The following is a 54,790-nucleotide window of genomic DNA, read 5'->3' as shown; positions in this document are numbered from 1 at the left end:
ACTGTCTGAGGGCGCGGACAGTGCGTATCTCACGACCATGCCTTCAGACGTCTGGGTCAAGACAGCCTCCGCCGTCGGCGCGGGCGACGAAGGAGGTTCGATCTGTGAACCGACAAGCCCAAGAATTAAGGCGCACCACGCGAACGACATTAAATTACCCCCAGGCCGTCCGAGACACTCAACCTGAACGCGCGCGGAAATCAAACGAAAAGGGCCGGCGGATCGCTCCGCTGACCCAGACGGGGTCAACTCGCTCCACGCCGACCGCGCCGCCGCCCCCCCCTGGAGCTGGACGCCCGCAACGGGTCATCGTCCGCCTGGACGCCCGCCATGGCGTAGCGACACTCGCCAACGCCATGATCATCGCCCTGCTGAACGCCGCTGCGCTTTAAGGTGCGGCGCGTCAGGCCAGGGAGAGCGACACCTGCAAACGGCGAAATACATGGACGTAGCGCCACTCGCCCTCCGGCTATAAGGTCGTCACGATCAGGTTGTGCTTGGGGACGAAGATGGCGGAATATCGGGCGGCGATTGTGTTTGGAGTCGTCATCGGCGCCGCAGGCTGCGCCGCCACGCCGAAAGCGATTTCCGGCGGCGCTGAATTCGCTCCTTCTTCCGACCTCGCCGCCCAGGCGCGCGTACGCAACATGAACATAACCTCGGCCAGCCTTTACAACATGCCCCTGCCCCATTTCAGCGAGGATTTGCGAGCGGCGTTGAACCATTGCGCCACCGGGGATCGCGAACTCGACCTCAGAGCGCATATCGAACAGCCGGATCGCGCCCATCTCGTCACCACGTTCGAGTTGACCGATCCAGCAGACAATGATCGCGTGGTGGGCCGCTATCGCATTGGGATCGACGAGATTGCGCCGCTGGTGCTTGACACAGGAGCTCCGAACCAAAGCGACGCAGGCGCCCGTACCGGGCATGGCCTGTGTGCTCAAATCTTCGGATCGACCGTCCGGTAAGGCGAGGTCCGTTCGCGTGACCTCAAGGCAGAACCGGCGCGGCATGGCGCCCAACGAAAAGGGCCGGCGGATCGCTCCGCCGGCCCTCTTTGTATCTCGGCGAACCGCTGCCTATTCGGCCGCGATCGGCGCCTCGGTTTCCGGGCCGCGCGCGAGGTTGCGCAGGACGTAGGGCATGACGCCGCCGGCCAGCAGATAGTCCATCTCGGTCTGGTTATCGATGCGGCAGCGGACCGGGAAGCGGGCCATCTTGCCGTCCGACGGGCGGAACAGCTCGACCCACAGGTCCTGGCGCGGGCGCAGCTTGCCGACATTGGCGTCGGACAGGCCGCGGATGGTGACGATCTCCTCGCCGGTCAGGCCCAGCTTCTGCCAGCCGTCCTGTTTGAACTGCAGCGGCACCACGCCCATGCCGACCAGGTTCGAACGGTGGATGCGTTCGAAGCTTTCGGCGATGACGGCGCGAACGCCCAAGAGGCGCGTGCCCTTGGCCGCCCAGTCGCGCGACGAGCCGGTGCCGTACTCCTTGCCGGCGAAGACGACCAAGGGCCGGCCTTCCGACTGATACCGCATGGCGGCGTCATAGATCGACATGGTGTCGCCCGACGGGAAGTGCTTCGTCACGCCGCCCTCGATCTCGGGCGTGATCCGGTTCTTGATGCGGATATTGGCGAAGGTGCCGCGCATCATGACTTCGTGGTTGCCGCGGCGGGCGCCGTAGCTGTTGAACTCGGCCGCCTCGACGCCGTGGTTCGTCAGATAGACGCCGGCGGGCGAGGTCTTCTTGATCGAACCGGCCGGGGAGATGTGGTCGGTGGTGATCGAGTCGCCGAAGATGGCCAGAACGCGGGCTTCGACCACGTCCTGAACCGGGGTCAGCTCCATCGACAGGCCGTCGAAATAGGGCGGGTTGGCCACATAGGTGGAGGCGTCGTCCCACTCATAGGTCTGGCCGCCGGCGACCTTGATCGCCTGCCAGTGCTTGTCGCCCTTGAACACGTCCTTGTAGCGTTTGGCGAACATGGCCGGGGTGACCGACTTGCGCTGAATGTCGGCGATTTCCTGGGTGGTGGGCCAGATGTCCTTCAGGAAGACGTCATTGCCGTTCTTGTCCTGACCGATCGGATCCTTGGTGATGTCGATCCGCATCGAGCCGGCGATGGCGTAGGCCACGACCAGCGGTGGCGAGGCCAGATAGTTGGCCTGGACGTCGGGGTTCACCCGGCCTTCGAAGTTGCGGTTGCCCGACAGGACCGAGGTGGCGACCAGGGCGTTGTCGTTGATCGCCTTCGAGATCGCCGGGTCCAGCGGGCCCGAGTTGCCGATGCAGGTGGTGCAGCCGTAGCCGACCAGGTTGAAGCCCAGGGCGTCCAGGTCCTTCTGCAGGCCGGCGTCGGTCAGATAGTCGGTGACGACCTGCGAGCCGGGGGCCAGCGAGGTCTTGACCCAGGGCTTGGCCTTCAGACCCAGGGCGTTGGCCTTGCGCGCCACCAGGCCGGCGGCGATCAGGACCGAGGGGTTGGAGGTGTTGGTGCAGGAGGTGATGGCGGCGATGACCACATCGCCGTCGCCGACGGTGAAGCCTTCACCCTCGACGGCCGCGCGCGGAGCGTCGGCGGGACGGTTGAAGACCTCGGTCAGGGCGGTCTCGAAGGCCGGGGCGGCCGCGGTCAGTTCGACGCGGTCCTGGGGACGCTTGGGGCCGGCCAGCGACGGCACGACCGTGGCCAGGTCCAGCTCCAGCACGTCGGTGAAGACCGGGTCTTCCGAGGTCTCGTCGATCCACAGGCCTTGGGCCTTGGCGTAGGCTTCGACCAGGGCGACGCGCGCCTTGTCGCGGCCGGTGGCGGTCAGATAGCCGATGGTGGCGGCCGAGACGGGGAAGAAGCCGCAGGTGGCGCCGTATTCCGGGGCCATGTTGGCGATGGTCGCCTGGTCTTCGATCGTCATGTTCGGCAGGGCGTCGCCGAAGAATTCGACGAACTTGCCGACCACGCCCTTCTTGCGCAGCATCTGGGTGACGGTCAGCACCAGGTCGGTGGCGGTCGTGCCTTCCGGCAGACGGCCGGTCAGTTTGAAGCCGATGACTTCCGGGATCAGCATCGGGATCGGCTGGCCCAGCATGGCCGCCTCGGCCTCGATGCCGCCGACGCCCCAGCCCAGAACGGCCAGGCCGTTGATCATGGTCGTGTGGCTGTCGGTGCCGACGACGGTGTCGGGATAGGCGACGGTCTTCTTGCCCTCTTCCAGGGTCCAGACGGTCTGGGCCAGGTTCTCCAGGTTCACCTGGTGGCAGATGCCGGTGCCGGGGGGCACGACGCGGAAGTTGTTGAAGGCCGACGAACCCCAGCGCAGGAAGTTGTAGCGCTCGATGTTGCGCTCATATTCGCGCTCGACGTTCTGGCCGAAGGCCTTGGGCGTGCCGAAGTGGTCGACCATGACCGAGTGGTCGATGACCAGATCGACCGGCACCAGCGGGTTGATCTTGGCGGCGTCGGCGCCCAGGGCGCTCATGGCGTCGCGCATGGCGGCCAGATCGACCACGGCGGGCACGCCCGTGAAGTCCTGCATCAGGACGCGGGCGGGGCGGAAGGCGATCTCGTGCTCGACCGAGCCCTTGTTCTCGACCCAGGCGGCGACGGCCTTCAGGTCGTCCTGCGTCACCGAGACGCCGTCCTCGTTGCGCAGCAGGTTCTCCAGCAGCACCTTCATCGAGCGCGGCAGGCGGGAAATCCCGGCCAGACCCGCTTCCTCGGCGGCCGGAAGGCTGTAATAGGCGTATTTCTTGCGCCCGACGGAAAGGTCCTGGCGGGTGTTGAAGCTGTCGATCGACGGCATGGAGAGTTTTCCTCTGGTCAGCGCCGCCCGACAATCCGGTTGCGCCTTCGCGCGGCAGACGCAGCGGCTCACAGGGCCCCTGCGCGCGCGGCGAAAGCCTGCTGCGGCAAGCGTGCCTATAGACCCGCTCGATCGCACCGTCCATGTGTCCACACCCCCGACGTGGACATTGAGAAGGGTTCTCAAAACAGCCTTCTATCTCCCTCCCCCCTCGGGGGAGGGTGGGCGAGCGAAGCGAGGCCGGGTGGGAAGGGCCGGGCGACGCCCCACGGACCTGATCGGCGCAAAACAGCGCATCCACGCCGGGCCGCCCCCACTCGGTCGCTGCGCGCCCCCCCTCCCCCGCGGGGGGAGAGAGATGGTCCCATGATCCACACCCTCTCGATCTCCGACCTGACCGTCTCGCGCGGCGAGCGTCGCCTGTTCTCGGGCCTGAGCCTTGATCTGCGCGCCGGAGAGGCCGTGGCGCTGACCGGCGCCAACGGGGCGGGCAAGACCAGTCTGCTGCGGACCGTCGCCGGCCTGCTGCGCCCCGACGCGGGCGAGATCGCCTTTCACGACGGCGACGGCAATCGGCTGGACGATCATCTGGCGCGCGGGCGCGAAGTGCATTTCCTCGGCCACCAGGACGGACTGAAGACCGGGCGCACGGCCCGCCGGGAGCTGGGCTTCCAGTGCGACTGGCTGGGCCACACCCAGACCGGCTTCGATCACGCCGTCGAGGCGTTCGGCCTTGAGCCCCTGCTGGACCTTGAGGTTCGGCGCCTGTCCGCCGGCCAGCGCCGTCGTCTGGCCATGGGCCGGCTGGTCGGATCGCCCCGCGCCCTGTGGCTGCTGGACGAGCCCATGGCCCCGCTGGACGCCCGCTGGCGCGCCGTCTTCGCCGACCAGATGCGCCGTCACCTCGACGCCGACGGCCTGATCCTCGCCGCCGTCCACGACCCCCTGCCCATCCCGGCCCGCACCCTGGACCTGGGAGGTCTGGCGTGAGGCGGCCGGTGGACGCCGAACCCCGCCCGCCCGGCCTGCGGGGCGCGACGCGCGTCTTGCTGGAACGGGAGCTGGACCTGGCCTGGAGCGGCGGGGGCGGCCCGCTTCTGGCCTGCGGCTTCTTCGCCTGCCTGACCGCCGTCCTGCCCCTGGCGGCGGGGGGCGATCCGCGCACGCTTTCGCCGGTGGCGGGCGGGATCGCCTGGCTGGCCCTGGCGCTAGCCTCGCTGCTGTCGCTGGAGCGGCTGTTCGAACGGGACCTGGAGGACGGGGCGCTGGACCTGCTGGCCATCGGCCATCTGCCGCTGGAATCGGTGGTTCTGATCAAGGCCCTGGCCCAGTGGATCGCCGTCGGCCTGCCCCTGGCCCTGACCGCGCCGGTCGCCGCCCTGGCCCTGGGCCTGCCGGTTTCGCTGGCGCCCCTCGCCGCCCTGTCGGCCCTGATCGGCGGGGCGGGCTTCGCCTTGACCGGCGCCCTGGGCGCCGCCCTGGCTCTGGGCGCCAAGCGGGGCGGCCTGCTGATCGCCGTCGTGGTCCTGCCCCTGTTCATCCCGCCCGTGGTGTTCGGCGCCGGGGCGCTGGAGCGGGCGGCGTCCGGCCAGTCGCCGGCCCCGGCCCTGGCCTTCCTTACCGCCTACGTCCTGTTCGCCGGGGTCATCGCCGCCTTCGCCGGGGCGGCGGCGGTCAGGAACGCCCAAGGCTAGGGGACGCCGTGACACGCCGCTTGCCCGCCGCCGTCCCGCCGCGTAATCGCTGACACCATGTTCGGCCTGTCCAATCCGCAGCGGTTCATGCGCTTCACCGGCCCGCTGACGCCGGTGCTGTGGACGGCCGCCGCCGTCCTGCTGGCGGTTGGAACCTGGCTCAGCTTCACCGTTCCCGCCGACTATCAGCAGGGGGACACGGTGCGGATCATGTTCGTCCATGTGCCCGCCGCCAGCCTGGGCCTGGGGGCCTATGCGGCGCTCGGGGTCTCCAGCTTCTTCGCCCTGGTCTTCCGCCACGCCCTGGCCGACGCCGCCGCCCGGGCCGCCGCCCTGCCCGGCGCCGCCTTCACCGCCCTGGCTCTTTTCACCGGCTCGCTGTGGGGCCAGCCCATGTGGGGAACCTGGTGGGTCTGGGACGCGCGCCTGACCAGCGTCCTGGTGCTGTTCCTCTTCTATCTCGGCTATATGGCGCTTCGGGCCTCGATCGACGACGAGCAGAAGGGCGCCCGCGCCGCCGCCGTCCTGGGCCTGGTCGGGCTGATCAACCTGCCCATCGTCAAATTCTCGGTCGACTGGTGGAACACCCTGCACCAGCCGGCCAGCTTCCTGACGCCGGGCGCCTCGGGCCTAGACCCCGTCTATCTGCCCCCCTTCCTGACCATGCTGGCGGCCTATGGGGTGTTGTTCGCGGCCCTGTGGCTGACGGCGATCCGCACCGAGATCCGCCGCCGCCGCGTCCTCTCCCTGCGCGCGCGAAAGGCGCTGGAGGCCTAAGATGCTCGACCTCGACATGGCGCCCTACGCCGCCTTCGTCTGGCCTGCCTGGGGCGTCAGCGCCCTGGTGCTGGCCGCCCTGACGGCCCGCGCCGTCGTCGCCTCGCGCAAATGGAAGCGCGAACTCGAGCGTCTGGAAAAAGACCAGAGCGCGACATCAGACGCGGCAGTCTCCCCGCGCCCTCAAGCAGCGCAAAGCGCGATAGGGCCCTTAAAATGAACCGCTGGCTGGCCCTGCTGCCGCTCGTCGTGGCGGTCGCCCTGTTCGCCCTGTTCGCCGGCTGGTCGCTGAAGCGCGATCCGGCCTTCAAGCCCGACGCCATGGTCGGCCAGCCCATCCCCGAGACCGTCCTGCCCATGCTGGAAGGCGACACGGCCGGGCCGGGCAATCTGGACCTGAAGACCGCCGGGGTGGGACGGCCCATGCTGGTCAATGTCTTCGCCTCCTGGTGCGCCCCCTGCCGGATCGAACACCCCAAGCTTCTGGCCCTCAAGGCGCGCGGGATCGCCGTCGTCGGCGTGGCCTATAAGGACGAGCCGGTCGCCACCCGCGCCTTCCTGGACGAGCTGGGCGATCCCTATTCCATGGTCCTGGTCGATCGCGAAGGTCGGGCCGGGCTGGACCTGGGCATATCCGGCGTGCCGGAGACCTTCGCCGTGGACGCCATGGGCCGGATCACCGCCAAACAGTCCGGCCCCCTGCTGAACGACGCCGACATCGAGCGGCTGGTCGCCTCCATGCAGGCGCCGGCCCGCGCCCCGCCTTCAAAAAGCAGCCGTTAAGCCGGGATTAACCTTCTTTCCTGAGATCTTGTTAACGATTGTCGCCCCGCGATGCGTTAACGGTTGGCTATGAGCGCGATTCGTCCAGGTTTGCCCCAGACCCTTCCGCCGTCCGGCGGCGAGACCTCGTCGGCGCGCAACGCCCAGGCCGCCTTCTTCCGCGCGGCCCTGAACCAGGTCCAGACCAATCCGATCCAGGCTGCTCCGATCCAGCCTCAGACGCCCGCCGCAAGCCCGACGCGGCCGACCCCGCCCTCGCCATCGACCGACGGACAGCCGCCCCGGATCATGCGTCCGGGGACCTATCTTGACATCAAGGTCTGATCAGCTCCAGCCCTTGCCGGCGATATATTGCTGCAGCAGGTCGATCCGGGTCGCGTCCGACGGGTGGGTCGAGGCGAACTGCGGAATGCTGGCCTGACGCTGGGCCGCCATCAGCCGCCACAGGGCCACGGCCTGGGACGGGCGGAAACCGGCGGCCTGCATATAGTCCACGCCCAGCCGGTCGGCCTCCAGCTCGTCGCGCCGTGAATAGGGCAGCAGCAGACCGTACTGGGCCGCCAGACCGCCATAGGCGTTGACCGCGTCGCCGTAACGCCCCGCCGCCCCGCCGACGGCCGCCAGGCCGATGGAGGTCGCCGCCTGGCTCGACGCCCGCTCGGCGGCGTGGTTGGCGACGACATGGCCGATCTCATGGCCGATCACGGTCGCCAACTGGTCGTCGTTCTGGACCAGGGCCAGCAGGCTGTCGGTCACGCCGATCTGGCCGGACGGCAGGACGAAGGCGTTCGGGCTCTTCTCGCTGAAGACCGCATAGTCCCAGGTCCGGTCGCCGAGGCCCGCCGCCTGGACCAGACGGTTGCCGACGCGACGGATGCGATCGACCTGGGCGCCCGAGGTCTGGACGCCCGGCTTGCTGATCGCCTCGCGCCAGGCGGCGTTCGATTGCTGAGCCAGAGCGGCGTTGTCGACCAGAAGCAGCTGGTTGCGACCGAGCGCCTCATTATAGGCGCAGGCCGACAGGGCCGAGGCCGCGACGGCGGCGGCCAGCAGACGGACAGGAAGACGGGAGGCGGGGCGGCGAAGGGCGATCATGGAGGCGACCTCTCTGGCTCGAACGGGGAAACAGCCAAGCAAATCCCGCAGCTCCCGTCGAGGTTCCCGCCAAGCTGCCCCTCAGTCCCTGGGCGTCGCGCCCAGCAGGGTGCGACACGCCTCGGCTTCCGCCGCCAGGGCCGCCCGCCTCGCCTCCCCAAAACCGTCCAGGGTCCGATAGGGCATGGCCAGGCGCGGATTGTCCCTGAGCCGGCCCCGATTCCGCTCCAGAAAGCCCCAGTACAGCCGGTTGAACGGGCAGGCGGCGTCGCCGCTCTTGCTCTTCACATCATAGCGACAGCCGCCGCAGTAATCGCTCATCCGGTCGATATAGGCCCCCGAAGCCGCATAGGGCTTCGACCCCACGATCCCGCCGTCCGCGAACAGGGCCATGCCCCGCGTATTGGGCATCTCCACCCACTCATAGGCGTCGGCGTAGACGGCCATATACCAGTCGTCGACCGCATCCGGATGCACGCCCAGCAGCAGGGCCAGGTTGCCCGTCACCATCAGCCGCTGGATATGATGGGCGTAGGCGTTCTCCCGCGTCGTCTTCACCACATCGGCCACGCAGGCCATGTCGGTTTCGCCCGACCAGTAGAACCAGGGCAGAGTCCGGTCCGCGTCCAGGAAGTTCCTTGCTCGATATTCCGGCGCCTTCAGCCAGTAGATTCCGCGCACGAACTCCCGCCAGCCCAGGATCTGGCGGATAAAGCCCTCGGCCGCGTTCAACGGCGCCCGTCCGGCGCGATAGACCGCCTCGGCCCGGCGGCAGACGTCCATCGGATCAAGCAGGCCCAGGTTCAACGACGTCGAGATCAGCCCGTGCCACATCCACGGCTGATCCTCCGCCATGGCGTCCTGCCAGTCGCCGAAGCCGGGCAGGACGTTCGCCAGGAAATCCTCCAGAAGCGTCTCGGCCTCCTCCGCCGTCGTCGGCCAGCCGAAATCGTGCAGGGCGCCGAAATGATCGGGAAACAGGCAGGCGACGTCCGCCATGGCCCCCTGTGTTATGACGTTGGGCGTGACGCGCAGGCGTTTGGGCGGCCTAACCCCGCGCGGCAACTTCTTGCGGTTCTCGGCGTCATAGTTCCAGCGCCCGCCCTCCGGCTGATCGCCGTCCATCAGCAGACCGGTCGCGCGCCGCATCTCGCGATAGAAGAACTCCATCCGCAGCTGCGACTTGCCCGAGGCCCAGCGTCGGAACCGGTCGTGGGAACAGATGAACCGTCGGTCCTCGCGGATCTCCACCGGCAGGCCCGCCCCTTCGGCGAAGGCCGCCAGATGTTCGGCCAGGCGCCATTCCCCGCATTCGGTCAGGACTGCGCGGTCATAGACGCCCGCCGCCAGGGCCCGCGCCAGTTCGCCAGTGACGGAGCCGCTGTTGTCCGGGTCGTCGATCGCCACATAGCGCACCCGCACGCCCCGGGCCCTCAGCCGTTCGGCGTGGTTCCGCATGGCGGCGAAGACCAGGGCGATCTTCTGCTTGTGATGGCGGACATAGGTCGCCTCGTCGCGCACCTCGGCCATCAGCACCGTGTCCGCCGCGGGATCCAGCCCCTCCAGGGCGGTCAGCCTGTCCGACAGCTGATCGCCCAGCACCAGTCTCAGAACCGCCACGCCTCAACCCGCCCTTCGCGCCAGGGCCTGAAGCCGGGGCCGCACCTTCAGAAACAGGCGATAGGCCGCCTCCAGCCCCGCCAGCACAATCGGCGACCGCGCCGCGAGGCCCAGGGGCCGCAACAGGGGAATGGCCCGCCACATGGCCGCAAAGGCCGCCGCCCCCGACAGGATCCGCCCATCCTCGCGCGCATGAAACCGGGCCAGCAAGGTTTCGCGATCCAGCGGGCAGACGACATCCCCGTCGCCCGCCACATCGACGAATTCGATGGCGCCGCGGCGATCCAGCCGTCGCATCAGGGCGATCTCGCGGCGGCACAGGGGACAGGCCCCGTCGTGCCAGACGACCAGCCGGCTCATCGGCTTGGTTCAGAACAGGGCGCAGGGCGGGCTGAACGTCGGATCATCGGGGAGGAGAGCTTCCGGAGGGCGCGGCGCGCGGTGATCGTGATATACGAACCGGCGCCGGGGATCGGATTTGCCTCCCCGCACAGACGCCGGATCGAGATGGACACGAACGCCCCCGCCCGCCTTCCCTCCCTCGCCCGCCTGCTGGGCTTCTCGGGCCTGCTGCCCCAGGCGGCGGCGGTCGCCCTGCTGGTCGGCGGCGGGGCCGGACTGCGCCCCCTGGCCCTTGGTCTGGCCTTTGGTTATGCCGCCCTGATCTTCAGCTTCCTGGGCGGGGTCTGGTGGGGACTGGCGGCGGCCGCGCGCGGCAAGGCTCCCGCCTGGGTCTGGGGCGTGGCGGTGCTTCCGTCGCTGCTGGCCCTGGCTGCGGCCTGGCCCCTCGCGTCGGGCGAGAGCGATATGGGCCTCTCGCTCGGCCCGCTGGGGGGCTTCATCGCCCTCAGCGTCCTGGTCGATGTCCGGCTGAAGGCCCTGGGCCTGACGCCCGAGGGTTGGCTGGGGCTGCGGCTACCCTTGTCTCTGGGCCTCGGCGCCCTGACGCTGGCGGCCGCCCTGCTCTGAGACATCGTTGGGTTTCAGGCAAAAAATCGGGGCCTGCCGAGAACGACAGGCCCCTGATTTTGCATCCCGACATGGAGCGGGCGAGGCGATTCGAACGCCCGACCCCAACCTTGGCAAGGTTGTGCTCTACCACTGAGCTACGCCCGCAATCCGTAAGGCGCTAAGTGTGCGCCCCGTCGAGGAGGGGGCGTATAGCGGAGGGTTGCGGCGGACCGCAAGCTCTTTTTTGCGGCTATCGCGCTTCGCGCTGCTTGAGCCGGATTCACGCCTAAACGGCCGAAGCCGGGACGCCCCCACGCTCGCCGCATGAGGGCTTCGCGCTCAAGCAGCGAGCCGCCGCGCGGCGAGCGATGGCGCGCTAAAGATGTCAGCGCGGCGCCAAACGTAAGGCCCCGTCCAGGCGGATGCACTCCCCGTTGATATAGACGTTGCGCGCCAGCTCCAGCACCAGGGAGGCGTAGTCGGCGGGCGTGCCCAGACGGCTGGGGAAGGGGATGGCGGCGGCCAGGGCGTCCTGAATCTTCTGGTCCATGCCGGCCATCATCGGCGTCCACATGATGCCGGGCAGGATGGTGTTGCAGCGCACCCCTTCCTGGGCCAGGTCGCGCGCGATCGGCAGGGTCATGGCGTAGACCCCGCCCTTGGAGGCCGAATAGGCCGCCTGGCCGATCTGGCCGTCCTGGGCCGCCACCGAGGCGGTGTTGACGATCAGGCCGCGCTCGCCGTCCGCCATGGGCTCCAGGGTCACCATGCCCGCCGCCGACTGCGACAGGACGCGGAAGGTGCCGAACAGATTGACCCGCACGGTGCGCTCGAACTGGGCCATGTCGTGGGCCTTGATCTCGCCGGTGTCCTTCTTGCGCGAGACGGTCTTCATGCCGGTGGCGATGCCCGCGCAGTTGACGGTCAGCCGCTCCTGGCCGTGGGCGGCGCGGGCCTTTTCGAAGGCGGCGGCCACCGAGGCGTCGTCGGTCACGTCCACCTGGCAGAAGACGCCGCCGATCTCGGCGGCAATGGCCTCGCCCTTTTCGGCGTTCAGATCGAACAGGGCCACCTTGGCGCCCGTGGCGGCGATGGCGCGGGCCGTGCCTTCGCCGAGGCCGGACGCCCCGCCCGTGACCACGGCAGCGATGCTGCTGTCGAGTTTCATCTCAGTCTTTCCTATGTTGTAATGAACCTGAGTTTCGTTTGAGGATTTAGCGGCCATGACCGCCAAAGCCAAACCCGTCTCGCCCGAAGACGCCCTGGACCCGAAAAAGGCCCTGGTCCCCACCGTGGTGAAGGTCAATGAGGCGCGGGTGACGCGCGGCTTCTGGCCCAAGATCCAGCGCACGGCGGCCCGCATCCCCTTCGCGGATCAGGCCCTGGCCGCCTGGTACGCCGCCCGCGATCCCCAGACGCCGCTTCCGGCCAAGGGAATGATCTTCGCCGCCCTGGCCTATTTCGTCATGCCGGTGGACGCCATTCCCGACCTGTTCGCCGGCATCGGCTACACCGACGACGCGGCGGTCATCGCCGCCCTGATCGCCACCCTGGGCGCCAACATCAAACGCCGCCACCGCGACCAGGCCGAAGAAGCGGTTGAGCGGCTGAGGGGAAAGTAACCCTCTCCCCCTGCGGGAGAGGGAGACCGCGCACGGCGGCGCAGCCGTCGTCCTGGCGCGGTCGGGCGAGGGGTCGCGCCGGCCTCGCCGTTTCGCACAGACCGACCCCTCATCCGGCCCTTCGGGCCACCTTCTCCCGCAAGGGGAGAAGGGATTTCAGCTTTCCACCGTCACCACGATCTTGCCCAGGGCCTGACGGTCGCCCAGGGCCTTGATCGCCGCCCCCGCCTTCTCCAGCGGGAAGGTCTTGGACACGCGCGGCTTGATCTTGCCCTCGGCGTACATCCGCATCAGCTCGGCCATGTTGGCGGCGTGGCCCTTGGGATCGCGCGCCACAGCCGCGCCCCAGAAGACCCCGATGACCGAGACCGACTTCAACAGGGTCAGGTTCAGCGGCAGGGACGGGATCCCCGCCGGGAAGCCGACCACCAGATAGCGGCCGTTCCAGTCCATGGCCCTGAGCGCCGGCTCGGCGTAGTCGCCGCCGACCGCGTCATAGACCACGTCGGCCCCGTCCCGCCCGGTCGCCAGTTTGAACTCGCCGGACAGTTCCTTCTGCGCCGCCTTGTCCATCGGCCCGGTCGGATAGATCAGGCCGTTATCGGCCCCCAGCGCCAGGGCGAACTCGACCTTGTCGTTGGTCGAGGCCGCGGCGACCACGCGGGCGCCCATGGCCTTGCCCAGCTCCACGGCGGCGGCGCCGACGCCCCCGGCCGCGCCCAGCACCAGCAGGGTCTCGCCGGCCTGCAGCTGCGCCCGGTCCTTCAGGGCGTAATAGCTGGTGCCGTAGGTCATGATCAGGGCCGCCGCCTCTTCGAAGCTCATGGCGTCCGGGATCGGGATCACCGTCTCGGCCCGCACAGCCAGCCGTTCGACCAGCCCGCCCCAGCCGGGCACGGCGATGACCCGGTCGCCCTTGGCCACGCCCTTGACGCCCTCGCCCACCGCCTCGACCACGCCCGCCACCTCTGCGCCGGGCGAGAACGGCCGTTCGGGGCGGAACTGGTATCGGTCCTCGATGATCAGCGTATCGGGATAGTTGATCCCCACGGCCTTGACCTCGATCACCACCTCGCCCGCCTTGGGCGTCGGATCGAGCACCTCTTCCACCACCAGGGTTTCGGGACCGCCGGGGGTCTTGGACAGGACAGCGCGCATCATTCCTCCTTTGGGCCTACCACGCTTCGCGCTGCTTGAGGCCCGTTTGTTGAGCCTACCGCGCTTCGCGCTGCTTGAGGCCCGTTTGTTGAGCCTACCGCGCTTCGCGCTGCTTGAGGCCGTTTGTCTTCGACCGACATGGCGCGGCCTTCATCGCGACGCTAAAGAGCGCCACGCCCGATTGAAAGAGGCGACGAAAAGCAGGTTCGGAAAGACAGACCATGACCGCCCTCATCCTCCACGGCGGCGCCGGCGCCCGGCGCGAACGCAACTATGACGCCGAAGTCGCCCACATGCGCCAGGTGGTCGAGGCCATGAAGCCGCGTCTGGACGCAGGCGAAAGCGCGCTGGACGTCGCCACGGCCGCCGTCGTCATGCTGGAGGATTCCGGCCTCTATGTCGCCGGCAAGGGCGCCTCGCCCAATCTGGCCGGCGCCTATGAGCTGGACGCCAGCCTGATGGACGGATCGACGAAACGGGCCGGGTCCGTCGCCGCCCTCCAGGGCTTTCGCAACCCTGTCGTCGCCGCCCGCGCCGTGATGGAGCGCACCCCCCACGTCATGCTGGTGGGCGAGGGCGCGGCCCTGTTCGCCCAGGATCAGGGGCTGGAGCCCGTCGCCGACGAAGCCGCCTGGTATACGGGCGCCGGCCAGGGCGAGGACAATCATCCGCCCGGAACCCTCAGCCACGGCACCGTCGGCGCTTGCGTGCTGGACGCCGCCGGCCGCCTGGCCGCCGCCACCTCGACCGCCGGGGTCTTCGGCAAGATGCCGGGCCGCGCCGGCGACACCCCCATTCCCGCCGCAGGAACCTGGGCCGACGGTCACGCCGCGACCTCCTGCACCGGCCAGGGCGAATATTTCATCCGCGTCGCCGCCGCCGCCCAGGTGGCCTGGCGCGTCGCGGCGGGTCAGACCCTGGCCGCCGCGACCCAGGCCGTCATCGACGAAATCGGTCGGATGGGCGGCGACGGCGGCCTGATCGCCCTGGACGCCGCCGGAAACATCGCCGCCCCCTTCAACAGCCAGGGGATGAAGCACGCCTGGCTGACGCCGGACGGCGAGATCGGCGTCGAGGTGTTCGGACGAAGATAATTACAGCTCGGTAAGGTGCATGTCAGCCGAGGGCTGATACGGTCTCATCGCCCGGCGCTCCGGGCCTGGAGACCCGCATGAAATTTCGCCTCACCGCCACCGTCGCCGCCTCGGCCCTGCTGCTGGGCCTCGCCGCGCCCGCCTTCGCAGCGCCGGCCGCCGCACTCGCGCCTGCGCCTGTCACGGCCCAGGCCCAGCAGGGCGTGGTCGTCCCGCCCCTGGGCTTCACCAAGCGCGTCCTGCCGAACGGGCTGGAAGTCTACACCGCCCGCGACGCCGACACCTCGAACGTGACGGTTCAGGTCTGGTACAAGGTCGGGTCCAAGGACGATCCGGCCGGCCGCTCGGGCTTCGCCCACCTGTTCGAACATCTGATGTTCAAGGCGACCAAGAACCTGCCGCCCGAGACCTTCGACCGGCTGACCGAAGATGTGGGCGGCTCCAACAACGCCTTCACCGCCGACGACACCACCGCCTATTTCGAGACTGTCCCCGCCAACCACCTGCAGCGGATGCTGTTCGCCGAGGCCGAGCGGATGGGCTCCCTGGTCGTGGACGAGCCGACCTTCGTCGCCGAGCGCGACGTGGTGAAGGAAGAATATCGCCAGCGCATCCTGGCCAACCCCTATGGCCGTCTGTTCGGCCTGTTCGTGCCCGAGACCCTGTATCAGGAAAGCCCCTATCGCCGTCCCGGCATCGGTTCGATCGAGGAGCTGAACGCCTCGTCCCTGGACGACGTCCTGCGTTTCCACGCCACCTACTACCGGCCCGACAACGCCTATCTGATCGTGGCCGGCAATTTCGACCAGGCCCAGCTGGACCGCTGGATCGATCAGTATTTCACGCCGCTCAAGAACCCGACCACGCCGCTGCCGGCCAACGCCGTCGCCGAACCCGAACCGACCGCTCCGCGCGACGTCACCTATTATGCGCCCAACGTCCCCCTGCCCGCCGTGGTGATCGGCTGGCCCACGGTCAAATACGCCGACGCCGACCGCGCCGCCCTGACCGTGCTGGACGGCATACTGTCCACCGGTGAATCGAGCCGCCTGTACCGTTCGCTGGTCTATGATCAGCAGATCGCCGCCCAGATCGGCTCGACCCCCGACTTCGCCCAGCAGGCCGGCAATCTGACCGCCCTGGCCATCATGGCCCAGGGTCATACGGCGGACGAAGGGATCGCCGCCCTGAACGCCGAGATCGCCAAGCTGCGCGACGCCCCCGTCACCGCCGCCGAACTGACCGAGGCCAAGAACGAGATCGTCGCCGACGCCCTGCGCAATCGCGAGACGGTGGACGACCGCGCCTCGGCGCTGGGCTTCGCCCTTATCAACACCGGCGACGCCGCCTCGGCCGACCGCGAGGTGGCCGAGATTCAGGCCGTCACGGTCGCCGACGTCCAGCGGGTGGCCCGCAAATATCTCACGCCCCAGCGGCAGTCGACGATCCGCTATCTGCCGGCCGACGAGCAGAACCCGCCTTCGGTTCAGAAGATGAACGTGGACGCGCCCGTGAAGGTGGCAGATCTGGCGCCGGCCGGAACCCCCGCCGTCCTGCTGCCGGAGGCCGAACGCACGCCCCTGCCCCAGCCGGGCGCAGAGGTGGCGCCCGTGACCCCCGCCGTGGCTGACTTCCGCCTGGACAACGGCCTGCGGGTTCTGGTGGCCCCGACCGACGGCGTGCCCCTGGTCTCGGCCCGCCTCAGCTTCGACGCGGGGTCGTCCGACGATCCGACGGGCAAGGCCGGGGTGGCCACCCTGACCGCCGCCCTTCTGACCCAAGGGACCAAGACCAAGACCGCGCCCGAGATCGCCACCGAAATCGAACAGCTGGGCGCCTCGATCGGCGCGGGCGCCGGGGTGGACTTCACCAATGTCTACGCCAACGCCCCGGCCAACGCCTTCCCCCAGACGGTCGCCCTGATGGCCGATCTGGTGAAGAACCCGACCTTCGCCGCCGAGGAGCTTGAGCGCCAGCAGGCCCAGACCCTGGACAATCTTCGCGTCGCCCTCAGCCAGCCGGGCTCGATCGCCGGCCAGGCCGTGGGCCGGGTCGTCTATGGCGACGCCCCCTATGGGGCGCCGGGCTCGGGCACGGTCCAGTCGGTGCCCGTCATCACCCCGGCGGACGTCGCCGCCTTCCACGCCGCCCGCTATCGCCCCTCGGACGCCACCCTGGTCTTCTCGGGCGACATCACCCCGGCCGCCGCCCGCGCCCTGGCGCAGCAGGCGTTCGGCGACTGGCGCCCGGCCGGCGCCGCCCCCGCCGCCGTCGCCAACCCGGCCGGTCAGGCCCTGGCCCCGCGCATCGTCGTGGTGAACCAGCCGGGCGCGGGTCAGGCTGCGGTCGTCGCCGCCATTCGCGGCATATCGCGCACCGACGCCGACTATTTCCCGCTCACCCTGGGCAACACCCTGCTGGGCGGGGGCTTCTCGTCGCGGCTGAACCAGGAGATCCGCATCAAGCGCGGCCTGTCCTACGGCGCCGGCTCCTCCCTGGGCGCGCGCGCCGATGCGGGCCTGTTCACCGCCTCGACCCAGACCAAGAACGAGACCGCCGACGAGGTGGCCGATCTGATCCTGGCCGAGATCGCCAAACTGGGCGCCGAGACCCCGACCCAGGCCGACCTGGCGCCCCGCCGCGCCACCCTGATCGGCGGCTTTGGTCGGTCGCTGGAGACGGTGGACGGCCTGGGCGCCCTGGTCGCCAACCTGGCGCTCTATGATCTGCCCATGAGCGATCTGGCCGACTACGCCGGCCGGGTTCGCGCCGTGACGCCGGAACAGGTCCAGGCTGCCTTCGCCGAACACCTGCCGGTCAATCGCGCCAGCCTGGTGATCGTCGGCGACGGGTCGCTGTTCCTCGACGCCCTGCGGGCCAAACACCCGAACCTGGAGGTCATCGAGGCGAGCGAACTGAACCTGAACAGCGGTTCGCTGAAGTAGGCGCAGCCATCATGTCTCCTCCCCGCTCTGCGGGGAGGTGGCGCGACGCTCTTCGCGTCGTGACGGAGGGGTTCTTTCCGCATCACTACGGTCGGTGCGGCGTTGACAACCCCTCCACCACGCTTCGCGCGATCCCCCTCCCCATTTCATGGGGAGGAGACGAAGGCCTCAAACCGACAGACACACCACCTGGGCCACGCGCAGGTCGCGGCGCAGGGCGTCCGCCACCCGGCCGTAGTTGTCGATGGTCACCGGCTCGCCCAGCGCCGCCTCGTCCGCCCTCTGTTCACCGCGAACGGCGGGGGCGAAGGATTCAGGCGCCGTCGTATAGATCCGGCCCCGACGCGGCGCCTCGGCGATGGTGACGCCCAGCACCCGCCCCCGCCCGTCCATCACCGGCGCGCCCGACAGGCCCGACAGGGTGCCCTCCAGCCCGTCGGTCCGCCCGACCTCGGCCCAGGCCAGGACCGGCTCGTCATGGGCGCCGCGACCGAACACCTTCAGCGTCTCGCGGCCCAGCAGGCGCGACGTCACCTCTCCGGCCCGCCCCTGGGGAAAGCCGGGGTGAAAGGCGCGCTGGCCCTTGCGCAACGGGGCCTCGGCCGCGACCGGCAGGGCGGGCGGCCCGCCTTCGGTGATCAGCAGGGCCACGTCGGCCCGGGGGGCCAGGCGCACGTCGGCCGCCACCGCCCGGCCGCCGCCGACCACGAGGGCGGGCCGGCGACAGCCCTCCACCACATGGCGGGCCGTGACCCAGCGACCGCGCCCGGCGATCGAAAAGGCGGTGCCGGATTTCGGCGTAAAGGGCGTGTCCGGCGCGTCCAGGGTGACGGCCGTGTCGAAGGGGGTGATGGGGCCCAGCAGGGCGCCCTCGATCTCGTCGGGCGGCGGCGGGGCGGGCGGGGCGTCGGCGTTTTCGCGCCGGCCCAGCGACACCGCCAGCAGCACGCCCGCCACCGCTCCGTAGATGGCCCAGTCCGGCAGGCGGGGGAATTGCATGACGCGATCCGTTCGCCGCTCAGCCGGTCAGGGCGGCCGACAGGATCAGGGCGGTCGCCAGCTTGGCCCCGACCAGGACCACCGAGGCCGCAACCTCGCCGTCCTTGATCCGCTGCGGCAGGCCGTGCAGCATCAGGTCCACAACCCGGAAGGCCAGCAACTGCAGCACCAGGGTCGCCACGCCCCAGATGGCCACGTCCCGCACCGAGGTCGAGACCGACAGGGAGACCGCCAGCGGAATGGCCAGACCCACCAGAATTCCAGCGAAGGCCACCGCCGCCGCCGGATTGCCCTCGCGGATCAGGGCGATCTCCTTCCACGGCGTCAGCAGGGCGTAGACCGTCGCCCCCGCCGCCAGCAGCAGCAGGGTCACGATCAGGTGCGTGACCATGACCGGAAAGCCCGAGGCGAAAGCCTGCACCTCGGCGCTCGACAGGACGTTCGTCAGTGAGGGGTCCATGTCTCTACGCCTTGCCCGATTGCCGCCCCAATCCGCAAGCGCGGCGAAGCAACACCTTGTGACGAAAAATTACAGGCCTGCGTCATCCGGCTTGTTCGCGCGCGCCTTGGCCAGGGCCGCGCTCTCGCGTTTCAACGGCTTGGCGACCGGGCAGACCTCCTGGACATAGCCGTTCAGGGTGTTGGTCAACTGGTCCGGCGCCAAGCTGTAATGGACGTACTGGCCCTTCTTCTCGCTGGTCACCAGACCCGCGACCTCGAGCACCGACAGGTGTTGGGACACCGCCGGCTTGGAGATCTCGAACTTGGCCGCAATCTCCCCGGCGGTCAGGTCCGCGTGGGCCAGATAGGCCAAGATCTTGCGGCGGACGGGACTGGAAAGGGCTTCGAACACGCGTTGCATGGGCGGTATTTAAGCGATTTGCTAAGCGCTTGCCAGCGGGTCATTTCAATGTTTAAGTGATTGCCTAATTACCTACGAAGGGAGGCCGACATGGACCACGCTGATCCCTGCGCCGTGAACAGTCTCGTCGAGACGCCCGGCTGCAGCCCGATCGAAGGCCGTGTCGTCTGGGACCCGCGTCACTCGCTGTGGAACGGCGCCATGTTGGCCGCCGCCCTGATCTTCGGCGCCAAGACCTTCAGCCTCGCCGCTGTCGCAGTCTTCGTCGTCGTGACAGGGACGACGCTTCTGCTGGGCCATTCGGTCGGATTTCACCGTCGGCTGATCCACGGCAGCTTCGATTGCCCGCTGTGGCTGGAGCGCGTCTTGGCCTGGTTCGGGACCCTGGTCGGCATGAGCGGCCCCTTCTGGATGATCCGCACCCACGACATCCGCGACTGGGCCCAGCGCCAGACCGACTGTCACGACTATCTGGCGCACCGGCGGCCGATGGCGGTCGACGCCTGGTGGCAGATGCACTGCCGGCTGGTGCTGGAACGGCCGCCCCAGTTCGAGCTGGGCCGGATCGGCCGCGATCCCTTCTATCGGTTCCTGGAACGGACCTGGATGCTGCAACAGCTTCCTGTCGCGGCGGCGCTGTGGCTGATGGGCGGCTGGGGTTTCGTGGTCTGGGGCGTCTGCGCCCGGGTCTCGGCCAGCGTCATCGGCCACTGGTTCGTCGGCCATCTGGCCCACCGTCGCGGTCCGCAAACCTGGCTGGTGCGCGAGGCGGGCGTCCAGGCCCATGACGTCCCCTGGGCCGCCATCCCCACCATGGGCGAGGCCTGGCACAACAACCACCACGCCTATCCCGGCTCGGCGAAGATCGGCCTCTACCCGGGCCAGAGCGACTGGGGGTTCCGGTTCATTCAATTGCTGGAACGGCTGGGTCTGGCCTGGGATGTGCGGACGCCGGAAAGCATGGGTCCGAGACCTCTAAACAGAGTTGTGGCTAAGATATGATCAAGTCGATGTCGGATCGGCTTGGTACGCTCATCATTGCAAACGTCCTTGCCGCAAGCACCACAGCTGGAATGTCGGCCATAGGAATGTGGATCAGCATAATCGTTTCGCCCGGCGAAACTGGCTTGGGCAACGCCCTGGGCGGGGGACTTCTGTTCGGGCTGCTCGCAGCCCTCTACGGCTTCATAATCTCTTTCCCGGTCTATCTTGTTGGCCTGATCGTCGTCGGAATTCCAACTTGGTGGATTCTGCATAATTCAGGCCGAACCAGCGTAGGCGCCTTCTCGATTACGGCCGCAATCGAAAGCGTTATCGCGGGCGCAATCGTCTTTCGGCTTCTTGCCCCGGGCACGGAATTAGCCGCCCCACTGTTGGCGATCCCAGGCGGGCTGGCCGGATGGATCATTTGGAGGCGTAGTTACAGGCCGCTCACGCCGCCGCCTGCTCCGCCTTCCTGATTGCGCTCGCCCGCAGCTTCTCGCTTTCGGACTTCAGCTGGCCGCAGGCGGCCAGGATGTCGCGGCCGCGGGGGGTGCGGATGGGGCTGGCGTAGCCGGCGCGGTTCAGGATGGCGGCGAAGGCCTCGATCGTCTTCCAGTCCGAGCACTGATAGTCCGTGCCGGGCCAGGGGTTGAAAGGGATCAGGTTAACCTTGGCCGGTATGCCCTGGATCAGCTTGACCAGGGCGCGCGCCTCCTCGGGGCTGTCGTTGACGCCCTTCAGCATGACATATTCGAACGTCACCCGCTTGGCGTTGCCCAGGCCCGGATAGGCGCGGATGGCGGCCATCAGCTGGTCCAGCGGATATTTCTTGTTCAGCGGCACCAGGACGTCGCGCAGCGGGTCGTTGGTGGCGTGCAGGCTGATGGCCAGCATGGTCCCGGTCCGCTCGCCCAGTTCAGGGATCATCGGCACGACGCCCGAGGTCGAGACGGTGATCCGCCGCCGCGAAATGGCGATCCCCTCGTTGTCCGAGATGATGTCGATCGCGTCCGAGACATTGTCCAAATTGTAGAGCGGTTCGCCCATGCCCATGAAGACGATGTTGGACAGGCGGCGGTCTTCCTTGGGCGACGGCCATTCCTCCAGATCGTCGCGGGCCACCTGGACCTGGGCCACGATCTCGGCGGCGGTCAGGTTGCGGACCAGCTTCTGGGTGCCGGTGTGGCAGAAGGTGCAGTTCAGGGTGCAACCGACCTGGGACGAGACGCAAAGGGCCCCGGCCCGACCGACGTCGGGGATGTAGACGGTCTCGATCTCTATGCCCGGGGCGGTGCGGATCAGCCATTTGCGGGTGCCGTCTTTCGACACCTGGCGTTCCACGATCTCGGGCCGGGCCAGGGTGAAATGCTCGGCCAGCCTGGCCTGCATGTCCTTGGCGACGTTCGACATGGCCGCGAAGTCGGTGACGCCGTAGTGGTGGATCCAGCTCCACACCTGGCTGGCGCGCATCTTGGCCTTTTCAGGCGGGCAGACGCCCGCATCGATCAGGGCCTGGCGCAGGCCGGCGCGCGTCAGACCGGACAGGTTGACGGGGGCCTTCACAGCGGGCGCGTTCGAGACACGGGAAAGATCGAGCGTAATGCTCAAGGCGGCGATCCTGGATGCGGTTTAGCCCGCCTCTATAGCACAAACCCCGGCAATTGCATGACCGGGCCGGTCGGAGCGCCCTAAAGCCCCACGTCCCAGACCCCGGCGTCGCGCATCCGGCTCTGTTTCGCCTCCTCCGCCCGGCCGCCCATCTCCTGGGCCATGCCCCGGATGGCGGTGGAGACGGTGGTCTTGTGCACGCCCGGAACCAGGGCGTGGGCGAAGGCGGCGCCCGCCAGCCGCAGCAGGCGGAAACCGAAACCGCCCGAGGCGGCCATGTGCTGGAAATAGGTCTCGCCCACCTCGCGCGGATGATCGCGGAACAGACGGTCGAACGGCGTCGAGCACCGGCGGGCGCGGTCGATCGTCGTCTGGCTCATGCGGCGGCTCCCGGTGTTCGCCCGACGATGGTCACGCGGGAACGGTCGCCGCGCAAGCCCTGTTTCGCGGATCCGACGCGACGGCCTTCGATCGGGACGGCGCCCATCGTCAGTTTGATCAAGTCGGGCTAAGGTCGGGGCTCGATCAAGGGACATTCTATGACGCTTCGCTTTTCGGCCGCCGCCTCCCTGACTGTCGCGACCGCCCTTTTGGCCGCCGCCGGCCCCGTCCTGGCCCAGTCGGCGCCCACCGTCCTGCCCTATGACGCGCGCCGCGGCGTCTTCAGCTTCGCCGCAGGTCTGGAAAGCTCGCTGCCGGCCGTGGTCAAGGTGACGACCCTGGGCCAGTCGCGCGGCCCCAGTTCCGATGCGGACGATCCCAAACCCTACGCCTCCGGCTCCGGCGTCGTCATCGACGCGGCCCAGGGCCTGGTGATCACCAACAACCATGTGGTCGAGAACGGGCGGAAATTCACCGTCGATCTGATCGACGGCCGGCTGTTCGACGCCGTCCTGGTCGGGGCGGACAAGGCCACCGACATCGCCGTCCTGCGGATCACGCCCGACGGGCGGCCGCTGAACCTGAAACAGGTGCAGACGGTGGATTCCGACACCCTGCGGACCGGCGACCTGGCCTTCGCCGTCGGCTACCCCCTGGGGCTGGACCAGACCCTGACCATGGGGGTGATCTCGGGTTTGAACCGATCGGGCCTGGGCGATGCGGTGGAGGACTATATCCAGACCGATGCGGCCGTGAACTCGGGCAATTCGGGCGGGCCGCTGCTGGACAGCCGGGGCCGGCTGATCGGCATCAACACCGCCATCCTGTCGGGCGGCATGGGCGGGGGCAATGACGGCATCGCCTTCGCCGTGCCCACCCGCATCATGCTCTATGTCGCCGACCAGCTGCGCACCCAGGGCGAGGTCGAGCGCGGCGAGACCGGCGCCATCTTCGCCTCCCTGACGCCCGAGCAGGCGCGCCGGATGCGGCTGGGCATCGTGCGCGGCGCCGTGGTGGCCGATGTGGCCCCCGGCTCGCCCGCCGAACGCGCGGGCCTGCGCGAGGATGACGTCATACTGCGCCTCCAGGGGCGACCGGTCGCCAACGCCGGCTCCGTCAACGCCACCGTCGGCGTCGCCGCGCCGGGCTCCCGCCTGAACGTCGTCTATCTGCGCGGAGGGCGCGAGGCCACGACCGCCCTCGCCGTTGAGCCGCCGGTCGAGGCCCCGGTCCAGGTCGGCGTGGACCGCGTCCTTGCCTATGGCGCCACCCTGCGGGACATGGAGGGCGAGGTTCAGGTTTCGGCCGTCGAGGCCGGCACGCCCGCCGCCCAGGGCGGACTGCTGGCCGGCGACCTTGTCCTCGCCATCGACGGCGTTGCGACGGCGGACATCCGCGCGGCGGCTCGGGCGCTGGAGGCCGCAGCCGGCTCCGTCGCCCTGGAGGTGCGGCGCGGCGGCGACACCCAAACGATCACATTGGAGAAGACGCCTGGGGAGAAGACGCCCGCCTGAGCGGCGCCGGCCGGGCTCCGGACAGCGAAACGCCCGCCTTGCCTGGGAGGGGGAGGGGATCGGCAGGGCGGGCGCTCGCTTGGAGGAAGCATCGGCCGCCGGAGCCCGTATTGGAAACATCCAGGGGGGCTGGGGGGGCTGTTCAGGATCCGGACGCTTCCGAACTCCGACGAGCCGATGATCGATATTTCGCCGCCCAAACGGGCGGGCGAAGGACCGAAACGGGGCCATTTGGTGTCTGAAGCGCTTTTTCCACCCCCTCTGGCGTCCCGCGCCGATGCGCCTAAGTTCAGATCATGAGCCTGACCCCGCACGAGCCGCCGCCCCCATCTCCACAGGCCGGCCCGGTCTTCTTCGAACGGCGCGAGTTGGACCTGATCCTTCGGGTCTACGGCCGGATGGTGGCCCTGGGCGACTGGCGCGACTACGCCATGGTGGGCCACAAGGACTTCGCCGAATTCGCCGTCTTCCGCCGCTCGGGCGACGCCCCCCTGTACCGCATCGAAAAACGCCCGGCGCTCCAGACCCGCCAGGGCCAGTGGGCCGTCATCGGGGAGGGCGGCCAGATCCTGAAACGCGGCCGCGACCTGGCCCAGGCGCTCAAAGTGTTCGACGGGCGGAAGTTTCAGGTGGTGGACTGACCAAAAAAGGGCCCCGCGAGGGGCCCTTTCCGCATCCGTCTTGCGACCAATCTCAGTTCCGGTTGCCGCCCATGAAGGCCAGCAGGAACTGGAACAGGTTCACGAAGTTGATGAACAGGCTCAGCGCGCCGAAGCCCGTGGCCACGCCCATGGCGTTCTGGTCGCCGCCCAGGGCGTAATAGGTCATCTTCAGACGCTGGGTGTCATAGGCGATGAGGCCCGCGAAGATCAGCACGCCCAGGCCCGAGATGATCAGATAGAAGGTCCCGGATTGCAGGAACATGTTGACGATCATGGCGATGATCAGGCCGATCACGCCCATGATCAGGAAGGTGCCCATGCCCGACAGGTCTTTCTTGGTGGTGTAGCCCACCAGGCTCAGACCGCCGAAGGCCGCCGCCGTGACCAGGAAGGTCGAGGCCAGCGAGGCGCCCGTATAGCGCAGGAACAGAATGCCCAGGCCCGCGCCGATCGAGGCGACAACGGCCCAATAGAGCAGGTTCACCCCCTTGGCCGTCGGGTTCTTCATGAAGAACATCGAGCCGAACAGCAGAACCAGGGGCGAGAACTGGACCGCCATGCCCAGGACCGTCAGGCCGACGCGGCCGTCCGGCGTCACGCCGAACAGCAGTTGCTGCACCGCCGGCACATTGCCGGTGACATAGGCCAGGGCCGCCGCGACAACGAGGCCCAGGGCCAGCTTGTTGTAGACGCCCAGCATGAAGCTGCGCAGGCCGGCGTCGACCGACATGTCGGCCGTCTGCGGAAGCGGGCGGGCGTAGCCGTTGTTGAAATCGCTCATGGCGACGAACCTTCTCTGAGTCGGCCGGGGAGACTTCCCCGGTCACAGGCCTTGAATATCGGAAGCCGAGGCTCCCAGTGCAAGGAAAACCGGACTTGGAAGCGGCGGTTCCGACCGCTACCAACAGTCGCATGTTGCGTCTGTTCACCGCCCTGACCCTGCCGCCGGACGTCGGCGAGACCCTGCAACGGCGTCAGTCCGGCCTGCCCGGCGCCCGCTGGCGGCCGCTGGAGGCCCTGCACGTCACCCTGGCCTTCTACGGCGAGACCGACGAGCGGCGGGCCGACGACCTGGCGTCCGAACTGGCCCGCGTGGCCGGGGCCCCGTTCGAGATCGTGCTGAAGGGGGTCGGCGCCTTCGGCGACAACCATCGCAGCCACACGATTTGGGCCGGCGTCGAGACGCCCAACGAACCCCTCTCGGTCCTGGCCGGTCGCTGCAGGAAGGCGGGCGAGCGGGCGAACATCGTCCTGGAGAAGCGCGACTATCGCCCCCACGTCACCCTGGCCTATCTTAAGCCCCAGACCAATCCGGACCGGATCGGCGCCTGGATGGCGGGCCACAATCTGCTGCATTCGCCGCCGATCCGCATCGACCGTTTCGGCCTCTATTCCAGCGTCCTGACCGACGACGGCAGTCACTATGAGCTGGAGCGGGAGTATCTGCTGTGACCGAGATCCGCATCGAGACCGAACGGTTGACCCTGCGTCCCCCGAGGATGGAGGACTTTCCGCGTTGGGCCGAGTTCCAGGCCGATCCCGATGCGACGCGCTTCATTGGCGGCCCCAAGACGCCGGCCGAAACCTGGCGGATCATGGCGACCGTCGCCGGCGCCTGGAGCCTGACCGGCGAAAGCTTCTTCTCGGTGCTTGAGAAAACCACCGGCCGGTTGCTCGGACGGATCGGGCCGTGGCGGCCCCACGGCTGGCCGGGGCCGGAGGTCGGTTGGTCCCTGCACCCTGACGCCACGGGGCGGGGCTATGCGCTCGAAGCCGCCGCCGCAGCCATCGACTACGCCTTCGACATCCTGGGCTGGGACGAGGTGGTGCACACGATCGACCTGGACAATACGGCCTCGATCCGGCTGGCCGAACGGCTGGGCTCCACGGCGCGCGGCCCCACCCGCCTGCCCGAACCCTTCGCCGACCTGCCTGTCCATCTGTGGGGCCAGACGCGCGCCGACTGGGCCAGGAACCGCCTCGCCCTGGCGGGCTAGAGCCGATCAGGCGCCGTCAGAACTCTTCCCAGTCCTTGAGCGCAGCATTGCCCTGGGTGGCTCCGACCGCGACGGCGAGCCGTCTTTGGGCCTTGCCGACCGGATTGTCGGCCGGAGCTTGGCGGCCGGCCTGGGCCGGCTGAGGCCGCATCGCCGCCTGGGGGGGCTCGCCGGTTTGGAACCGCGCCACCAGCCGTTCCAGTTCGCCCGCCTCGGTCCGCAGATTGGCGGCGGCGGCGGTGGTCTCCTCCACCATGGCGGCGTTCTGCTGGGTGACCTGGTCCATCTGATTGACGGCGGTGTTGACCTCGTTCAGCCCCGTGGACTGTTCCTGCGACGACTGGGCGATTTCGGACACCAGCCCGTCGATGTCGGCGATCCGCTTGACGATCCCCCCCAGGGCCTTGCCTGTCTCTCCGACCAGTTTGACGCCGCGCTCGACCTGGGCCGTGCTGTTGGCGATCAGGGCCTTGATCTCGCGCGCCGCCTCGGCCGAGCGCTGGGCCAGGGCCCGGACCTCCTGGGCGACGACCGCAAAGCCGCGCCCGGCGTCCCCGGCGCGCGCCGCCTCCACGCCTGCGTTCAGGGCCAGAAGATTAGTCTGGAAGGCGATTTCGTCGATCACCCCGATGATGTTGGTGATCTGTTTGGAGCTTTCCTCGATCTCGCCCATGGCGGCGACCGCCTCCTGCATCTCCTCGCCTGAGCGGGCGGCGCCGACGGTGGCTTCGGAGGCGGCGGCGGAGGCCTGTCTGGCGCCCTCGGCGCTGCGTTTCACGGTGGCAGTGATCTGGTCCAGGGCGGCGGCGGTCTGTTCCAGACTGGCCGCCTGCTGTTCGGTGCGGCGCGACAGGTCGTCCGAGGCCGAGGCGATCTCGTCCGAACCGGCCCGCAGCCCGCTGGTGGAGGTCGAAATGGCGCTCATGGCCTCGCGCAGACTGTCGATCGCCGCGTTGAAGTCGTCCTTGATCTGCTGATAGCGCCCATTGAACGGCGCGGTGATCACCGCCGTCAGATCGCCGCGCGCCAGCCGGTTCAGACTCTCGGCCAGGGCGGCGACCACCGCATCCTGCTCCTCGGCGACGCGCCGCCGTTCCGCCTCGACCAGGGCGCGCTCCTCGTCAGCCTTGGCGTTCAGGATCTGAAAGTAGTTGAACATCACGACGCTGGCGTCGGAAAAGACCGACCGCATCAGGCTGAGCATCAGGGCATGGTCGGCCTTCTCGTTCCAGGGCTTTTCCTTCATCAGCCCCGACGCCAGGCCGGCGGCGTAGGCGGCGTAGGTCTTGCTCAGATAGGTCGCGTAATCGAGGCTGCTCGAGATGTTCTCGGTGATCACCGCCTGCTGTTCGAAATATTCGGGCGGAAAGTCCCCGCGCGAAATGAAGGCGAACTTCCGCTTCTCGTTCTCCCACACGTCACGCGGCAGGGCGTCCAGCGTCGGGTCGATCACGCGATAGGCGTCCAGCAGGGCCTGTTCGAGATGTTTGCCTGCACGCTTATAGACCACTTCACCCACTTCACGCTGCTGCGCGTTCCAGGTGACTATCTTATCGCTGATGTCAGACATTTCGTCTCGCCTTCATAATTACTTTGGGGCCTAAGCATATGCGATATTCGCATCTCTATTTCGATTTACTGAGGAGAGCGACGCTCTTAACGAGGCGTGAACTTCATCCCGCTCTACGGACGACGGTTCGAGACTGCGAGGCGGACCTGTCTCAGATCTGCGACAGGTGTCAGGATTTTTCGATTTTCCCTTAGACCGACGCCTCGCCGCGCGCATTTCGCCCCGGCGACGGCGCGGATGTGTGTGTGGGGGGGCAACCGCGCCTCGCCGTCGGACGTACCAAGACGAGATTCAACGAGGATCACCGCCGATGTTTCGCGCCGCCCTGATCGCCGTCTCGCTCATCGTTGCGCCGTCCACCGCCCTGGCCCAGTCCCGCGCCGTCGATCTGGATCGGTTCGACGGTCGGTGGTTCGAGATCGAGCGCAGCCACAACGACGTCCAGAAGGACTGCAGCCGAGCCCAGATCGACTTCACCCCCCAAGACCGACCCGACCGGTACGGCCTGGTCGTCACCTGCACCCGTCTCGCCGACGGCCGCAACGAAACCCTGCGCGCCGCCGCCCGGATCACCGACACGACCACCAACGCCAAATTCCGCTTCACCCTGCCAGGCCTGCTCAGCTTCGGCGGCCTGGCGGGTCAGAACTACTGGGTCTGGGATCACGATCCGAACTACGACTGGGCCATCCTGGCCCTCCCGAACAAGTCGGACTGGTGGATCTGGCATCGTGACCAGAACGCCTCGGCGGCGGATCGCGCCCGCCTGCTGGCCCGCGCCCGGGCCCTGGGGCTGGACATGAGCCGGGTCGTCAGCACCGGCCGTTAGAGCCTGATCTGTTGAGGCGGACCCGATGCGCGATCGTTAACGACAGGTTGTCAACCGGCTCCGGAAGGGTACGAACTAGGCGCGCTGACCGAACGCCGATACCCGTGATCGCCTGATCAATCCGGAGCGATCGCCATGCCCGACTGCTGCGCCCACACTCCGTCCCTGTCCCGCCGCGGCGCCTTCGGCCTCTTGGCCATGGCCGGCGGGGTCAGCCTTCTGTCCACCCTGGCGCCGGGCGTAGCCCGGGCGCGGGGCCATACGGAAATCCTGCTGCTGACCTGCATGGACTACCGCCTCACCGACGACACCGTCGCCTATATGGAAGGCCACGGCCTGCACGACAAATACGACCACGTCGTCCTGGCCGGCGCCTCCCTGGGCGCCCTGACCGACAAATTCCCCAGCTGGGGCCAGACCTTCTGGAGCCATCTGGACGTCGCCATCGACCTGCATCACATCCACAAGGTCGTGGTGATCGACCACCGCGACTGCGGCGCCTACAAGGTCATCCTGGGCGCCGAGACGGTGGACACTCCCGAAAAGGAACTGGCGGTCCATACGCAGGAGCTTCACGCCCTGCGCGACGCCATCAAACAGCGCCACCCCCATCTGGAGGTCGAACTGGCCCTGATGGACCTGGACGGCCATGTTGAGGAGATCGCCTAGGCAGAGCGCCTTCCCCACGCCGCACACGGCCTGCACGTCTCGGCCTGCCGCCCGCCTGGTCGGCAGGCCGCTTGCATTCGGAACATAGCCGGAACATAAGTCGGCATGGCCGCCGCCGCCCTTCATCTCGAACTGGTCTTCAGCCGGCCGGAAACCACGCTTTCGGTCACGCGCGGGGCGGCGCGGCTGATGCTGGACCTGGGCTATGCGCCCTTGCTGGAGGTCGGCCTGCCCAATGGGCGACGGGCCGACGTCATGGCCTTGGGGCCGCGCGGCGACGTCGTCATCTGCGAGGTGAAGTCAGGCGTCGACGACTATCGCGTCGATCGCAAATGGCAGGCGTACGGCCCCTTCTGCGACGCCTTCTATTTCGCCGTGGCGCCCGAGTTTCCCCAGGAGATTCTGCCCCAGGCGCCGGGGCTGATCGTCGCCGACGGCTTCGGCGGGGCGGTGGTGCGCGAGGCGCCGGCCACCCCCCTGGCGCCGGCCCGACGCAAGGCCCTGACCCTGGCCTTCGCCCGTCTGGGCGCCCTGCGGACCTTCCGCGACGAACGCCCCTAGTTTCGCGAAAAATCCCAGGTCGGTTCAACGGGTTTCAGAGCAGGCCGGGGGTTGAACGCGGCCGGGGCGCAGCCGGGGCTAGACTGACGAACCCGGTCTTTGACATCGCGAACCGACTGAGAGGACGCCGACCGTCCTCCTCTCGCTCGATTCAGCGCCGAATTTCGGCAATGAGACCGCCCGCCGCAGCCTGAACCGGACACATCGGACACATCGGACACATCGGACACATCGGACACATCGGACAGTGTTTTTTCGAAGCGCCGCAACCTCGACGGCGCAGCCCGACTGCCGGATGTCAGAGACGGCGGAACACGGCCGTGGCGAAGCCTTCGGCGGTCAGCCGGGCCTCGACCTCGGCCAAGGGTTCGATCAGAACCCCCTTGCCGCCCGTGGCGTGGATGATCCGTTCGGCGTCGATCATCAGGGCCGAATGGCCGGTCCAGTCATGGTCGCCGCCGGGCGCCAGCCAGATCACCAGGTCGCCGCGCGCCGGGGCCTCGGCCGACACGGCCCGGCCCAGCTCCGCCTGGGCGTCGGACCGGCGCGGCCCCGGCAGGCCGCAGGCCAGCAGGGCCTGCTGCACCAGACCCGAACAGTCGGTCGAGACCGAGGACCGGGCGCCCAGTTCATGCGGCCGGCCCAGCAGGCGTTCGGCCACGGAGACAGGATCCCGCTCAAAGGTTCCGATCGGCGCCAGGTCGGCGTCCGCAACGCCCTCCGCCGTCTCGACCACCAGGGCGTTCAGCGGCAGGGCCGCATCGACCGCAGCCACCCTTCGCGTCGGCAAGGCCGCGCCGGCCGACAGACTGTCCAGAACCACCCAGCCGACCACGCCGTCGCGGCGCGCCCGACCCCAGGCCCGGCCGTCCGCCCGATCCAGGACGTCGAAAATCTCGCCATGCAGAAGCTGGTCGATCCGCTCGCCCGCGTCCGACCAGACGTCGGCGACGGCTACGCGGCAGGACATGGCTTCGGTCGCCCGATAGGCGGCCGCCCGCACAAGGCCCTCCAGCGCCTGTTCGGCCAGGTCCGGGCGGGCGAGACGATCGCCGGGCGGGAGAAGATCGAGGCGGTCGGTCAAACCTGGGCTCGCATTGGCTGAAGCGGCAGTCTTATCCCCGGAAGCCGAATCGGCCGTTAATGGGCACGGTCTTTCTGTGGAATTCTCGTCCGCAGGCCGACCTTGCGTCTGGTCGATCGACGCCCATCTCGATGCGGAACGGCCAAGCCGCCGTCCGCCGTCCTGGGGTTTCGATGCTCGCGCCTTTGTGTCTGCTGATCGTCCTGGGATTGACGCTGTTCGATGAGGGGCCCGTCGGAACCGTCCTCCGGCTTTGGCTGGTCGAGCGCCCCGCGTCGATCCTGTCCCGTCTGACGCGCGGTCAGATCCTGGGCGTGATCCTCGTGATCGGTCTCGGTGCGGCGGCGGTCGCCCTGTTCGAGGCGGAAGGCGTGCGGCTGTTCGCCATGGCCGCGCCGGACCTGATCGCCTGGGTCCTGATGTTCGACGTGACGGTGCTGTTCGATCTCGCCGTCCTGGCCCTGAGCCTTCGCGCCGTCGCCGGCTGGCGCGGCCTGGTCAGGGCGGGCGAGGCCGTCCGGGCCCAGACCCGCCATGCGGTGCAGCGACTGCGATCCCGCACCCGCGCCCGCCGCGTCCGCCGCCCTCGACCGCCGCGCCCCGGCTCGCCCGACGATGCGCCGCAGGGGGCGTGGACCTTCGGGCTGAGCCCGGCCTGACCTCAACCGCCGTAGCGCGCCTTCAGCACGGCGTAGCAGGCCCTCATCGCCTGGGCCTCTCCCCCTTCGGGATAGCCGGGTCGGGCGCGGGGATTCCAGGCGAAGATGTCCATATGGGCCCAGGCGCCGCTGGCGGGGGCGAACCTTTGCAGGAACAGGGCGGCCGTGACCGACCCGGCTTGCGCCCAGGCCGAGGCGTCGTTCTTGATGTCGGCGATCTCGGTGTCCAGGGCGGCGCGATAGCCGGGCCACAGGGGCATGCGCCACAGGGGGTCGCCCACCGCCCGCCCTGCGGCCAGCAGATCGGCGGCCAGGGCCTCGTCATCCGTATAGAGGGGCGGCAGCTCCGGCCCCAGGGCGATCCGCGCCGCCCCCGTCAGGGTGGCGAAGTCCAGGGTTAGGTCGGGCGAATGCTCCCCCGCCCGCGTCAGGGCGTCGGCCAGAATCAGCCGCCCCTCCGCATCCGTATTGCCGATCTCGATGGTCAGACCTTTTCGGCTGTTCAGTATGTCCCCCGGCCGGAAGGCGTCGCCCGAAACCGCATTCTCCACCGCCGCCACGATGACCGCCAGCCGCACCGGCAGATCGGCCTGCATGACCAGCCGCCCCAGGGCCAGGGCGTGGGCGGCCCCGCCCATGTCCTTCTTCATATTGCGCATTCCGGCGGCCGGTTTCAGGTCCAGCCCCCCGGTGTCGAACACCACCCCCTTGCCGACCAGGGCCACCAGAGGCAGGTCGGTCCGGTCCAGCTTCCAGCCTATCTCGATCAGCCGTGGCGCCCGGTGGGGGGCCGCCGCACGCCCGACCGCGTGGACCGCCGGATAGTTCGCCTCCAGCAGGGCCTCGCCGGTGGTCACGGTCACGGCAGCCCCCGCGCTCTCGGCGATCTCGCGGGCGATGGTCTCGATCTGCAGCGGCCCCATGTCGGCGGCGGGGGTGTCGACCATCTCGCGGGCCAGGGCGCAGGCGGCGACGATCCGCGTCGTCTCATCCAGGTCCAGCCCCTCGGGCGCGACCAGCCGAACCGGCGCCCGCTCCGGCCGGGCCTTGTAGCGGTCAAAGACATAGGCCCCCAGGAGGAAGGCCAGGGCCGCCGCCCGCGCCGTCTCAGGCTCGGCCTCCAGCCGGTACAGGCCGCCGGGCAGCCGCGCCGACAGGCCGCGCGCCAGGACCGGATCGAAGGCCGCGCCGCTCCCCAGCAGCACCTGACCGATCCCATCGCCCTCCGGCACGATCAGCAGTTCCCCGGCCTTGCCGGCAAAGCCGTGCCGTTCGGCCCAGGACTTCGCCGCCCCGTCCAGAACCGCACCCGGCGCCGACAGGCGGATCGGAACGGCCCGCTCTCCGGCGTTCGCGGCGACCAGCAGGGGATGGGGGGCGAGCATGGCGAACCTTCTTAACCAAGAGTTGACGCGACCCGGCGATTCTGAGGCGGACCGAGAACCGTCAGGACTCCCCCCATGTCGCCCATGCCCGCCCTTCTCGCAACCGTCGCCCTTCTCAGCCTGTCGGCGGGCCCCGCCCTCGCGGCCGCCCCGGTTCAGACCCAGGACGCGCCCCAGAACGCCGTCCAAAGCGCGACCCGCGCGCCCGCCTCGGCCGAGGTCCGCGCCGCCTATGACCGGATGGACGCCCTGGCGCGCTCGGTCTTCTGGTCAGGCGAGCACGACCTGAACCCGGCCGATCCCGTGGCGGCGGTCAAGCTGGCCCAGGCCCTGCGCGAACTGGGCCGCTATGATCAGGCCGCCCAGACGGCCGAGACCCTGCTGGCCCTCCAGCCCGCCAATCTGGACGCCCTGCTGGAGCTGGGCCGCGCCCACATCGGCCGGGGCCAGGCCTTCTACGGCATCGCCCCGCTGGAAAAGGCCCGTGACCTGGCGCCCCGCGACTGGCGGCCCTATTCCCTGCTGGGCGTGGCCTATGAGCAGGTGCGCCGGTTCGACGACGCGCGCGCGGCCTGGAACCAGGCCCTGGTCCTGTCGCCCGACAATCCCGACGTCCTGACCAACGCCGCCACGGCGGCCCTGACCCACGGCGACGCCCCCGGCGCCGAGGCCCTGCTGCGACGGGCTGCGGCCCAGCCGACGGCCTCCAGCAAGGTGCGCCAGACCCTGGCCATGACCCTGGGCCTGCAAGGCAAGATGGGCGAGGCTGAACAGATCCTGCGCCGCGAACTGCCCCCCGAGCTGGCCGATCAGAACCTGGCCTGGCTGGCGGCGCGCAATACGCCGGTCACGCCCCAGCCGGCGGTCGCCTCCGCCCCATCGCCCAGCGACACCGCCCGCACCTGGTCCTCCTTGAAAGGCGGCTGATCGGCAGGAACCTCGGCTTGCCGCCCGGCCGGCGCCGTGCTGGATAGGGACATGACCGTCTCCCCCGGGTCCGCCCCCCGCGCCTATCGCGCCTTCCTGTTCGACATGGACGGCACCCTGATCACCTCCACCGCTGCGGCCGAGCGTGTCTGGACCCGCTGGGCCGAACGGCACGGGATCGACCCGGTCGCCTTCATCCCCACCATCCACGGGGTGCGCACCGCCGACACCATCCGCCGCCAGAACCTGCCGGGCGTCGATCTGGCGGCCGAGGTCGCCTGGGTCGAACGGGGCGAGATCGAGGATGTCGAGGGCGTCGCCCCCATTCCCGGCGCGATCGACTTCGTCAAACGCCTGCCGCCCGACCGCTGGGCCGTCGTCACCTCGGCTACGGCGCCCCTGGCCCAGGCCCGGCTGAAGGCCGCAGGGGTCGAACCGCCCGCCGTGCTGATCACGGCCGAGGACGTGGAACGCGGCAAGCCCGATCCCGCCGGCTATCGGCTGGCGGCGCAGAGGCTGGGCGTGGACGTCGCCGACTGTCTGGTGTTCGAGGACGCCCCGGCCGGCATCGCGGCCGGCGAGGCGGCCGGGGCGGACCTTCTGGTGGTGACCGCCGCCTGGACCCACCCTCTGGCGACGGACCACCCGCAGCTGTCCGACTATGGAACCGCGACCCTGGTGGTCGAGGCGGACGGCGGTCTGACGCTGAGCGTCTAGCGGACGTTTCACGCCTTCCACTCGCCCCTTCAGCCCCCTATCTTCCGGCCATGATCGACGACCTCTACAGCGCGCGCATCCTGACCCTGGCGGCCAACCTGCCCCATGCCGGTCGGCTGGCGTCGCCGGAAGGGACCGGCGAGCGGGTCGCCAAATTGTGCGGCTCGCGGGCGATCGTCGATGTGAGCCTGGACCACCAGGGGCGGGTCATGGACTTCGCCCAGGACGTGAAAGCCTGCGCCCTGGGCCAGGCGGCCGCCGGCGTCCTGGGCCAGTCCGTCCTCGGCGCCTCGGCGGATGAGATCAGGGAGGCCCGCGACGCCATGACCGCCATGCTGAAGTCCGGCGGCGAAGGCCCCGACGGCCGTTTCGAAGGACTTCGTGTGCTGAAACAGGTCGCCGACTATCCCGCCCGTCACGCCTCGACCCTGGTGGCGATCGAGGCGACGCTTGAGGCGGTCGATCAGGCCCTGGCGGGGCGAACTCGTCTCGCCGGCGCGGCCTGACGGGCTCTGACCGGTTGATCCCCCTGCGATGACAGGGGATAAGCGCGGCGAACCCATCCAGCCCCCGGCGAAGGGACAAATGTCTCTCTATGAACGCGGCGTCCGCGCGGCCCATCGAGGCTACAAGTTGACGCTGTCTCCCCTGATCGGCCAGCAGTGCCGGTTCCTGCCGACCTGTTCGGACTATGGGCGCGACGCCCTGATCCGGCACGGGCCGCTCAAGGGGGGATGGCTCACCGTGCGTCGCCTCTGTAAATGCCATCCCTTCGGCGGTTCGGGTTATGACCCGGTCCCGCCCCTGAAGACCGACGAAAAAGAACAGTCATGATCGATCTGAAATTCCCCGACGGCGCGGTGCGTCAGTATCCGGCCGGTTCGACGGCGCGGGACGTGGCGACCTCGATCTCGCCGTCCCTGGCCAAGAAGGCCGTGCTGGCCGAGCTGAACGGCGAGCAGCGCGACATGGGCCGGGTGCTGGAGACGGGCGGCGACTTCCGCCTGATCATGCGCGACGATCCCGAGGCCCTCTACACCATCCGCCACGACACGGCCCACGTCCTGGCCGAGGCGGTCCAGACCCTGTTCCCCGGCACCCAGGTCACCATCGGCCCGGCCATCGAGGACGGCTTCTATTATGACTTCTACCGCGAAGAGCCCTTCTCGACCGACGACTTCGCCGCCATCGAGAAGGAGATGGCCCGGATCGTCGATCGCGACGCCAAGTTCGAGCGCGAGGTCTGGGACCGCGACGAGGCCATCGTCTTCTTCGAGGCGCGGGGCGAGAAGTTCAAGGCCGAGCTGATCAAGGACCTGCCCGAGAACGAGACCATCACCCTGTACAAGCAGGGCGACTGGATCGACCTGTGCCGGGGCCCGCACTTTCCCTCGACGCGCCACGTCGGCAAGGCCTTCAAACTGACCAAGCTGGCCGGCGCCTACTGGCGCGGCGATTCCAAGCGCGAACAGCTTCAGCGCATTTACGGCACCGCCTGGGCGACCAAGGAGGACCTGGACGCCTATCTGCAACGGCTCGAAGAGGCCGAAAAGCGCGACCACCGCAAGGTCGGTAAGGCGATGGAGCTCTTCCACATGCAGGAAGAGGGCCGGGGCATGGTCTTCTGGCACCCGAAGGGCTGGGTGCTGTGGCGGGTGCTCGAGGCCTATATGCGCCGCCGCCTGGACGCCGCCGGCTATGTCGAGGTCAAGACGCCCCAGGTTCTGGACCGCAAATTCTGGGAGGCCTCGGGCCACTGGGACAAGTACCGGCCCAATATGTTCGTCTGCGAAACGGTCGAGGGCGAGACCCTCAGCCTGAAGCCGATGAACTGCCCCGGCCACGTCCAGATCTTCGACCAGGGCCAGCGCTCCTATCGCGAACTGCCGCTGCGCATGGCCGAGTTCGGCGCCTGCCACCGCTATGAGCCGTCGGGCTCGCTGCACGGCCTGATGCGGGTGCGCGGCTTCACCCAGGACGACGCCCACATCTTCTGCCGCGAGGACCAGATCGTCGAGGAGACGGCCGAGTTCATCAAACTGTGCCGCAGCGTCCATGCGGATCTGGGCATGGAGACGGCCTACATCAGCCTGGGCACGCGGCCCGAGCAACGCGCCGGCACCGACGAATTCTGGGACAAGGCCGAGGCCCAGATGCTGGAGGCCGCCCGCGCCGCCGGCTCCGAGCCGGTCGTCACCCCGGGCGACGGCGCCTTCTACGCGCCCAAGCTGGACTTCATCGTCAAGGACGCCATCGGCCGCGAATGGACCTGCGGCACGATCCAGCTGGACTATGTCCTGCCGGAACGCCTGGATGCGACCTATATCGCCGAGGACGGCCAGAAGCACCGGCCGGTCATGCTGCACCGGGCGATCCTGGGATCGTTCGAGCGGTTCATCGGCATCATGATCGAGAACTACGCCGGCGCCTTCCCCCTGTGGCTGGCGCCGGTCCAGGCTGTGGTCGCCACCATCACCTCGGACGCCGACGACTACGCCCGCGAGGTCATGGACCGCTTCAAGGCGGCGGGCCTGCGCACCGAGATCGACCTGCGCAACGAGAAGGTCGGCTACAAGGTCCGCGAACACTCGGTCGGCAAGGTGCCGGTCATCGCCGTCGTCGGCCGCAAGGAGGCCGAAGAAGGCAAGGTCGCCATCCGCCGCCTGGGCTCACAGGAGCAGACGGTAGTGACGGTGGAGGAGGCCATTCGCCTTCTGACAGAAGAGGCCACGCCGCCGGATCTGAAGCGGGCGACAGCCGCCTAAGCCCGGATTCCGACACAGGAACATAAGCCGGCCTGATCGCTTGTGATGGGGTGCGCCCCCGCGCCCCATCATCATTGCGAAAGACGACCCATGGCCGAGAAGACCCTCGACACCCTGTTCCACGACACGCTTCGCGACATCTATTACGCCGAGCGCAAAATCCTGAAGTCCCTGCCCAAGATGGCCCGCGCCGCCCAGTCGCCCGAGCTGAAGGCGGCCTTCGAAAAGCACAAGGACCAGACCGAAGGCCAGATCGAACGCCTGCAGCAGGTGTTCGAAATCATCGGCAAGGCCCCGCGCGGCAAGACCTGCGACGCCATCGAAGGCATACTGGCCGAGGGCGATGAGATCATGGAAGAATACAAGGACAACCCGGCCCTCGACGCCGGCCTCTTGGCCGCCGCCCAGGCGGTGGAACACTATGAGATCACCCGCTACGGCACACTGAAGCGCTGGGCCAACGTCCTGGGCCTGAAGGACGCCGTCGCCCTGCTGGACGAGACCCTGCAGGAGGAATCCCAGACCGACGAAGACCTGACCGGCATCGCCGACGCCGCCGTCAACAAGGACGCGATGAAGAGCGCCGCCTGAGACTCTTAAAGCGAGGCGGGAGGCGGGACTCCGCCCCCTCCCGCCCTTCCTCATAAGGGGCCCGCTCCAGCTCGGCCACGGCCGTGGCGATGTGATAGAGCGAACTGGCCGGGACCGGCGTGTCCAAAAAGCCGCCCGCCCCCGGATCCCATTGTTCGAACCAGAGACCGGGCGTCGGGGTGTTCAGGAACAGGCTCAGCGCGGCCCAGGCGCCAGGCCAGCTCGGCGCCAAGGCCGGGACGCGCAGAGCCGCCTTCAGCCATTCACCGTGCGGCCAAAGCCGGACGCCCGCGACGGCGATCGCGCCGTCCTCGAACACCTCGCCCCGCAACAGGCCCGACGCCGGGTCCAGGCCGTGCGCAAGGGCGAAACGCCCCAGCCGCTCGGCCTCGCCGTCGGCGCCTGCGCTCGTGTCCATGCCCAGCCGCTGCGCCTCCCGCAACAGCCAGGCCCATTCCATCTGATGGCCCGGCTCGACCACGGCCCGCCCATTCGGCCGCAGCGGGGCCGTCAGATCGTCCTGAAAATACTCAAACAGAAGCCCCCGCGACCCGTCCATGAACCGTCGCCGACACAGGCCGACCAGTTCCGCCGCCAGGGCGGAGAAGGCAGGGTCCGGCATATGTTCGACACAGGCCAGGGCCGCCTCCAGCAGATGCATGTGCGGATTCTGCCGACGCGGGGCGCGCGGCGGCAGGGCCTCGACATAGCCGCCTGCTGGATGGCGCATGGACGTTTGGATGAAGTCTAAGAGCGCCAGGGCCTCCGCCTTCAACCGACCGTCCCTCGTCAGCCTATAGGCATGGGCCAGGGCGAAGAGGACAAAGGCCAGGTCGTACAGATCGCGCGTCTGATCCAGGCCCTCCCCGTCCAAGTCCAGTCGACTGATGAAGCCGCCGTCCGGATGGCGGGCGCGGTTCAGCAAAAAATCCAGACCATGCTCAACCGCCGCGCCGGCGTCCGAGACGCCGCGCTGCGCCCCCTGGGAAAAGACATAGATCTGGCGGCTCAACACCCGCAGCCGCTTATAGTCGTGGACCGGGCTGAGGTCGTGGTGAGACAGGGCCTCATAGAAGCCGCCACGCCGACGATCGACGCCGTGTTCCAGCCACAGCGGCAGGGCCGTCTCGTAAAGCCAAGCTGTCGCCTGGCGCGACGCGGCCTTCAGCTCGGTGCTGGGATCGGGGCTCATATCTAGGCCGAGGGCTTACGGCTGCGGTCCACCAGGCCGGTGGTGGAATGGCCGGCCCTCAGCTCGACCCGGACGATGATCCCGCCCTTGGCCCTGACCAGATCGGCGCCGACGATCTGATGCTCCTGATAGTCCGCGCCCTTGACCAGGACGTCGGGCTCCAGGGCGGCGATGAGTTCATAGGGGGTGTCCTCTTCGAACAGGACCACCGCGTCCACATGTCGGATGGCGGCCATCACCTCGGCGCGCGCCCCCTCGCTTTGGATCGGCCGAGTCTCGCCCTTCAACCGCCGCACCGAGGCGTCGCTGTTCAGCCCGACGATCAGCCGGTCGCAATGGCTCGCGGCCTCACGCAGCAGGGCCACATGGCCAGGATGCAGCAGGTCGAAACAGCCGTTGGTGAAGCCGACCGAAAGCCCCTGATCCCGCCAGGCGCCGCGGACGGCCCGGGCGTCTGCGCGCGACAGGATCAGTCCGTCGCGATGGTCGTCGCGCTGATCCTGGTGATTCAGCACGGTGCGCAGCTCCGCGGCGGACACCACCGCCGTCCCGGCCTTGGACACCACGATGCTGGCCGCCGTATTGGCCAGGCGCATCGCCCGCACGACCGGCAGGCCCGAAGCCACGCCCAGGGCGAAGGCGGCCATGACGGTGTCGCCGGCGCCCGAGACGTCGAACACCTCCGCCGCCTCCGTCTCCAGCAGGATCGCCTCCCCGTCCACGCCATAGAAGGCCATGCCCTGTTCGGAGCGGGTCACCAACAGATTGGCGCCGGTCTGGTCCACCACCTGCCGGGCCGCCTCGCCCACGGCCGCGTCGTCGTCGCAGCGCCGACCGGTCGCGCCCGCCAGCTCCGACCGGTTCGGCTTGATATAGGCCGCGCCGCGATAGGCGGAAAAATCGGGACGTTTGGGATCGACGAAGACGGGAACCCCGACCTTGCGCGCCCGGTCGAACACGGCCGCCAGAACCGCATCGGTCAGACATCCCTTGGCGTAATCCGACACGATCACCGCATCCGCCTGATCCAGCGCCTGTTCGAACAGGGCGATCAGGGCGGCCTCATCCTCGGCCGACAGGGCGTTTGAGCCTTCGCGGTCGATCCGGACCACCTGGTGGGCGCCCGCCAGGACCCGGGTCTTGGTCGTGGTCTCTCCGCCCTTCAGTCCCAGCAGCCGGCAGGAGACGCCCGCCTGTTCGGCGATCGCGCGCAGCTGATCGGCGGCCTGGTCATCGCCCACCACCCCGATCAAACGCGCCGAAGCGCCGAGCGCCACGGCGTTCAAGGCCACATTGGCCGCGCCGCCGGCCGTGAACCGGTCCCGCGCATGTTTCACCACCGGCACCGGCGCCTCGGGCGAGATGCGGCTGACGTGGCCCTGGAGATAGGCGTCGAGCATCACGTCGCCGATCACCACAACCGTCACGCCCTCGAAACTGGTGAAACGGTCCAGCGGCGAAGTCCGATCGGTCATTGCAGGTCTCAACGGAAGGCGGGGTCAGAACGGCGGGCGCGACGCAGTGTGCGCCCTCGGACGCCGCGGCGTCAAAGCCAGGGCGGGCGGCGGACGATCAGTCGCGCAGCAGCTCATTGACGCCCGTTTTGGCGCGGGTCTGGGCGTCCACCCGTTTGACGATGACGGCGCAATAGAGCGAAGGCCCGCCCTTGGGGTCCGGCAGGGCGCCGGGCACCACCACCGAATAGGCGGGCACCTCGCCCCGGAAGACCTGACCGGTCGCCCGATCGACGATCTTGGTCGAGGCGGACAGATAGACCCCCATGGCCAGCACCGCGCCTTCGCGCACGATCACGCCCTCGGCCACCTCGGCTCGGGCGCCGATGAAGCAGCCGTCCTCGATGATTGTCGGATTGGCCTGGAGCGGCTCCAGCACCCCGCCGATGCCGGCGCCGCCCGACAGGTGCACGTTCTTGCCGATCTGGGCGCAGGAGCCGACCGTGGCCCAGGCGTCGACCATCGACCCCTCGTCAACGAAGGCGCCGATGTTCACGAAGGACGGCATCAGGACGACGTTCCTGGCGATGTGCGCGCCCCGCCGGACGACGGCGCCGGGAACCGAGCGGAAGCCGGCCGCCTGATAGTCGCCCGCGCTCCAGTCGCCGAACTTGTTCGCAACCTTGTCCCAGAACGGGCCGAGGGCGGCCGGATGATCGGCCGACAGAGGGATGGTGGAGGCGTGGCCGGCCCGCATGATCTGGTTGTCGTTCAGGCGGAAGGACAGCAGCACCGCCTTCTTCAGCCACTGGTGCGTGGTCCAGGCGCCGTCCGCCCCCCGCGACGCCACACGGGCCTGGCCGGAATCGAGCAGGTTGAGCGCGGTCTCGACCGCGTCCCGGACCTCGCCTCCTGTGGCGGGCGACACCTCGGCCCGGTTGTCCCAGGCGGCCTCGACGACGGATTCGAGATGCGACAGGTCGGTCATGCGGCGTCCTTGAAGGTCAGGGCGTTGAGAAAGTCGAGAAGATCGGGGGCGATATGGTCGATATGATCGCCCAGGGGCTTTCCATGGCCGTCGCCGATCAGGACGGTCGCCATCCCCAGGGCCTTGGCCGGCTCCAAATTCCTAGGCGTGTCCTCGAAGAAGGCGGCGCAGCGCGGCTCGAAGTCGAACCGCTCGATCATGCGACGAAAGGCCGACGGGGCCGGCTTGGGCGTCAGATCGCCGTCCTCGATGGCGAAGACCCCGTCGAAACAGTCGGCGATCCCGATCCGGTCCAGAACGCGGTGGGCGTAGTCCCTGGCCCCATTGGTGAAGACGAACCGGCGCCCGGGCAGAATCTTCAGCCGCTCGGCCAGACGGGGATTTCGCTCCACCCCGTCCAGGGGCACCTCATGCACCACCCTCAGAAAGTCCTCGGGATCGATGGTGTAGTTGGCCATCAGCCCGGCCAGGGTGGTGCCGTGCTCGTCCAGGAACTGGCGCTGCAACAGCCGCGCCTCCTGGGGCGCCAGGCCGACGGCCTCGACCACATAGGCGTTGATCCGCGCCTGAACCAGGGACATCAGCCCCTGTTCGCGTGGATACAGGGTGTCGTCCATGTCGAACACCCAGGCGTTGACGTGCGACAGGTCGATCAAGACGCCTTCACCAGGGTGCCGGCGCCGAATTCGGTGAACAGCTCCACCAGCATCGCATGGGGCCGGCGGCCGTCCAGAATCACCACGGCTTCCACCCCGGCCCGCACGGCCGCCATGGCCGTCTCCAGCTTGGGGATCATGCCGCCCGAGGCCACGCCGGTGTCGATCAGGCCTTGCGCCTCCTCCAGGGTCATCTGGCGAATGATCTCGCCGTCCGCCCCCTTGACCCCCGGCACGTCGGTCAGCAGCAGCATCCGCTTGGCGTTCAGCGAACCGGCCACGGCGCCCGCCACCGTATCGGCGTTGACGTTATAGGTCTGGCCGTCCTCGGCCACCCCGATCGGGGCGATGACCGGCACCCAGTCTTCGGTCTCCGAGGCGATCAGCCCCTTGATCAGCTTGGGGTCCACCTTGGTCGGTTCGCCGACGAAGCCCAGATCGACCTCATGCTCGATCATACTGTCGGGATCGCGCTTGGTCCGGCGGGTCTTCTCGACCGTCAGCAGGCCGGCGTCCTTGCCCGACAGGCCGACGCCGCGCACGTCCGCCTCCTTGCCCGCCATGGTGATCCAGTGGGCGATCTCCTTATTGACCGCCCCGGACAGGACCATTTCGGCCACCTCCATCGTCGCCGGATCGGTGACCCGAAGACCATCGACAAAGGCCGACTTGACCCCCGCCTTGTCCAGCATGGCGCTGATCTGCGGCCCGCCGCCGTGCACGACGACCGGGTTCACCCCCATCAGCTTCAGCAGCACCACATCGGCCGCGAACTGTTTCGCCACGGCGCTCTCGCCCATGGCGTGACCGCCGTATTTGATGACCACGGTCTCGCGGTCATACACCTGAATATAGGGCAGGGCCTCGGCGAGCGTCTTCGCCGTTTCCCAGCTGCGTTCCTCGGACTGGCGCTCGGTTTCGTTCATCACCGGCGCGAGATAGCGGGGGATGGGCGGGGAGTCACGAGGGAAAGGCTGGACTACGGCACATAGCCGACTATGACATTACACCTACGATATCGCGCTCAGTTTCCATCGGCGCACCAAATTCAAGCTGACCCAGAGTCCATGAAATCCATCTGCATCGACGGCTTCAACATCGCTCTATCACAGGGGTCGGGTATTGCCACGTATGGTCGAAACCTCCTGGAGAACGTGCGATCCGTAGGCATGGGAACACAGGTTTTATATGGACCTAAATCTCCCAAGAGACGGAATCAGGTCCTTAGCGAGGCAATGTTAGTCGATGCGGAGCGGCCGGCGACTAAACTTTCTCGCAAGGAGAAATCAGTCCGCATGCGCCGGACCCTCCTCTCAAGGTTTGGTCGCACGGCCGACCCCATACAACCATCCGGCGAGGTAATATGGCCGTCACGTTCCGGCGGACGTCCATCCGCAGACTATTTCTGGTCTAGCCAGGAAATTTTTTTCCATTCAATACGATGCTTCCAAACCTATAAAGCAGTAACGCCTCTTCGTTTTCAGCATAATAAATCCTCACCCACGCCTGATGTAATGCATTGGACAACGCCCCTCCCCTTGTACGCAAAAGGAGTTCCAAACATATATACTTTCCACGACCTGATACCCATTCGATTACCTCACGCCACCCTTGACGACAAATCAGTATTCATGAGCCTATGCCAAGAAGTGGTTAAACGGGCCGATCATATCGCGGTGGTGTCGGAGGCGACCCGGCAGGACGTAATTCGCATTCTTGGCGTCCCTGAAGATCGAGTCACCAATACGTACCAGGCCGTCAAAATACCCGATCACCTTGCCACACGCTCGCAAGAAGAAGTCGCGACTGAACTAGAAGGGGTTTTTGGACTCGAATGGAAGCAGTACTTCCTTCATTTTGGCGCAGTAGAACCTAAGAAAAACTTGGGTAGAATTGTAGAATCTTACCTCTCTTCAGGCGTTTCGACGCCGCTGATTTTGATAGGCGGTCGTGCCTGGCTTGACGAACCCGAGACGGCCCTTCTACGTCAAATCAAGGCGGACGGCGGACCCAACGCCGCCCGAATTCGCCAATACGAGTACATGCCGTTCTCGATGTTGATCTCGTTGATACGTGGCGCAAAAGCCACTCTGTTTCCGTCGCTTTTTGAAGGATTTGGACTCCCCGTTCTGGAGTCAATGGCGCTGTCCACCGCCGTTCTGACCTCTACGGGAGGAAGCCTCCCGGAAGTCGCGGGAAAGGCTGCTATAATCGTCGATCCATACGATGTTCAAGCAATGACTCGAGGCATCCAAGCGTTAGATGCTGATCGGGATCTTCGCACCGAACTGGAAAGGGCGGGCTTACTTCAGGCGGCTCAGTTCTCTCCCCAAGCCTATCAAGCACGGCTAAGCGACCTCTACTCCAAGGTGGGGGTAACGACCTAATTGACCGGCTAAAAATCGCCTATAACTATCTCGGCCACAACGCTGAGACGGCATCGTCAAAGAACCGACCGCAATCAGCAAAACTATCTCCCCGCCTTCTCTTTGCCGAATGAAGCTGCTACCTCCGTCGGCATCCTTCCCTACCTCAGAAGAAATTCATGCTGCCAGATACTTTCAAAGACCCAAACGTCTGCATCATAGGGCTTGGCTACGTTGGATTGACGTTGGCGGTGGCGATGGCCGAAGCCGGTTTCTCCGTAGAAGGCGTGGAGCGTGACCAGAAGGTTCTGGATGCGCTCGCCACAGGTAGGGCTCATTTCAGCGAAGCGGGCCTCGACTCCGTACTGGCGGATCAGATTGCGGCCGGCCGCTTCTGCTTCAACAAGGGGATAAAAAAAGACACCAAGGCCACGGTCTTCATCGTTACCGTCGGCACTCCGGTAGGCAACGATAAGCGGACTCAGTTCGCTGGCCTCATGGCCGTCACGAATATGATCGCTGATGTTCTGAAAGATGGAGATTTGGTCATATTGCGGTCTACGGTGCGTATCGGTACGAGCCGGGACACCGTTAAGCCGATCCTCGACGCGACGGGCCGCAATTACCAGTTGGCTTTTTGCCCAGAACGCACACTTGAAGGCAAGGCGCTTGTGGAACTGCGCAGCCTCCCTCAAATTGTGGGTGGCGTTGACGCCGCATCCACCTTCCGCGCCAGCCAAATCTTTTCTTTCCTAACCCCGTCGGTCGTTCGCGTGAACGATCTAGAGACGGCGGAAATGGTTAAGTTGGTCAATAATACTCAGCGCGATTTCGTCTTTGCTTTTGCAAACGAGGTGGCCGCAATGTGCGACGCCGTGGGAATATCCGCCAAGGAAGTCATCGATGCAGGCAATCTGGGCTACCCGCGAGCCAACCTTCCGCTGCCAGGTCCGGTCGGCGGTCCTTGCCTTGAAAAGGACCCCTACATTCTCGCGGAAGGTTTGGAGCGGTACGGTTTCGTCCCATCGCTAAGTCTTGCCGGCCGACGTTGGAACGAATCGCTGCCCACTCGCGTCGCCGCTGAAGTCTCTCGCGAATTTGAGCGGATCGCGAAACGATCAGCACGGAAGGTGGTGATCGCCGGCGTCGCCTTCAAAGGCCGCCCGGCCACCAGCGACTTACGGGGCACATTGGCAGCCCCCCTCATCGACGCTCTCCGGGCCGAGTTCCCCGACGCTACGCTCTTTGGATGGGACGCGGTTGCTTCAGAGGAAGACGTCGCGACGCTTGGCGTAGAAACATCAACATCTCTAGAAGCAGCCTTCGCTGAGGCGGATGTTGTCGTTGTTCAAAATAACCATGAAGTCTTCGGCCGTATGAATATCGGCTCGCTCGCCAGCAGCATGGCGAACGACGGTATAATTTACGACCTTTGGAATCAGCACAATGCTCGGCATTTGCAGCTGCCGAACCGCGTCACCTATCGCGGTCTCGGCGCACTGAACCTCAACATCGAGGCCCGTTGACATGACCACCTGCCTAGTCACCGGCGCCGCCGGTTTCCTCGGTTTTCACCTTGCGCGCGCTTTGTCTGCTCGAGAGGGATTCGAAGTCATCTGCGTAGACAACTTCGCCCGCGGTGAAAACGACGCCCACTATGATGCGTTGACAGCTCGCCCCAACGTGAAGCGTCTAGACGTTGATTTGACGGATCCGTCTGCTTGCGATGCGCTGCCAGATGCGGATTACGTGTATCACTTGGCGGCGCTTAACGGTACGCAGAACTTCTACGAGCGTCCAATGGCCGTAATCAAGGGGTGCACATTACCTACAATCTATCTGGCGGAACGCTATGGGCGGTCACCGCAAATGAAGCGTTTTGTGTATGCGGGGACCAGCGAATCTTACGCCTCGACGGTAACTCGCTTCGGCTGGCCTGTCCCGACCGGTGAAGACGTCCCGTTAGGCCTGGATGATGTCATGAACCCGCGCTGGTCCTATGCCGGTTCGAAAATGCACGGGGAAGTCGTCACCGCTCAGGCTGGACGGACCTACGGCTTTCCTTTCTCCATCATTCGGTACCACAACGCCTATGGCCCCCGCATGGGCGACAAGCATGTCGTTCCTGACTTCTACGCCCGCATGCGTGAGGGACGTTACGAACTGTTCGGCTACGAGGACACCCGGTCTTTTCTATATGTGGACGACTCTGTACGCGCGACGATTATGGTCGCCGAAGCGGACGCTGCCGCAGGCGAAATCATCAATATCGGCGGGGCCGAAGAAATAACCATGCTTGAGCTCGGCCAACGCATGCTTCGTCAAGAAGGTGTAGCCGAAGACATCACTCTCCATCCTTCGCCAGCCGGCAGCGTCAAGCGACGCGCTCCCGACGTATCTAAGCTCAAGCACCTTACAGGTTTCAACGAGCGTATATCTATGGCGGACGGCTTAAAAGCCACGTCCGATTTCTATTTGCGCGATGAACTCGCTGACGCGCTCAATCCGCTCAATGAGTACAAGGTTTGATGTCGTGAAGTCCCCGATCAGACAGGCCGCAAAGGCCGCCAAGGTCATCTCTCCCATGGACACCAGCTTTCGAAAGCATGTCCAAGCGGCGGACAAGGCTCGCGATGCCGGTGATCTCGTCGGCGCGATCGCTGGCTACCGCAGTGCCATATCGGTTCGTGAAGACCAAGCCGGGGTTTGGGTCCAGTTGGGCAATATGCTCAAGGATATTGGCAGCCACGAGGAAGCAGAGTCCGCATATCGCACGGCGCTTCGCCTACGCCCCAACCATTCGGACACCTATCTTCAACTGGGGCATCTGATGAAGCTGGCTGGCCGCCCCAACGATGCCCAAGCAAACTATGAGACGGCGCTTAGCCTTGATAAGGACAACCTGCACGCCTTCGTCGCCTTGGCGGATCTACAACCGAGCTCAAAAGTTCTGAACGAAGTCAGCACCAGCACCTTCACCATGCCTGAACGCATCGAAATCCAGGAACTTCTTAGAGCGTTGAAGGCAAAGCACGCAGAGGGTTTTGCTCTCTTCCAAGACCCCGTCTTTCGTGCCCCGACACGCCGATAATCCAGAGATATTCACATGACCACTCGCACTAATCTGGCGACTCTGTGCAAGGTGGATCCACTTTTTAAGGATTCACCCATTCCACTGACCGCCCATATGTGGGCTACGTGGCATCGATACGATATGCGAGATCGTTTTCACCTGAATTCGGATCGCGATCGGCTGTCATTCATTGTTTGGTATCTACTGGAATACGTGCCGGGCCGGCCGTTCGATTTGCCGCGCATAGATGACTCCCTGATTCAAGTTTTGAATAAGCCCGTCAGCGCCTTTGGCCCCATGACGACATTCTTGCATGAAGTTTGGCGAACGCGATTTAGACACGACGAGCAGTTCAACATCTATACTGAGATCGGGTATCTCCGTTTCTCCAGTTTGGTTATTTATGAGCTGGCATCCTCAGTTCTCGTGAGGCCATTGGTGCCACAAGCGCTGGTCGCAGCACTAAACGCCCCAGATACCTATGACGGGAGGCACTATTCTTCCAAGGGCGCTCGTGCGCACCACGATCGTGTCGATATATATCGGTCTCGTTACAACTGGGCAGATTGGCGCGAGCGGGAAGCGTTTAACCTCGACTTGATTGTCCATAGTTTCGTTCGCGATGGGAATGATCTTGGGGTTGCTCCAGAAGTCATCGCCTATTGGGCAGCTCCTGCGGCACGGGCGGAACGACGTGTCAGCCGCTTCATGCTGATCCTGGCCATGATGACCGAGCGATTTGCTTTCAACGATCCAGCCGAAGCCCTGAGGCAAGCGGATGCGATCGTTAGCTGGTTTGCCAAAGATGTTCTTCCAAGATTCCCTCGGATGAAAATTCTCGCACCGGATGTCGAAACAGCGGATGTTGAGAGCATTGAACAAGATCAGATTCGGCAACGTCTCAAGACGCAGTATGGGGTCGATTATCTTCCTGGCGACAAGGAGGAAGATATCGATATTCTGTTGATCGGCCCCTTCTCGGCCGCGTCGGGCTTGGGTACCGGCACCCGTCGGTCGGTGAATGCGCTTCAAACTCTGGGCTGTCGGCTGAGGGTTATGAACTTTATGTTCGATAATCCGTCGGCGCCGCTGGAGTCCGTACCTAAAGAGCTCCACTATCGTGGCGAAAGGCCCAAGTTAACGCTTTGGCACTATAATGCCGAGTTTCTTTCTGAAGCCATCGCGACGATACCGATGTTCATTAACAAGGAACGGAACGTCGGATATTTCTTCTGGGAAACAGAAGCCATGCCGGTCAATCACCAACTTGGTTGTGACATGGTCGATGAAATTTGGGCGCCCAGCGAGTTCGTAAAGGACTGCTACAGTGAAAAGGGCGTCCCAGTTGTCAATGTAGGAACTTCGGTCGATCTTCCTGTACTGAAGCGCCATTTCAGCCGTTCGGACCTCGGATTGGAACGTGACGAGTTCATCGTTATGTTCTCTTTCGATTCCTACTCTGTCATCCACCGGAAGAACCCAGCCGCGGTAGTACGCGCCTTCCTCAAGGCCTTCCCCGAAGGATCCGAGAAGGCCCGGTTGATCATAAAAACGCAGAACTTCTCCAACAATCACTGGAACGCTATTAACGGCCGCGGCGAAGAGCTGATGGAGCTTGTGGACTCGGATCCTCGAGTGTCGTTAGTGAATAGAACCATGACGCTGGATGAGCTTTATTCGCTCAAGAAGGAAGTTGACTGCTATATCAGTCTGCATCGATCGGAAGGGTTCGGTTACGGCCCCGCGGAGGCCATGGCCTTGGGTAAGCCGGTGATCATGACGAACTACTCAGCCAACGCCGAGTTTGCTGGCGTTGACGCCTGTTATTTGGTGGATGCCCACCAAGTTCCCGTCCTTCAGCGCGAGTACCTTTACTGGCGTCCAGAAATGACCTGGGCCGAGGTAGATGTAGACCAGGCAGCCGCATTCATTCGCCATGTCTATGAGAATCCTGAACAGGCCAAGAAGGTCGGAGAGAACGCGAAGACGCATATCGCAGAGAACTTCGGGCGAAAGGCTCTTGCCGAGAACTATCGCCGTCGCTTGGTCGAACTTGGAATGATGTAGGAAGGCTTAAACGGACGCCTGACCTGCCTCTGAGAGTTTCCACGCGACGCCACCGTCCGGACCTCGAGAGGGCGGATATGAAGCGGACGAGATTACGGAAGAGCAGATCAACGGGATTCTTCGGGAACGAGGCTGGAGCCAAGGCGGGCGAGTTGGCCCGCTAGCACTGCATGTCGGAAGGCATCACCTACGCCTGCCAAGTTCGGCGGAATGCGCGTGTCGAACGCCCGACGCCTGTGGACGCTGGCAGATAGCACGCCAAACTCAAACGGCTGCTGGCCGCCGCCATCTTGCAGAAGGCGACGCTGCGGGGTCTACTCTCGGAATGGTAAAGTCCGATCCCAAGATGGTTCATTCTCGATCCATGCGCGCGCCGGACACCAATTCGCGTGAGCGCCTAAGCAGCCTGGCCGCCGAGCGCCGGCGGTTCGGGCGGCTGTTCGTGCTGCTGCGGTGGGGAGGGCGAGCATGCGGCTAGAGCCTGATCGACCGGATCGGTCGCGAGGAAGGACTGCAGCTTATACCGACTGAGGCGCCCCCTCTGGTCCCTCGATCATTATGAGGGCCCAGGGGGTTGATAGCTGATCTGCGTCGCCGACGGGAGCGGCCGTGCGGCGGAGCTGATCAAGTTGCGCAGCCGAACGGCCGCGGGGTTCAGGCGCACCGCCTCCGGGGTAAGTCCCCCGTGCGCCGAGTGCGGCCTGACGTGGTTTTAGTCGATGCACCAGCGCTCGATGACGGCGCGGGCTTCGGCCAAGGTAGTGAAGACCTCTTCGTTCAGGCACTCGTCGCGGAGCCGGCCGTTGAAGCTTTCGACGAAATCGTTCTGCTGCGGCTTGCCCGGCGCGATGTAATGCCAGGCCACGCCGGTGCGGTTGGTCCATTCCAGGATCGCCCGGCCAGTCATCTGGCTACGCCGACCTTCGGTTCCGTCCCATTGTCGCTCACGATCATGGCTGGACGCCCGCGCCGGGCGATCGGCCGATCCAGTTCCCGGGCCATGCGCTGGCTGCCGATCGAGGTGTCGACCACCAGAGCTAGAGCCTCGCGCGTGAAGTCATCGACGATGCACAGGATGCGGAAGCGCCGTCCCCACGACAGACTGTCGGCCACGAAGTCGAGGCTCCAGCGCTGGTTGGGCCCGTTTGGCAGGGCCATGGGCGCACGGGTTCCGGTGGCGCGCCTCGGCCCCGTCGTCGCCGCACCGCCAGGCCTTCCTCCCGATAGAGCCGGAACAGCCGCTTCTTGTTCATGCTGACGCCATCCCGTTCCAACAGGATGCCCAAGCGCCAGTAGCCGAACCGCCGGCGCTCGGCCGCCAGGCTGCGCAGCCGCTCGCGCACCTCCGCGTCGCCCGGTTCAGGCTCGTGACGCACCGTCTTGGGATCGATCTAAACCAGCCCGCAGGCGCGCTTTTGGGAGAAGCCGCGCTCCGCCATCAGGCGAAGCACGGCCGCTATGCGCGCTGCAGGCCCGATCAGTTTTTTCCCAGAAGATCGTTCAGCGCCGAACGTCCAGCATCGACTCCGCCAGCAGCTTTTTGAGCCGCCGGTTCTCGTCCTCCAGCGCCTTCAGCTTCGTCGCGTCCGACACCGACATGCCGCTGTATTTCGCCTTCCACCAATGGAGGGTCTGCTCGCTGATCCCATGCCGACGACAAACCTCCGCCGTCGGGCTCCCTGCCTCCTGCTCCCGCAACACGCCGAGGATCTGCCCTTCGTTGAACCTGCTCTTCTTCACGTCCGTCTCCTTGATGAAACGGACTCTCACTCAAAACAAGGGATCAGGAAGGGAGCACCTCACCTCCTTTGCTCCGCCACTGGCGTAACACCCCAACTAGGCGATCTTTTCAACTTCAGCCCCGTCGAATGCAAACCACCCATCCAGCGCGCTCGCGGTTAGTATGACGCGACACTCTACCTCTTGGGGTTCGTTCAATCGCGTCTCAATAACCGCTTCGTAACGCCCTCCGCCATTGCCAGGTGTCAGATCGTAGGTGGCGAAGCCTCCCCCGCCCCACTCTAGGCGAAGCCACTGCTTAGCAGCCACGTCGTCGCAGCGAAAAAAGACTGTTATTCGCCATAAACCCGGCGGTAGGTGAAAATACGGACCAAACACCAGATGCCGGGCCCGACCGACCAACTCCATCTCGTTAAGCCGCGATCGTAGATGAGCGCCTCTCTGGTCGAGATTAAATAACGCACACGGCCAGAATGCCTTGGCCCCAATTTTTGGTGCCCCTCCACGATACAGTCCTAATGCCTGTTCAACAGTCTCATGTTGAGTGTGAGTTGCTGGCTGTACCAGTTCAACACCATTGGGTAAAATCGGACACAGGCTCTGAGGCGAAAGTTCGACTAGTGGGACCTGGTGAACGCTTAGGTTACTCAACCTAGCGAGGACCGCCGTTTTCTCCCTGATTTTTGCTTGAAGAGCATCTGTAGATCCGTCGTCCCCTGCCCCACAATATAGCGTGGGCCAGAGAATAAGCCGCGGTTGCTGGGCGTTCTCAAAGAAATCGATGTCGCTCGTCGGCAAATAATTAGCACGGCGTATTTGCTCTGCCCAAAACTCAAATTGTGGAGACGATTCAACATACACAAGACAAGCTGTGCTCGCCATTTCGCTTCCATCCATCACGAAGCGCGAAGCCATTTGTAAACGTCGATTGCCTCTTCAATATCGTCGAACTGTCGCGCCACTCCGCTTTCGACTATGATCGCTTTTTCACAGTGCTGAGCGATTAACCCCATATCATGGGACGCCATCATAAACGCACGATCCCGCCGGCGTTCAAAAAGCTCAACTCGACATTTATCCTGAAACCGACTATCGCCCACAGCCACTAACTCGTCGATTAGGTAACAGTCGAACTCAATCGCAAGCGAGAGACCAAACGCTAAGCGAGCCCTCATTCCAGACGAGTAATATTTCACCGGCTCCCTCAACGATCGTCCAAGCTCTGCAAACTCATCGACGAGCGCATAGGTAGTGGAGAAATCTCGGTCGTAAAGACGGGCGAGAAACCTAATGTTATCTAAACCGCTGAGGCTGCCTTGGAAGCCGCCGCCAAATCCAATCGGCCAGGACTGCTTCATAAACCAACGTATTCGGCCACTAGTCGGAGGAAGGATCCCCCCCAAAAGTCGGATTAAGGTGGATTTCCCCTGCCCGTTACGACCGAGTATAGCTAGGCGCCCGTTACGCTCGACGTCAAAGTGTAGGCTATTGAACGTCGCCGTCTTCGCAGTCCTGTAACGCATGCCAAGATTTTCAACGCGCAGTCCAATCTGCGGCTGTTCGGGTTGCGTCATTCTTGTCGATGCTCGCGAATTCCGGCCCAGATCAACCACCCGACTGCATAAGCCAAAAACGCGCTCCCGAACACTATAAGAATCGCCTTTAGGCGGCGCGGCTCTTGGGGCGAATCAGGAAGAGCGGGGGAGACTATACGCTCCAGAAAGAGCTTCTGTCGGCGCGCCTCCTGCTGCGCGGAAACTAGATTCGCGGTGGCCTGCGCAAGTTCCTGATCTGCGATTTCCCGCTGCAAAACCAACTGATCATAGGCACCGATCTGTGGTGCAATTGAAGAGGAACGACCAGCAATCTTCTCTCTTTCGACCTCCAACTGTTGGCGATAGGCCACGATCCGAGCGTCAATAGATGAAATTTGAGGACTCTCTGGCGCTTGGCTCGCCAATTGGGCGCGTTCCGCCTCAAGCTGGGCTAAGGTCGCCATCAACGAGCCGACGAGTTGAACGCTTTCTGCGGCTACACGCGCAGGATCCACGATCCGCTCTCGGTTGCGGAAATTCGTGAGTTGCGCCTGCGCTTTTGAGACATTCTCTTGCGCCTCGTCCCGTGCTCGCGTCGCTTCGAGAACGGCATTCACCGCCGCACGCTCATTTAATCGATTCACTAGGGCTTCCCCTCCCCTGAGAAGAGCCTCGTTCAAGCGTTTGGCGTCACGGGCATTGAATGCTTGAACGCGCAAGGTGCTAATGCCGGTCGTCGAATCGTACCCCACCGTTACGAACCGTTCGAAGGCCTTTTGCAGTTCTTCAGAGTTCTGACTCTCCCCCAAACGCGGATACCGCGACAAAAAGTCCGCCGACGGAGGGCCCATGACTCGCTCTAGATCGATGGTCCTTTTAAGGTCCGAAATGCTTTCAGCTGAAGTGATATACTCGTGGACAGCAAAGGCGTCAGTCTGACTTGGACCGACCCCCACACTTTGAAGCGCGACTCCGAGGGAGGACGGGAGGCGCTGCGTGTCCAGCGACCTGACAACGAACCGCGCTTCGGAAACGTACCGCGGAGAAGCGATCAGTAAAAAATACGCAGCTGCGACAAGGGTGGGCAAAACAACCACTAAAAAGAATGGCCATGGTACACGTTTCAAGTACGCAGGCCTATTGCTTCCAAGAATGCTATCTTGAAGCGGCCCGAGATATCGGAGGTGGGATTGAGACATCAAATTTCCAAGGTCCGAAATGCTGACACGCCTATTCAATATCCACCTTGTCGCGCGCGCCAGCCAACAAGATCATACCAACGAAATTCAGTATGAAGCCCCACAGGACTGCATACCATGGATCAAAGTGCGTGGGCGTGAATTCCCCAAAAACGCCAGCACGTATCATTTCAATCGGATGAGGAAACGGCAGCAACAGAAACTGATC

The 54,790-nt window shown here is 66.2% G+C and carries 56 protein-coding genes, 1 tRNA gene and 3 pseudogenes (2 of these 60 running past the window's edge); 34 read left to right on the top strand and 26 right to left on the bottom strand.

The window, feature by feature from the left end; translation table 11 throughout:
- A protein-coding gene (locus tag BSP_RS04380) for a hypothetical protein (RefSeq protein ID WP_152949421.1) crosses the window boundary here: on the bottom strand, nt 1–60 show its 5' end (the start). Its footprint begins 1,416 nt before the window's first position; only the first 60 of its 1,476 coding nucleotides appear in the window; its start codon is at nt 58–60; its stop codon lies off the left edge, out of view.
- 163 nt (nt 61–223) lie between these two features.
- On the opposite strand from BSP_RS04380, the pseudogene BSP_RS16300 reads away from it, so the two are divergent.
- Together BSP_RS16300 and BSP_RS04375 are read left to right on the top strand one after the other, a co-directional pair.
- A pseudogene (locus BSP_RS16300) lies at nt 224–392 on the top strand (ketopantoate reductase C-terminal domain-containing protein); the annotation flags it as partial.
- A gap of 117 nt (nt 393–509) precedes the next feature.
- Nucleotides 510–971 carry a hypothetical protein gene (locus BSP_RS04375; protein WP_054764631.1) on the top strand — a complete coding sequence of 154 codons (462 nt, stop codon included), beginning with the start codon at nt 510–512 and terminating at the stop codon, nt 969–971.
- Between the two features lie 111 nt (nt 972–1,082).
- Here the strand turns inward: BSP_RS04375 and acnA are convergent, their stop codons facing one another.
- A complete protein-coding gene (gene acnA, locus BSP_RS04370; protein WP_054764630.1) occupies nt 1,083–3,809 on the bottom strand; it encodes an aconitate hydratase AcnA in 2,727 nt (908 codons plus the stop codon).
- A gap of 366 nt (nt 3,810–4,175) precedes the next feature.
- Here acnA and ccmA point away from each other — a divergent pair, with 366 nt between their 5' ends.
- The 6 genes from ccmA (at nt 4,176) to BSP_RS04340 (ending at nt 7,387) form a co-directional block, all read left to right on the top strand.
- On the top strand, nt 4,176–4,799 hold the full coding sequence (gene ccmA, locus BSP_RS04365; RefSeq protein WP_054764629.1) for a heme ABC exporter ATP-binding protein CcmA: 624 nt from the start codon (nt 4,176–4,178) through the stop codon (nt 4,797–4,799).
- Complete coding sequence (ccmB, locus tag BSP_RS04360; RefSeq protein WP_082382596.1) at nt 4,796–5,503, top strand: heme exporter protein CcmB; 708 nt, start codon at nt 4,796–4,798, stop codon at nt 5,501–5,503. Before ccmA ends, ccmB begins: the two co-directional genes overlap by 4 nt.
- A 57-nt stretch (nt 5,504–5,560) precedes the next feature.
- A complete protein-coding gene (locus BSP_RS04355) occupies nt 5,561–6,280 on the top strand; it encodes a heme ABC transporter permease (RefSeq protein ID WP_054764628.1) in 720 nt (239 codons plus the stop codon).
- 1 nt (nt 6,281) lies between these two features.
- Entirely contained in the window at nt 6,282–6,500 is a 219-nt protein-coding gene (ccmD, locus tag BSP_RS04350) for a heme exporter protein CcmD (protein ID WP_054764627.1), read from the top strand.
- Complete coding sequence (locus BSP_RS04345) at nt 6,497–7,063, top strand: DsbE family thiol:disulfide interchange protein (RefSeq protein ID WP_054764626.1); 567 nt, start codon at nt 6,497–6,499, stop codon at nt 7,061–7,063. Before ccmD ends, BSP_RS04345 begins: the two co-directional genes overlap by 4 nt.
- Nucleotides 7,064–7,153: 90 nt before the next feature.
- A complete protein-coding gene (locus tag BSP_RS04340) occupies nt 7,154–7,387 on the top strand; it encodes a hypothetical protein (RefSeq protein WP_152949420.1) in 234 nt (77 codons plus the stop codon).
- Here BSP_RS04340 and BSP_RS04335 read toward each other — a convergent pair whose 3' ends face one another.
- The 3 genes from BSP_RS04335 to BSP_RS04325 form a co-directional block, all read right to left on the bottom strand.
- Nucleotides 7,388–8,158 (bottom strand): M48 family metallopeptidase, encoded by a 771-nt coding sequence (locus BSP_RS04335; RefSeq protein WP_054764624.1) that lies wholly within the window; start codon nt 8,156–8,158, stop codon nt 7,388–7,390.
- A gap of 81 nt (nt 8,159–8,239) precedes the next feature.
- Nucleotides 8,240–9,778 carry a cryptochrome/photolyase family protein gene (locus BSP_RS04330; RefSeq protein ID WP_152949419.1) on the bottom strand — a complete coding sequence of 513 codons (1,539 nt, stop codon included), beginning with the start codon at nt 9,776–9,778 and terminating at the stop codon, nt 8,240–8,242.
- 3 nt (nt 9,779–9,781) lie between these two features.
- The gene (locus tag BSP_RS04325; RefSeq protein ID WP_152949418.1) at nt 9,782–10,138 is read right to left on the bottom strand and encodes a thiol-disulfide oxidoreductase DCC family protein; all 357 of its coding nucleotides are present in this window, start codon (nt 10,136–10,138) and stop codon (nt 9,782–9,784) included.
- A 147-nt stretch (nt 10,139–10,285) separates the two neighbouring features.
- Between BSP_RS04325 and BSP_RS04320 the strand changes: the two genes are divergently transcribed.
- Nucleotides 10,286–10,747 carry a DUF3429 domain-containing protein gene (locus BSP_RS04320; RefSeq protein WP_152949417.1) on the top strand — a complete coding sequence of 154 codons (462 nt, stop codon included), beginning with the start codon at nt 10,286–10,288 and terminating at the stop codon, nt 10,745–10,747.
- Between the two features lie 72 nt (nt 10,748–10,819).
- Here the strand turns inward: BSP_RS04320 and BSP_RS04315 are convergent.
- Both BSP_RS04315 and BSP_RS04310 read right to left on the bottom strand, forming a co-directional pair.
- Nucleotides 10,820–10,894, bottom strand: a tRNA-Gly gene (locus tag BSP_RS04315).
- Nucleotides 10,895–11,114: 220 nt separating this feature from the next.
- The gene (locus tag BSP_RS04310; protein ID WP_152949416.1) at nt 11,115–11,897 is read right to left on the bottom strand and encodes an SDR family NAD(P)-dependent oxidoreductase; all 783 of its coding nucleotides are present in this window, start codon (nt 11,895–11,897) and stop codon (nt 11,115–11,117) included.
- 55 nt (nt 11,898–11,952) lie between these two features.
- Here BSP_RS04310 and BSP_RS04305 point away from each other — a divergent pair, with 55 nt between their 5' ends.
- Nucleotides 11,953–12,351, top strand: a complete 399-nt coding sequence (locus BSP_RS04305) for a YkvA family protein (RefSeq protein WP_152949415.1) — start codon at nt 11,953–11,955, stop codon at nt 12,349–12,351.
- Between the two features lie 156 nt (nt 12,352–12,507).
- Here the strand turns inward: BSP_RS04305 and BSP_RS04300 are convergent, their stop codons facing one another.
- Nucleotides 12,508–13,509, bottom strand: a complete 1,002-nt coding sequence (locus BSP_RS04300) for an NADPH:quinone oxidoreductase family protein (RefSeq protein WP_152951049.1) — start codon at nt 13,507–13,509, stop codon at nt 12,508–12,510.
- Nucleotides 13,510–13,730: 221 nt separating this feature from the next.
- Here BSP_RS04300 and BSP_RS04295 point away from each other — a divergent pair, with 221 nt between their 5' ends.
- Nucleotides 13,731–14,603, top strand: a complete 873-nt coding sequence (locus BSP_RS04295; RefSeq protein ID WP_152949414.1) for an isoaspartyl peptidase/L-asparaginase family protein — start codon at nt 13,731–13,733, stop codon at nt 14,601–14,603.
- Nucleotides 14,604–14,680: 77 nt separating this feature from the next.
- The gene (locus tag BSP_RS04290; protein ID WP_152949413.1) at nt 14,681–17,548 is read left to right on the top strand and encodes a pitrilysin family protein; all 2,868 of its coding nucleotides are present in this window, start codon (nt 14,681–14,683) and stop codon (nt 17,546–17,548) included.
- A gap of 168 nt (nt 17,549–17,716) precedes the next feature.
- Here the strand turns inward: BSP_RS04290 and BSP_RS04285 are convergent, their stop codons facing one another.
- The 3 genes from BSP_RS04285 to BSP_RS04275 all read right to left on the bottom strand — a co-directional run bounded on the left by BSP_RS04285 (nt 17,717) and on the right by BSP_RS04275 (nt 19,409).
- Entirely contained in the window at nt 17,717–18,547 is an 831-nt protein-coding gene (locus tag BSP_RS04285; protein ID WP_152949412.1) for a serine protease, read from the bottom strand.
- A 19-nt stretch (nt 18,548–18,566) separates the two neighbouring features.
- The gene (locus BSP_RS04280; protein WP_054764615.1) at nt 18,567–19,007 is read right to left on the bottom strand and encodes a DUF350 domain-containing protein; all 441 of its coding nucleotides are present in this window, start codon (nt 19,005–19,007) and stop codon (nt 18,567–18,569) included.
- 69 nt (nt 19,008–19,076) lie between these two features.
- The gene (locus tag BSP_RS04275) at nt 19,077–19,409 is read right to left on the bottom strand and encodes a metalloregulator ArsR/SmtB family transcription factor (RefSeq protein WP_054764614.1); all 333 of its coding nucleotides are present in this window, start codon (nt 19,407–19,409) and stop codon (nt 19,077–19,079) included.
- 90 nt (nt 19,410–19,499) lie between these two features.
- Here BSP_RS04275 and BSP_RS04270 point away from each other — a divergent pair, with 90 nt between their 5' ends.
- Nucleotides 19,500–20,411 carry an acyl-CoA desaturase gene (locus BSP_RS04270; RefSeq protein WP_054764613.1) on the top strand — a complete coding sequence of 304 codons (912 nt, stop codon included), beginning with the start codon at nt 19,500–19,502 and terminating at the stop codon, nt 20,409–20,411.
- Complete coding sequence (locus BSP_RS04265) at nt 20,408–20,869, top strand: hypothetical protein (RefSeq protein WP_054764612.1); 462 nt, start codon at nt 20,408–20,410, stop codon at nt 20,867–20,869. The genes BSP_RS04270 and BSP_RS04265 overlap by 4 nt, the downstream gene beginning before the upstream one ends.
- Here the strand turns inward: BSP_RS04265 and rlmN are convergent.
- Together rlmN and BSP_RS04255 are read right to left on the bottom strand one after the other, a co-directional pair.
- Nucleotides 20,841–22,001 (bottom strand): 23S rRNA (adenine(2503)-C(2))-methyltransferase RlmN, encoded by a 1,161-nt coding sequence (rlmN, locus tag BSP_RS04260; RefSeq protein ID WP_152949411.1) that lies wholly within the window; start codon nt 21,999–22,001, stop codon nt 20,841–20,843. The two genes, BSP_RS04265 and rlmN, sit on opposite strands and share 29 nt — an antisense overlap.
- An 80-nt stretch (nt 22,002–22,081) precedes the next feature.
- Complete coding sequence (locus BSP_RS04255; protein ID WP_054764610.1) at nt 22,082–22,381, bottom strand: DUF6356 family protein; 300 nt, start codon at nt 22,379–22,381, stop codon at nt 22,082–22,084.
- A 159-nt stretch (nt 22,382–22,540) separates the two neighbouring features.
- On the opposite strand from BSP_RS04255, the gene BSP_RS04250 reads away from it, so the two are divergent.
- Both BSP_RS04250 and BSP_RS04245 read left to right on the top strand, forming a co-directional pair.
- Complete coding sequence (locus BSP_RS04250; RefSeq protein ID WP_152949410.1) at nt 22,541–23,896, top strand: trypsin-like peptidase domain-containing protein; 1,356 nt, start codon at nt 22,541–22,543, stop codon at nt 23,894–23,896.
- 296 nt (nt 23,897–24,192) lie between these two features.
- Complete coding sequence (locus tag BSP_RS04245) at nt 24,193–24,537, top strand: DUF2794 domain-containing protein (protein ID WP_152949409.1); 345 nt, start codon at nt 24,193–24,195, stop codon at nt 24,535–24,537.
- A gap of 52 nt (nt 24,538–24,589) precedes the next feature.
- Here the strand turns inward: BSP_RS04245 and BSP_RS04240 are convergent, their stop codons facing one another.
- Nucleotides 24,590–25,339 (bottom strand): Bax inhibitor-1/YccA family protein, encoded by a 750-nt coding sequence (locus BSP_RS04240; RefSeq protein WP_152949408.1) that lies wholly within the window; start codon nt 25,337–25,339, stop codon nt 24,590–24,592.
- Nucleotides 25,340–25,470: 131 nt separating this feature from the next.
- On the opposite strand from BSP_RS04240, the gene thpR reads away from it, so the two are divergent.
- Together thpR and BSP_RS04230 are read left to right on the top strand one after the other, a co-directional pair.
- A complete protein-coding gene (gene thpR / locus BSP_RS04235; RefSeq protein ID WP_152949407.1) occupies nt 25,471–26,010 on the top strand; it encodes an RNA 2',3'-cyclic phosphodiesterase in 540 nt (179 codons plus the stop codon).
- Nucleotides 26,007–26,555 (top strand): GNAT family N-acetyltransferase, encoded by a 549-nt coding sequence (locus BSP_RS04230; protein WP_152949406.1) that lies wholly within the window; start codon nt 26,007–26,009, stop codon nt 26,553–26,555. Before thpR ends, BSP_RS04230 begins: the two co-directional genes overlap by 4 nt.
- Before the next feature lie 16 nt (nt 26,556–26,571).
- Here the strand turns inward: BSP_RS04230 and BSP_RS04225 are convergent, their stop codons facing one another.
- Nucleotides 26,572–28,125: a methyl-accepting chemotaxis protein gene (locus tag BSP_RS04225; RefSeq protein ID WP_152949405.1), complete on the bottom strand. Its 1,554-nt coding sequence runs from the start codon at nt 28,123–28,125 to the stop codon at nt 26,572–26,574.
- A gap of 310 nt (nt 28,126–28,435) precedes the next feature.
- Here BSP_RS04225 and BSP_RS04220 point away from each other — a divergent pair, with 310 nt between their 5' ends.
- From BSP_RS04220 to mmcB, 3 genes are all read left to right on the top strand, one after another.
- Nucleotides 28,436–28,954, top strand: coding sequence for a lipocalin family protein (locus tag BSP_RS04220; RefSeq protein WP_152949404.1), 519 nt, complete (start codon nt 28,436–28,438; stop codon nt 28,952–28,954).
- Nucleotides 28,955–29,089: 135 nt separating this feature from the next.
- Nucleotides 29,090–29,623: a carbonic anhydrase gene (locus tag BSP_RS04215; RefSeq protein WP_152949403.1), complete on the top strand. Its 534-nt coding sequence runs from the start codon at nt 29,090–29,092 to the stop codon at nt 29,621–29,623.
- 105 nt (nt 29,624–29,728) lie between these two features.
- A complete protein-coding gene (gene mmcB / locus BSP_RS04210; RefSeq protein ID WP_152949402.1) occupies nt 29,729–30,184 on the top strand; it encodes a DNA repair putative endonuclease MmcB in 456 nt (151 codons plus the stop codon).
- 298 nt (nt 30,185–30,482) lie between these two features.
- Here mmcB and BSP_RS04205 read toward each other — a convergent pair whose 3' ends face one another.
- On the bottom strand, nt 30,483–31,268 hold the full coding sequence (locus tag BSP_RS04205; protein ID WP_152949401.1) for a C40 family peptidase: 786 nt from the start codon (nt 31,266–31,268) through the stop codon (nt 30,483–30,485).
- Between the two features lie 173 nt (nt 31,269–31,441).
- Here BSP_RS04205 and BSP_RS04200 point away from each other — a divergent pair, with 173 nt between their 5' ends.
- Nucleotides 31,442–31,927, top strand: coding sequence for a hypothetical protein (locus tag BSP_RS04200; protein ID WP_152949400.1), 486 nt, complete (start codon nt 31,442–31,444; stop codon nt 31,925–31,927).
- A gap of 2 nt (nt 31,928–31,929) precedes the next feature.
- Here the strand turns inward: BSP_RS04200 and BSP_RS04195 are convergent, their stop codons facing one another.
- The gene (locus BSP_RS04195; protein WP_152949399.1) at nt 31,930–33,312 is read right to left on the bottom strand and encodes a M17 family metallopeptidase; all 1,383 of its coding nucleotides are present in this window, start codon (nt 33,310–33,312) and stop codon (nt 31,930–31,932) included.
- A gap of 75 nt (nt 33,313–33,387) precedes the next feature.
- Between BSP_RS04195 and BSP_RS04190 the strand changes: the two genes are divergently transcribed.
- The 6 genes from BSP_RS04190 to BSP_RS04165 all read left to right on the top strand — a co-directional run bounded on the left by BSP_RS04190 (nt 33,388) and on the right by BSP_RS04165 (nt 38,312).
- Nucleotides 33,388–34,239, top strand: a complete 852-nt coding sequence (locus BSP_RS04190; protein WP_152949398.1) for a tetratricopeptide repeat protein — start codon at nt 33,388–33,390, stop codon at nt 34,237–34,239.
- A gap of 51 nt (nt 34,240–34,290) precedes the next feature.
- Complete coding sequence (locus BSP_RS04185; RefSeq protein WP_152949397.1) at nt 34,291–34,956, top strand: HAD-IA family hydrolase; 666 nt, start codon at nt 34,291–34,293, stop codon at nt 34,954–34,956.
- A 50-nt stretch (nt 34,957–35,006) separates the two neighbouring features.
- Entirely contained in the window at nt 35,007–35,462 is a 456-nt protein-coding gene (locus BSP_RS04180; protein WP_152949396.1) for an iron-sulfur cluster assembly scaffold protein, read from the top strand.
- Nucleotides 35,463–35,541: 79 nt separating this feature from the next.
- A complete protein-coding gene (gene yidD, locus BSP_RS04175) occupies nt 35,542–35,790 on the top strand; it encodes a membrane protein insertion efficiency factor YidD (protein ID WP_054764596.1) in 249 nt (82 codons plus the stop codon).
- Nucleotides 35,787–37,721 (top strand): threonine--tRNA ligase, encoded by a 1,935-nt coding sequence (gene thrS / locus BSP_RS04170; protein WP_152949395.1) that lies wholly within the window; start codon nt 35,787–35,789, stop codon nt 37,719–37,721. Before yidD ends, thrS begins: the two co-directional genes overlap by 4 nt.
- A 90-nt stretch (nt 37,722–37,811) precedes the next feature.
- Nucleotides 37,812–38,312, top strand: coding sequence for a ferritin-like domain-containing protein (locus tag BSP_RS04165; protein ID WP_152949394.1), 501 nt, complete (start codon nt 37,812–37,814; stop codon nt 38,310–38,312).
- Here the strand turns inward: BSP_RS04165 and BSP_RS04160 are convergent.
- The 5 genes from BSP_RS04160 to argB form a co-directional block, all read right to left on the bottom strand.
- Nucleotides 38,281–39,504, bottom strand: coding sequence for an AGE family epimerase/isomerase (locus tag BSP_RS04160; RefSeq protein ID WP_152949393.1), 1,224 nt, complete (start codon nt 39,502–39,504; stop codon nt 38,281–38,283). The two genes, BSP_RS04165 and BSP_RS04160, sit on opposite strands and share 32 nt — an antisense overlap.
- 2 nt (nt 39,505–39,506) lie before the next feature.
- Entirely contained in the window at nt 39,507–40,979 is a 1,473-nt protein-coding gene (gene rfaE1, locus BSP_RS04155) for a D-glycero-beta-D-manno-heptose-7-phosphate kinase (protein ID WP_152949392.1), read from the bottom strand.
- A gap of 97 nt (nt 40,980–41,076) precedes the next feature.
- Nucleotides 41,077–41,946: a 2,3,4,5-tetrahydropyridine-2,6-dicarboxylate N-succinyltransferase gene (dapD, locus tag BSP_RS04150; protein ID WP_152949391.1), complete on the bottom strand. Its 870-nt coding sequence runs from the start codon at nt 41,944–41,946 to the stop codon at nt 41,077–41,079.
- On the bottom strand, nt 41,943–42,602 hold the full coding sequence (locus BSP_RS04145) for a pyrimidine 5'-nucleotidase (protein ID WP_152949390.1): 660 nt from the start codon (nt 42,600–42,602) through the stop codon (nt 41,943–41,945). Before BSP_RS04145 ends, dapD begins: the two co-directional genes overlap by 4 nt.
- Nucleotides 42,599–43,528, bottom strand: a complete 930-nt coding sequence (gene argB, locus BSP_RS04140) for an acetylglutamate kinase (RefSeq protein WP_054764589.1) — start codon at nt 43,526–43,528, stop codon at nt 42,599–42,601. Before argB ends, BSP_RS04145 begins: the two co-directional genes overlap by 4 nt.
- Nucleotides 43,529–43,600: 72 nt before the next feature.
- Here argB and BSP_RS04135 point away from each other — a divergent pair, with 72 nt between their 5' ends.
- The 6 genes and pseudogenes from BSP_RS04135 to BSP_RS16295 form a co-directional block, all read left to right on the top strand.
- Nucleotides 43,601–44,989: a glycosyltransferase family 1 protein gene (locus tag BSP_RS04135; protein ID WP_082382593.1), complete on the top strand. Its 1,389-nt coding sequence runs from the start codon at nt 43,601–43,603 to the stop codon at nt 44,987–44,989.
- Between the two features lie 158 nt (nt 44,990–45,147).
- Nucleotides 45,148–46,494, top strand: a complete 1,347-nt coding sequence (locus tag BSP_RS04130; RefSeq protein WP_152949389.1) for a nucleotide sugar dehydrogenase — start codon at nt 45,148–45,150, stop codon at nt 46,492–46,494.
- Between the two features lies 1 nt (nt 46,495).
- The gene (locus BSP_RS04125) at nt 46,496–47,497 is read left to right on the top strand and encodes an NAD(P)-dependent oxidoreductase (RefSeq protein WP_054764587.1); all 1,002 of its coding nucleotides are present in this window, start codon (nt 46,496–46,498) and stop codon (nt 47,495–47,497) included.
- A gap of 4 nt (nt 47,498–47,501) precedes the next feature.
- Complete coding sequence (locus BSP_RS04120) at nt 47,502–48,059, top strand: tetratricopeptide repeat protein (RefSeq protein WP_194167000.1); 558 nt, start codon at nt 47,502–47,504, stop codon at nt 48,057–48,059.
- Nucleotides 48,060–48,074: 15 nt separating this feature from the next.
- Nucleotides 48,075–50,108 carry a glycosyltransferase family 4 protein gene (locus tag BSP_RS04115; RefSeq protein WP_152949388.1) on the top strand — a complete coding sequence of 678 codons (2,034 nt, stop codon included), beginning with the start codon at nt 48,075–48,077 and terminating at the stop codon, nt 50,106–50,108.
- A gap of 77 nt (nt 50,109–50,185) precedes the next feature.
- Nucleotides 50,186–50,655: pseudogene (locus BSP_RS16295) on the top strand (transposase); the annotation flags it as partial.
- Between the two features lie 168 nt (nt 50,656–50,823).
- On the opposite strand, the pseudogene BSP_RS04110 reads toward BSP_RS16295, so the two are convergent.
- The 4 genes and pseudogenes from BSP_RS04110 to BSP_RS04095 all read right to left on the bottom strand — a co-directional run.
- Nucleotides 50,824–51,848 (bottom strand): annotated as a pseudogene (locus BSP_RS04110) (IS3 family transposase); the annotation flags it as partial.
- Nucleotides 51,849–52,744: 896 nt separating this feature from the next.
- Nucleotides 52,745–53,422 (bottom strand): ABC transporter ATP-binding protein, encoded by a 678-nt coding sequence (locus BSP_RS04105; protein ID WP_152949387.1) that lies wholly within the window; start codon nt 53,420–53,422, stop codon nt 52,745–52,747.
- Nucleotides 53,419–54,234, bottom strand: coding sequence for a hypothetical protein (locus tag BSP_RS04100; RefSeq protein ID WP_227976035.1), 816 nt, complete (start codon nt 54,232–54,234; stop codon nt 53,419–53,421). Before BSP_RS04100 ends, BSP_RS04105 begins: the two co-directional genes overlap by 4 nt.
- A gap of 379 nt (nt 54,235–54,613) precedes the next feature.
- On the bottom strand, nt 54,614–54,790 hold the 3' end of the coding sequence (locus BSP_RS04095) for an ABC transporter permease (protein ID WP_054764582.1). Its footprint extends 603 nt past the window's final position; 177 of the gene's 780 nt are visible here — the last part of the coding sequence; its start codon lies off the right edge, out of view; its stop codon occupies nt 54,614–54,616.

Origin of the sequence: Brevundimonas sp. Bb-A (assembly GCF_009394735.1) — a bacterium.
Taxonomy (GTDB): domain Bacteria; phylum Pseudomonadota; class Alphaproteobacteria; order Caulobacterales; family Caulobacteraceae; genus Brevundimonas; species Brevundimonas aurantiaca.
Note: the sequence above shows the minus strand (reverse complement) of the source record. Positions and strands in the feature narration are given on the sequence as shown.

What these genes read in the sequence shown, in the direction of transcription:
- BSP_RS04255 (WP_054764610.1), bottom strand. Translation starts at nt 22,381, where the DNA reads ATGAGCCAGACGACGATCGACCGCGCCCGCCGGTGCTCGACGCCGTTC.
- BSP_RS04265 (WP_054764612.1), top strand. Translation starts at nt 20,408, where the DNA reads ATGATCAAGTCGATGTCGGATCGGCTTGGTACGCTCATCATTGCAAAC.
- BSP_RS04345 (WP_054764626.1), top strand. Translation starts at nt 6,497, where the DNA reads ATGAACCGCTGGCTGGCCCTGCTGCCGCTCGTCGTGGCGGTCGCCCTG.
- BSP_RS04300 (WP_152951049.1), bottom strand. Translation starts at nt 13,509, where the DNA reads ATGCGCGCTGTCCTGTCCAAGACCCCCGGCGGTCCCGAAACCCTGGTG.
- BSP_RS04305 (WP_152949415.1), top strand. Translation starts at nt 11,953, where the DNA reads ATGACCGCCAAAGCCAAACCCGTCTCGCCCGAAGACGCCCTGGACCCG.
- BSP_RS04195 (WP_152949399.1), bottom strand. Translation starts at nt 33,312, where the DNA reads ATGCTCGCCCCCCATCCCCTGCTGGTCGCCGCGAACGCCGGAGAGCGG.
- BSP_RS04270 (WP_054764613.1), top strand. Translation starts at nt 19,500, where the DNA reads ATGGACCACGCTGATCCCTGCGCCGTGAACAGTCTCGTCGAGACGCCC.
- BSP_RS04225 (WP_152949405.1), bottom strand. Translation starts at nt 28,125, where the DNA reads ATGTCTGACATCAGCGATAAGATAGTCACCTGGAACGCGCAGCAGCGT.
- BSP_RS04375 (WP_054764631.1), top strand. Translation starts at nt 510, where the DNA reads ATGGCGGAATATCGGGCGGCGATTGTGTTTGGAGTCGTCATCGGCGCC.
- BSP_RS04160 (WP_152949393.1), bottom strand. Translation starts at nt 39,504, where the DNA reads ATGAGCCCCGATCCCAGCACCGAGCTGAAGGCCGCGTCGCGCCAGGCG.
- acnA (WP_054764630.1), bottom strand. Translation starts at nt 3,809, where the DNA reads ATGCCGTCGATCGACAGCTTCAACACCCGCCAGGACCTTTCCGTCGGG.
- argB (WP_054764589.1), bottom strand. Translation starts at nt 43,528, where the DNA reads ATGAACGAAACCGAGCGCCAGTCCGAGGAACGCAGCTGGGAAACGGCG.
- BSP_RS04215 (WP_152949403.1), top strand. Translation starts at nt 29,090, where the DNA reads ATGCCCGACTGCTGCGCCCACACTCCGTCCCTGTCCCGCCGCGGCGCC.
- BSP_RS04310 (WP_152949416.1), bottom strand. Translation starts at nt 11,897, where the DNA reads ATGAAACTCGACAGCAGCATCGCTGCCGTGGTCACGGGCGGGGCGTCC.
- BSP_RS04220 (WP_152949404.1), top strand. Translation starts at nt 28,436, where the DNA reads ATGTTTCGCGCCGCCCTGATCGCCGTCTCGCTCATCGTTGCGCCGTCC.
- BSP_RS04105 (WP_152949387.1), bottom strand. Translation starts at nt 53,422, where the DNA reads ATGACGCAACCCGAACAGCCGCAGATTGGACTGCGCGTTGAAAATCTT.
- BSP_RS04290 (WP_152949413.1), top strand. Translation starts at nt 14,681, where the DNA reads ATGAAATTTCGCCTCACCGCCACCGTCGCCGCCTCGGCCCTGCTGCTG.
- dapD (WP_152949391.1), bottom strand. Translation starts at nt 41,946, where the DNA reads ATGACCGACCTGTCGCATCTCGAATCCGTCGTCGAGGCCGCCTGGGAC.
- BSP_RS04135 (WP_082382593.1), top strand. Translation starts at nt 43,601, where the DNA reads ATGACATTACACCTACGATATCGCGCTCAGTTTCCATCGGCGCACCAA.
- BSP_RS04245 (WP_152949409.1), top strand. Translation starts at nt 24,193, where the DNA reads ATGAGCCTGACCCCGCACGAGCCGCCGCCCCCATCTCCACAGGCCGGC.
- BSP_RS04185 (WP_152949397.1), top strand. Translation starts at nt 34,291, where the DNA reads ATGACCGTCTCCCCCGGGTCCGCCCCCCGCGCCTATCGCGCCTTCCTG.
- BSP_RS04325 (WP_152949418.1), bottom strand. Translation starts at nt 10,138, where the DNA reads ATGAGCCGGCTGGTCGTCTGGCACGACGGGGCCTGTCCCCTGTGCCGC.
- rfaE1 (WP_152949392.1), bottom strand. Translation starts at nt 40,979, where the DNA reads ATGACCGATCGGACTTCGCCGCTGGACCGTTTCACCAGTTTCGAGGGC.
- BSP_RS04320 (WP_152949417.1), top strand. Translation starts at nt 10,286, where the DNA reads ATGGACACGAACGCCCCCGCCCGCCTTCCCTCCCTCGCCCGCCTGCTG.
- BSP_RS04130 (WP_152949389.1), top strand. Translation starts at nt 45,148, where the DNA reads ATGCTGCCAGATACTTTCAAAGACCCAAACGTCTGCATCATAGGGCTT.
- BSP_RS04180 (WP_152949396.1), top strand. Translation starts at nt 35,007, where the DNA reads ATGATCGACGACCTCTACAGCGCGCGCATCCTGACCCTGGCGGCCAAC.
- thpR (WP_152949407.1), top strand. Translation starts at nt 25,471, where the DNA reads ATGTTGCGTCTGTTCACCGCCCTGACCCTGCCGCCGGACGTCGGCGAG.
- BSP_RS04125 (WP_054764587.1), top strand. Translation starts at nt 46,496, where the DNA reads ATGACCACCTGCCTAGTCACCGGCGCCGCCGGTTTCCTCGGTTTTCAC.
- BSP_RS04165 (WP_152949394.1), top strand. Translation starts at nt 37,812, where the DNA reads ATGGCCGAGAAGACCCTCGACACCCTGTTCCACGACACGCTTCGCGAC.
- BSP_RS04295 (WP_152949414.1), top strand. Translation starts at nt 13,731, where the DNA reads ATGACCGCCCTCATCCTCCACGGCGGCGCCGGCGCCCGGCGCGAACGC.
- yidD (WP_054764596.1), top strand. Translation starts at nt 35,542, where the DNA reads ATGTCTCTCTATGAACGCGGCGTCCGCGCGGCCCATCGAGGCTACAAG.
- BSP_RS04240 (WP_152949408.1), bottom strand. Translation starts at nt 25,339, where the DNA reads ATGAGCGATTTCAACAACGGCTACGCCCGCCCGCTTCCGCAGACGGCC.
- BSP_RS04285 (WP_152949412.1), bottom strand. Translation starts at nt 18,547, where the DNA reads ATGCAATTCCCCCGCCTGCCGGACTGGGCCATCTACGGAGCGGTGGCG.
- BSP_RS04100 (WP_227976035.1), bottom strand. Translation starts at nt 54,234, where the DNA reads ATGGGCCCTCCGTCGGCGGACTTTTTGTCGCGGTATCCGCGTTTGGGG.
- thrS (WP_152949395.1), top strand. Translation starts at nt 35,787, where the DNA reads ATGATCGATCTGAAATTCCCCGACGGCGCGGTGCGTCAGTATCCGGCC.
- BSP_RS04190 (WP_152949398.1), top strand. Translation starts at nt 33,388, where the DNA reads ATGTCGCCCATGCCCGCCCTTCTCGCAACCGTCGCCCTTCTCAGCCTG.
- ccmA (WP_054764629.1), top strand. Translation starts at nt 4,176, where the DNA reads ATGATCCACACCCTCTCGATCTCCGACCTGACCGTCTCGCGCGGCGAG.
- BSP_RS04335 (WP_054764624.1), bottom strand. Translation starts at nt 8,158, where the DNA reads ATGATCGCCCTTCGCCGCCCCGCCTCCCGTCTTCCTGTCCGTCTGCTG.
- BSP_RS04280 (WP_054764615.1), bottom strand. Translation starts at nt 19,007, where the DNA reads ATGGACCCCTCACTGACGAACGTCCTGTCGAGCGCCGAGGTGCAGGCT.
- ccmD (WP_054764627.1), top strand. Translation starts at nt 6,282, where the DNA reads ATGCTCGACCTCGACATGGCGCCCTACGCCGCCTTCGTCTGGCCTGCC.
- BSP_RS04355 (WP_054764628.1), top strand. Translation starts at nt 5,561, where the DNA reads ATGTTCGGCCTGTCCAATCCGCAGCGGTTCATGCGCTTCACCGGCCCG.
- BSP_RS04115 (WP_152949388.1), top strand. Translation starts at nt 48,075, where the DNA reads ATGACCACTCGCACTAATCTGGCGACTCTGTGCAAGGTGGATCCACTT.
- BSP_RS04250 (WP_152949410.1), top strand. Translation starts at nt 22,541, where the DNA reads ATGACGCTTCGCTTTTCGGCCGCCGCCTCCCTGACTGTCGCGACCGCC.
- BSP_RS04200 (WP_152949400.1), top strand. Translation starts at nt 31,442, where the DNA reads ATGCTCGCGCCTTTGTGTCTGCTGATCGTCCTGGGATTGACGCTGTTC.
- BSP_RS04275 (WP_054764614.1), bottom strand. Translation starts at nt 19,409, where the DNA reads ATGCAACGCGTGTTCGAAGCCCTTTCCAGTCCCGTCCGCCGCAAGATC.
- mmcB (WP_152949402.1), top strand. Translation starts at nt 29,729, where the DNA reads ATGGCCGCCGCCGCCCTTCATCTCGAACTGGTCTTCAGCCGGCCGGAA.